This is a genomic window from Paractinoplanes toevensis, from assembly GCF_018332695.1.
Taxonomy (GTDB): Bacteria; Actinomycetota; Actinomycetes; order Mycobacteriales; family Micromonosporaceae; genus Actinoplanes; species Actinoplanes toevensis.
This window is the reverse complement of sequence record NZ_BOQN01000090.1, coordinates 1-54,633: the sequence shown is the minus strand read 5'-3', so window position 1 is coordinate 54,633 and position 54,633 is coordinate 1. Positions and strand designations below refer to the sequence as shown.

The 54,633-nt window shown below is 70.8% G+C and carries 61 protein-coding genes (1 of these 61 only partly in view); 34 read left to right on the top strand and 27 right to left on the bottom strand.

The window, feature by feature from the left end:
• The 3 genes from Ato02nite_RS35130 to Ato02nite_RS35120 form a co-directional block, all read left to right on the top strand.
• Positions 1-485: the 3' portion of a nucleoside/nucleotide kinase family protein gene (locus tag Ato02nite_RS35130; RefSeq protein ID WP_213010986.1), read on the top strand. Its footprint begins 148 nt before the window's first position; only the last 485 of its 633 coding nucleotides appear in the window; its start codon lies off the left edge, out of view; its stop codon occupies positions 483-485.
• A gap of 179 nt (positions 486-664) precedes the next feature.
• Positions 665-1,081: a TraR/DksA family transcriptional regulator gene (locus Ato02nite_RS35125; RefSeq protein ID WP_213010985.1), complete on the top strand. Its 417-nt coding sequence runs from the start codon at positions 665-667 to the stop codon at positions 1,079-1,081.
• A gap of 60 nt (positions 1,082-1,141) precedes the next feature.
• Entirely contained in the window at positions 1,142-2,011 is an 870-nt protein-coding gene (locus tag Ato02nite_RS35120; protein ID WP_213010984.1) for a DUF72 domain-containing protein, read from the top strand.
• Here the strand turns inward: Ato02nite_RS35120 and Ato02nite_RS35115 are convergent.
• On the bottom strand, positions 1,997-2,704 hold the full coding sequence (locus Ato02nite_RS35115; RefSeq protein WP_213010983.1) for a DUF72 domain-containing protein: 708 nt from the start codon (positions 2,702-2,704) through the stop codon (positions 1,997-1,999). The two genes, Ato02nite_RS35120 and Ato02nite_RS35115, sit on opposite strands and share 15 nt — an antisense overlap.
• Before the next feature lie 81 nt (positions 2,705-2,785).
• Here Ato02nite_RS35115 and Ato02nite_RS35110 point away from each other — a divergent pair, with 81 nt between their 5' ends.
• Positions 2,786-3,037: a BatC protein gene (locus Ato02nite_RS35110; protein ID WP_213010982.1), complete on the top strand. Its 252-nt coding sequence runs from the start codon at positions 2,786-2,788 to the stop codon at positions 3,035-3,037.
• Positions 3,034-4,269: a cupin domain-containing protein gene (locus Ato02nite_RS35105; protein WP_213010981.1), complete on the top strand. Its 1,236-nt coding sequence runs from the start codon at positions 3,034-3,036 to the stop codon at positions 4,267-4,269. Before Ato02nite_RS35110 ends, Ato02nite_RS35105 begins: the two co-directional genes overlap by 4 nt.
• Before the next feature lie 110 nt (positions 4,270-4,379).
• Here Ato02nite_RS35105 and Ato02nite_RS35100 read toward each other — a convergent pair whose 3' ends face one another.
• The 6 genes from Ato02nite_RS35100 to Ato02nite_RS35075 form a co-directional block, all read right to left on the bottom strand.
• Complete coding sequence (locus Ato02nite_RS35100; RefSeq protein ID WP_213010980.1) at positions 4,380-5,078, bottom strand: hypothetical protein; 699 nt, start codon at positions 5,076-5,078, stop codon at positions 4,380-4,382.
• On the bottom strand, positions 5,075-7,705 hold the full coding sequence (locus Ato02nite_RS35095) for an FtsK/SpoIIIE domain-containing protein (protein ID WP_213010979.1): 2,631 nt from the start codon (positions 7,703-7,705) through the stop codon (positions 5,075-5,077). Before Ato02nite_RS35095 ends, Ato02nite_RS35100 begins: the two co-directional genes overlap by 4 nt.
• 15 nt (positions 7,706-7,720) lie before the next feature.
• A complete protein-coding gene (locus Ato02nite_RS35090; RefSeq protein ID WP_213010978.1) occupies positions 7,721-8,602 on the bottom strand; it encodes a hypothetical protein in 882 nt (293 codons plus the stop codon).
• 4 nt (positions 8,603-8,606) lie between these two features.
• Positions 8,607-8,867 (bottom strand): hypothetical protein, encoded by a 261-nt coding sequence (locus Ato02nite_RS35085; protein ID WP_213010977.1) that lies wholly within the window; start codon positions 8,865-8,867, stop codon positions 8,607-8,609.
• Between the two features lie 212 nt (positions 8,868-9,079).
• Positions 9,080-9,388, bottom strand: coding sequence for a putative type II toxin-antitoxin system PemK/MazF family toxin (locus Ato02nite_RS35080; RefSeq protein WP_213010976.1), 309 nt, complete (start codon positions 9,386-9,388; stop codon positions 9,080-9,082).
• Complete coding sequence (locus Ato02nite_RS35075; protein ID WP_213010975.1) at positions 9,382-9,588, bottom strand: CopG family ribbon-helix-helix protein; 207 nt, start codon at positions 9,586-9,588, stop codon at positions 9,382-9,384. The genes Ato02nite_RS35080 and Ato02nite_RS35075 overlap by 7 nt, the downstream gene beginning before the upstream one ends.
• A gap of 79 nt (positions 9,589-9,667) precedes the next feature.
• On the opposite strand from Ato02nite_RS35075, the gene Ato02nite_RS35070 reads away from it, so the two are divergent.
• Entirely contained in the window at positions 9,668-10,525 is an 858-nt protein-coding gene (locus Ato02nite_RS35070; protein ID WP_213010974.1) for an NAD(P)-dependent oxidoreductase, read from the top strand.
• Here Ato02nite_RS35070 and Ato02nite_RS35065 read toward each other — a convergent pair.
• Genes Ato02nite_RS35065 through Ato02nite_RS35055 form a run of 3 tightly spaced genes read right to left on the bottom strand, consistent with a single transcriptional unit; the run spans position 10,491 to position 12,282 of the window.
• Positions 10,491-11,651: an MFS transporter gene (locus Ato02nite_RS35065; protein WP_246607838.1), complete on the bottom strand. Its 1,161-nt coding sequence runs from the start codon at positions 11,649-11,651 to the stop codon at positions 10,491-10,493. The two genes, Ato02nite_RS35070 and Ato02nite_RS35065, sit on opposite strands and share 35 nt — an antisense overlap.
• A 55-nt stretch (positions 11,652-11,706) precedes the next feature.
• The gene (locus tag Ato02nite_RS35060) at positions 11,707-11,871 is read right to left on the bottom strand and encodes a hypothetical protein (protein ID WP_213010973.1); all 165 of its coding nucleotides are present in this window, start codon (positions 11,869-11,871) and stop codon (positions 11,707-11,709) included.
• A gap of 33 nt (positions 11,872-11,904) precedes the next feature.
• Positions 11,905-12,282 (bottom strand): PIN domain-containing protein, encoded by a 378-nt coding sequence (locus tag Ato02nite_RS35055; protein WP_213010972.1) that lies wholly within the window; start codon positions 12,280-12,282, stop codon positions 11,905-11,907.
• 102 nt (positions 12,283-12,384) lie between these two features.
• Between Ato02nite_RS35055 and Ato02nite_RS35050 the strand changes: the two genes are divergently transcribed.
• Positions 12,385-14,889: an ATP-dependent Clp protease ATP-binding subunit gene (locus Ato02nite_RS35050; RefSeq protein ID WP_213010971.1), complete on the top strand. Its 2,505-nt coding sequence runs from the start codon at positions 12,385-12,387 to the stop codon at positions 14,887-14,889.
• A gap of 18 nt (positions 14,890-14,907) precedes the next feature.
• Here the strand turns inward: Ato02nite_RS35050 and Ato02nite_RS35045 are convergent, their stop codons facing one another.
• Together Ato02nite_RS35045 and Ato02nite_RS35040 are read right to left on the bottom strand one after the other, a co-directional pair.
• A complete protein-coding gene (locus Ato02nite_RS35045; protein ID WP_213010970.1) occupies positions 14,908-15,903 on the bottom strand; it encodes a LysR family transcriptional regulator in 996 nt (331 codons plus the stop codon).
• Between the two features lie 100 nt (positions 15,904-16,003).
• Entirely contained in the window at positions 16,004-16,585 is a 582-nt protein-coding gene (locus Ato02nite_RS35040; RefSeq protein WP_307854152.1) for a hemerythrin domain-containing protein, read from the bottom strand.
• 54 nt (positions 16,586-16,639) lie between these two features.
• Here Ato02nite_RS35040 and Ato02nite_RS35035 point away from each other — a divergent pair, with 54 nt between their 5' ends.
• Both Ato02nite_RS35035 and Ato02nite_RS35030 read left to right on the top strand, forming a co-directional pair.
• A complete protein-coding gene (locus tag Ato02nite_RS35035; protein WP_213010969.1) occupies positions 16,640-17,947 on the top strand; it encodes a M20/M25/M40 family metallo-hydrolase in 1,308 nt (435 codons plus the stop codon).
• A gap of 31 nt (positions 17,948-17,978) precedes the next feature.
• The gene (locus Ato02nite_RS35030; RefSeq protein WP_213010968.1) at positions 17,979-18,650 is read left to right on the top strand and encodes a hypothetical protein; all 672 of its coding nucleotides are present in this window, start codon (positions 17,979-17,981) and stop codon (positions 18,648-18,650) included.
• On the opposite strand, the gene Ato02nite_RS35025 is transcribed toward Ato02nite_RS35030, so the two are convergent.
• Complete coding sequence (locus tag Ato02nite_RS35025) at positions 18,651-18,842, bottom strand: DUF5703 family protein (protein ID WP_213010967.1); 192 nt, start codon at positions 18,840-18,842, stop codon at positions 18,651-18,653.
• Between the two features lie 34 nt (positions 18,843-18,876).
• A complete protein-coding gene (locus Ato02nite_RS35020) occupies positions 18,877-19,872 on the bottom strand; it encodes an aldo/keto reductase (RefSeq protein ID WP_213010966.1) in 996 nt (331 codons plus the stop codon).
• 132 nt (positions 19,873-20,004) lie between these two features.
• On the opposite strand from Ato02nite_RS35020, the gene Ato02nite_RS35015 reads away from it, so the two are divergent.
• The 9 genes from Ato02nite_RS35015 (at position 20,005) to Ato02nite_RS34970 (ending at position 27,062) form a co-directional block, all read left to right on the top strand.
• Positions 20,005-21,057 carry an LLM class F420-dependent oxidoreductase gene (locus Ato02nite_RS35015; RefSeq protein ID WP_213010965.1) on the top strand — a complete coding sequence of 351 codons (1,053 nt, stop codon included), beginning with the start codon at positions 20,005-20,007 and terminating at the stop codon, positions 21,055-21,057.
• Entirely contained in the window at positions 21,057-21,740 is a 684-nt protein-coding gene (locus Ato02nite_RS35010) for a histidine phosphatase family protein (RefSeq protein ID WP_213010964.1), read from the top strand. Before Ato02nite_RS35015 ends, Ato02nite_RS35010 begins: the two co-directional genes overlap by 1 nt.
• A gap of 96 nt (positions 21,741-21,836) precedes the next feature.
• Positions 21,837-22,442 (top strand): DUF3090 domain-containing protein, encoded by a 606-nt coding sequence (locus Ato02nite_RS35005; RefSeq protein WP_213010963.1) that lies wholly within the window; start codon positions 21,837-21,839, stop codon positions 22,440-22,442.
• Entirely contained in the window at positions 22,439-23,236 is a 798-nt protein-coding gene (locus Ato02nite_RS35000) for an SCO1664 family protein (protein ID WP_213010962.1), read from the top strand. Before Ato02nite_RS35005 ends, Ato02nite_RS35000 begins: the two co-directional genes overlap by 4 nt.
• Positions 23,237-23,492: 256 nt before the next feature.
• On the top strand, positions 23,493-24,062 hold the full coding sequence (locus Ato02nite_RS34995; protein WP_213010961.1) for a DEAD/DEAH box helicase family protein: 570 nt from the start codon (positions 23,493-23,495) through the stop codon (positions 24,060-24,062).
• Positions 24,063-24,121: 59 nt separating this feature from the next.
• Complete coding sequence (gene mshC / locus Ato02nite_RS34990) at positions 24,122-25,360, top strand: cysteine--1-D-myo-inosityl 2-amino-2-deoxy-alpha-D-glucopyranoside ligase (protein WP_213010960.1); 1,239 nt, start codon at positions 24,122-24,124, stop codon at positions 25,358-25,360.
• A gap of 13 nt (positions 25,361-25,373) precedes the next feature.
• Positions 25,374-25,649 (top strand): hypothetical protein, encoded by a 276-nt coding sequence (locus Ato02nite_RS34985; protein ID WP_213010959.1) that lies wholly within the window; start codon positions 25,374-25,376, stop codon positions 25,647-25,649.
• 529 nt (positions 25,650-26,178) lie between these two features.
• Entirely contained in the window at positions 26,179-26,418 is a 240-nt protein-coding gene (locus tag Ato02nite_RS34975) for a hypothetical protein (RefSeq protein WP_213010958.1), read from the top strand.
• A 116-nt stretch (positions 26,419-26,534) separates the two neighbouring features.
• Positions 26,535-27,062 (top strand): NUDIX hydrolase, encoded by a 528-nt coding sequence (locus Ato02nite_RS34970; protein WP_246607836.1) that lies wholly within the window; start codon positions 26,535-26,537, stop codon positions 27,060-27,062.
• A 28-nt stretch (positions 27,063-27,090) separates the two neighbouring features.
• On the opposite strand, the gene Ato02nite_RS34965 is transcribed toward Ato02nite_RS34970, so the two are convergent.
• The 4 genes from Ato02nite_RS34965 to hpt all read right to left on the bottom strand — a co-directional run bounded on the left by Ato02nite_RS34965 (position 27,091) and on the right by hpt (position 30,067).
• Entirely contained in the window at positions 27,091-27,882 is a 792-nt protein-coding gene (locus Ato02nite_RS34965) for a GntR family transcriptional regulator (protein WP_213010956.1), read from the bottom strand.
• A gap of 54 nt (positions 27,883-27,936) precedes the next feature.
• Positions 27,937-28,533 (bottom strand): cadmium resistance transporter, encoded by a 597-nt coding sequence (locus Ato02nite_RS34960; RefSeq protein WP_213010955.1) that lies wholly within the window; start codon positions 28,531-28,533, stop codon positions 27,937-27,939.
• 28 nt (positions 28,534-28,561) lie between these two features.
• Positions 28,562-29,431, bottom strand: a complete 870-nt coding sequence (locus tag Ato02nite_RS34955) for a PAC2 family protein (protein WP_213010954.1) — start codon at positions 29,429-29,431, stop codon at positions 28,562-28,564.
• A gap of 84 nt (positions 29,432-29,515) precedes the next feature.
• The gene (gene hpt, locus Ato02nite_RS34950) at positions 29,516-30,067 is read right to left on the bottom strand and encodes a hypoxanthine phosphoribosyltransferase (RefSeq protein WP_213010953.1); all 552 of its coding nucleotides are present in this window, start codon (positions 30,065-30,067) and stop codon (positions 29,516-29,518) included.
• Between the two features lie 155 nt (positions 30,068-30,222).
• Between hpt and Ato02nite_RS34945 the strand changes: the two genes are divergently transcribed.
• Positions 30,223-31,134, top strand: a complete 912-nt coding sequence (locus Ato02nite_RS34945) for a CDP-alcohol phosphatidyltransferase family protein (protein WP_213010952.1) — start codon at positions 30,223-30,225, stop codon at positions 31,132-31,134.
• Between the two features lie 3 nt (positions 31,135-31,137).
• Here the strand turns inward: Ato02nite_RS34945 and Ato02nite_RS34940 are convergent, their stop codons facing one another.
• Entirely contained in the window at positions 31,138-31,605 is a 468-nt protein-coding gene (locus Ato02nite_RS34940) for a GNAT family N-acetyltransferase (protein ID WP_213010951.1), read from the bottom strand.
• Positions 31,606-31,662: 57 nt separating this feature from the next.
• Between Ato02nite_RS34940 and Ato02nite_RS34935 the strand changes: the two genes are divergently transcribed.
• The 3 genes from Ato02nite_RS34935 to Ato02nite_RS34925 all read left to right on the top strand — a co-directional run bounded on the left by Ato02nite_RS34935 (position 31,663) and on the right by Ato02nite_RS34925 (position 33,943).
• Positions 31,663-32,214, top strand: a complete 552-nt coding sequence (locus Ato02nite_RS34935; RefSeq protein WP_213010950.1) for a hypothetical protein — start codon at positions 31,663-31,665, stop codon at positions 32,212-32,214.
• 59 nt (positions 32,215-32,273) lie between these two features.
• Positions 32,274-33,113 carry a helix-turn-helix domain-containing protein gene (locus Ato02nite_RS34930; protein ID WP_213010949.1) on the top strand — a complete coding sequence of 280 codons (840 nt, stop codon included), beginning with the start codon at positions 32,274-32,276 and terminating at the stop codon, positions 33,111-33,113.
• A 125-nt stretch (positions 33,114-33,238) separates the two neighbouring features.
• Complete coding sequence (locus tag Ato02nite_RS34925) at positions 33,239-33,943, top strand: SDR family NAD(P)-dependent oxidoreductase (protein ID WP_213010948.1); 705 nt, start codon at positions 33,239-33,241, stop codon at positions 33,941-33,943.
• A gap of 403 nt (positions 33,944-34,346) precedes the next feature.
• Here Ato02nite_RS34925 and Ato02nite_RS34920 read toward each other — a convergent pair whose 3' ends face one another.
• From Ato02nite_RS34920 to Ato02nite_RS34910, 3 genes are all read right to left on the bottom strand, one after another.
• On the bottom strand, positions 34,347-34,877 hold the full coding sequence (locus Ato02nite_RS34920; RefSeq protein ID WP_213010947.1) for a DUF4190 domain-containing protein: 531 nt from the start codon (positions 34,875-34,877) through the stop codon (positions 34,347-34,349).
• Between the two features lie 115 nt (positions 34,878-34,992).
• Positions 34,993-35,718: a YqjF family protein gene (locus tag Ato02nite_RS34915; protein ID WP_213010946.1), complete on the bottom strand. Its 726-nt coding sequence runs from the start codon at positions 35,716-35,718 to the stop codon at positions 34,993-34,995.
• A 5-nt stretch (positions 35,719-35,723) separates the two neighbouring features.
• Positions 35,724-36,437, bottom strand: coding sequence for an aminoglycoside 3'-phosphotransferase (locus tag Ato02nite_RS34910; protein ID WP_246607834.1), 714 nt, complete (start codon positions 36,435-36,437; stop codon positions 35,724-35,726).
• Between the two features lie 70 nt (positions 36,438-36,507).
• On the opposite strand from Ato02nite_RS34910, the gene Ato02nite_RS34905 reads away from it, so the two are divergent.
• Positions 36,508-37,194: an HAD family hydrolase gene (locus Ato02nite_RS34905; protein ID WP_213010945.1), complete on the top strand. Its 687-nt coding sequence runs from the start codon at positions 36,508-36,510 to the stop codon at positions 37,192-37,194.
• Here Ato02nite_RS34905 and Ato02nite_RS34900 read toward each other — a convergent pair.
• Positions 37,163-39,691, bottom strand: a complete 2,529-nt coding sequence (locus Ato02nite_RS34900; protein WP_213010944.1) for an ABC transporter permease — start codon at positions 39,689-39,691, stop codon at positions 37,163-37,165. The two genes, Ato02nite_RS34905 and Ato02nite_RS34900, sit on opposite strands and share 32 nt — an antisense overlap.
• A complete protein-coding gene (locus tag Ato02nite_RS34895) occupies positions 39,692-40,429 on the bottom strand; it encodes an ABC transporter ATP-binding protein (protein WP_213010943.1) in 738 nt (245 codons plus the stop codon). It lies immediately after the preceding gene.
• A gap of 254 nt (positions 40,430-40,683) precedes the next feature.
• Here Ato02nite_RS34895 and Ato02nite_RS34890 point away from each other — a divergent pair, with 254 nt between their 5' ends.
• Both Ato02nite_RS34890 and Ato02nite_RS34885 read left to right on the top strand, forming a co-directional pair.
• Positions 40,684-41,163 carry a hypothetical protein gene (locus Ato02nite_RS34890; RefSeq protein WP_213010942.1) on the top strand — a complete coding sequence of 160 codons (480 nt, stop codon included), beginning with the start codon at positions 40,684-40,686 and terminating at the stop codon, positions 41,161-41,163.
• 14 nt (positions 41,164-41,177) lie between these two features.
• Complete coding sequence (locus tag Ato02nite_RS34885) at positions 41,178-41,993, top strand: DUF4097 family beta strand repeat-containing protein (protein ID WP_213010941.1); 816 nt, start codon at positions 41,178-41,180, stop codon at positions 41,991-41,993.
• Between the two features lie 186 nt (positions 41,994-42,179).
• Here the strand turns inward: Ato02nite_RS34885 and Ato02nite_RS34880 are convergent, their stop codons facing one another.
• On the bottom strand, positions 42,180-42,902 hold the full coding sequence (locus tag Ato02nite_RS34880) for a LuxR C-terminal-related transcriptional regulator (protein ID WP_213010994.1): 723 nt from the start codon (positions 42,900-42,902) through the stop codon (positions 42,180-42,182).
• A 115-nt stretch (positions 42,903-43,017) separates the two neighbouring features.
• On the bottom strand, positions 43,018-43,965 hold the full coding sequence (locus Ato02nite_RS34875; RefSeq protein ID WP_213010940.1) for a RecB family exonuclease: 948 nt from the start codon (positions 43,963-43,965) through the stop codon (positions 43,018-43,020).
• Between the two features lie 50 nt (positions 43,966-44,015).
• Between Ato02nite_RS34875 and Ato02nite_RS34870 the strand changes: the two genes are divergently transcribed.
• From Ato02nite_RS34870 to Ato02nite_RS34860, 3 genes are all read left to right on the top strand, one after another.
• Positions 44,016-45,194 carry a site-2 protease family protein gene (locus tag Ato02nite_RS34870; protein WP_438873095.1) on the top strand — a complete coding sequence of 393 codons (1,179 nt, stop codon included), beginning with the start codon at positions 44,016-44,018 and terminating at the stop codon, positions 45,192-45,194.
• Between the two features lie 50 nt (positions 45,195-45,244).
• A complete protein-coding gene (locus Ato02nite_RS34865; RefSeq protein ID WP_213010992.1) occupies positions 45,245-46,162 on the top strand; it encodes a tRNA (adenine-N1)-methyltransferase in 918 nt (305 codons plus the stop codon).
• 105 nt (positions 46,163-46,267) lie between these two features.
• A complete protein-coding gene (locus Ato02nite_RS34860; RefSeq protein WP_213010939.1) occupies positions 46,268-46,861 on the top strand; it encodes a hypothetical protein in 594 nt (197 codons plus the stop codon).
• Positions 46,862-46,950: 89 nt separating this feature from the next.
• Here the strand turns inward: Ato02nite_RS34860 and Ato02nite_RS34855 are convergent, their stop codons facing one another.
• On the bottom strand, positions 46,951-47,244 hold the full coding sequence (locus Ato02nite_RS34855) for a ferredoxin (RefSeq protein WP_213010938.1): 294 nt from the start codon (positions 47,242-47,244) through the stop codon (positions 46,951-46,953).
• Positions 47,245-47,418: 174 nt separating this feature from the next.
• On the opposite strand from Ato02nite_RS34855, the gene arc reads away from it, so the two are divergent.
• The 6 genes from arc (at position 47,419) to prcA (ending at position 54,432) form a co-directional block, all read left to right on the top strand.
• On the top strand, positions 47,419-49,200 hold the full coding sequence (arc, locus tag Ato02nite_RS34850; RefSeq protein WP_213010937.1) for a proteasome ATPase: 1,782 nt from the start codon (positions 47,419-47,421) through the stop codon (positions 49,198-49,200).
• A gap of 61 nt (positions 49,201-49,261) precedes the next feature.
• Positions 49,262-50,560 (top strand): acyltransferase family protein, encoded by a 1,299-nt coding sequence (locus Ato02nite_RS34845; RefSeq protein WP_213010936.1) that lies wholly within the window; start codon positions 49,262-49,264, stop codon positions 50,558-50,560.
• Positions 50,561-50,588: 28 nt separating this feature from the next.
• On the top strand, positions 50,589-52,106 hold the full coding sequence (dop, locus tag Ato02nite_RS34840) for a depupylase/deamidase Dop (RefSeq protein WP_369076931.1): 1,518 nt from the start codon (positions 50,589-50,591) through the stop codon (positions 52,104-52,106).
• Positions 52,107-52,215: 109 nt separating this feature from the next.
• Entirely contained in the window at positions 52,216-52,431 is a 216-nt protein-coding gene (locus Ato02nite_RS34835; protein ID WP_213010935.1) for a ubiquitin-like protein Pup, read from the top strand.
• 259 nt (positions 52,432-52,690) lie between these two features.
• Positions 52,691-53,530, top strand: a complete 840-nt coding sequence (gene prcB, locus Ato02nite_RS34830; protein ID WP_213010934.1) for a proteasome subunit beta — start codon at positions 52,691-52,693, stop codon at positions 53,528-53,530.
• 50 nt (positions 53,531-53,580) lie between these two features.
• Entirely contained in the window at positions 53,581-54,432 is an 852-nt protein-coding gene (gene prcA / locus Ato02nite_RS34825; protein ID WP_213010933.1) for a proteasome subunit alpha, read from the top strand.
• Positions 54,433-54,633: the final 201 nt, after the last annotated feature.

The window sequence follows — 54,633 nt, the reverse complement described above, 5'->3', positions numbered from 1 at the left end:
CGCTGCGGGCCGGTGGTCGCCCGGCGGTACGGGTGGACACCGCCGACTTCCTCCGGCCCGCCTCGCTGCGTCTGGAGCGGGGCCGCACCAACCCGGACTCGTTCTACGCCGGTTGGTTCGACGAGGCGGCCCTGGCTCGCGAGGTCCTCACCCCGGCCGGCCCGGGCGGTTCCGGGAAGATCTTGACCCGATTCTGGAACGCCGGGACCGACCGGGCCGCGCGTGAGCCCTATCACCCGCTCTCGCCCGGCACCGTCGTGCTGGTCAGCGGCCCGGTCCTGCTCGGCGGCGGCCTCGAGTTCGATTTCACCGTGCATCTCGAGCTGACCCCGGCCGCCCTGCGCCGCCGCACCCCACCTGGCCAGGAGTGGACCCTGCCGGCCTTCGAGCGGTACGCCGAGGAGGTCGGCCCGGCCGGCTTCGCCGACATGGTGGTCCGGCTCGACGATCCGAGGCGTCCGGCTCTGGTCGTCTCACGTGAGTGAGACGAGTTGGTGAAGCGAGTCTGTGGCGGAGTCGACCACTGACAGTTATGCTCCGGTTACTTTTTTAGCGGGGACCCGGTTTGGGACCTCCGGCGACGGGTATCAGCCGGGCCCACGGTGCGATGGGCCGGTTCGCGGGGCACCCGTCGGCAGGGGCAGAGGAAGGGCAGGGGGAGCGCATGCTCGTCAATGGAGCGGTTATCACGGGTAAGGGCGCCGCCAAGGGCCGCACGACCGAGGAGATCGAGCAGATTCGGTCGATCCTTCGGGGCCGGTTCGATGACCTGAACGCCGAGTACGAAACGGCTCTCGCCGAGAACCACAAGCTCCGCCTCGTCGAGATCGGCGACGCCGCCGGTGACGACCAGGCCGACAGCGGGTCCAAGACGGCCGAGCGCGACGCCGCCACGTCGCTCCTGCGCACCCTGCTGGACAGGCGGACGCAGGCTGAGCACGCCATGCAGCGGCTCGACGACGGCACGTACGGCAACTGTGAGGGTTGCTCCAACCCGATCCCGGTGGAGCGGCTGGAGGTTTTCCCCTCGGCCACCTCGTGCGTGCACTGCAAGTCGAACCGGGAACGCCGGGCCAGCTGAGTCGAGGACAGAGGGGGTCCGCCGCCGGCCGCGGCGGACCCGACGTATCTGAAGGAGCCGATGGGCACGATCGAGGTCGGCACGGCCTCCTGGACCGACCGGACGTTGCTGGCGTCCGGCTGGTATCCCGCGTCCGCGGACGACCCCGAGAAACGGCTCGCCTATTACGCCAAGCAGTTCCCGGTCGTCGAGGTCGACTCGACCTACTACGGCCCGCCGGCCGAGCAGACCACCAAGCTGTGGGCGCAGCGCACGCCGGACGACTTCACCTTCAACATCAAGGCGTTCAGCCTGCTCACCGGCCACCCGACCAAGGTGTCGGCGATCTACAAGGACCTGCGCCCGGAGACCGACAAGAAGAACATCTACCCCGACGATCTCCCACCCCAGGCGTACGAGGAGGTCTGGAGCCGATTCCTCTCGGCGCTGGACCCGTTGCAGGAGGCCGGGAAGCTCGGGGCGGTGCTCTTCCAGTTCCCGCCGTGGTTCGGCATCCGCAAGTCCAACAAGGAATACCTTCTCGAGGTCGCGGCCCGCTGCAAGCCGCTGCGCGCCGTCTTCGAACTGCGCAACGCGTCCTGGTTCGAGGGCGCCAACCGCAACGAGACCCTCGACTTCCTGCGCAACCACAGGCTGCCGTTCGTCTGCGTGGACATGCCGCAGGGCCACAAGTCGTCGGTCCCGCCGATCGTCGAGGCGACGGCCGACATCGCGGTGGTCCGATTCCACGGCCACAGCGACAAGTGGACGAGCAAGGACATCCACGAGAAGTTCGGCTACGAGTACTCCGCGAAGGAGCTCGCGGAGTGGGCGCCTCGTTTGCGCGACCTGTCCGACAAGGCGGACAGGACCCAGGTCTTCATGAACAACTGTTACTCGGACTACGCCCAGCGCAATGCGTCCACGCTCATCGAGCTACTTGAGGGCTAGCGCGATCATCGCGTCGGCGTCGACGATTGCCGCGCCGCCGGGGTCGTTGTTGAAGAAGACGTACGCGCGGGAGCAGCCGGCCAGCCGATCGAGCCAGCTCTTCAGGGCGGTACGGCCGTAGCGCGGCCACGGGTTCGCCCGGCCCTCGTGCATCCGCAGATAGCCGAAATCGGCGGTGGTCCACAGCGGGCCCAGCGGTCGTCCCTTCCGATCGGCCCAGCACAGTGCCGCGGCGTACCTCTCCAAGATCTTGCGGGTTTCGTCGGTGAACCACGACGGGTGCCGGGGCTCGACCACGAGCCGCACACCGCGCGGGAACTCCTTCAGCGTCCGGTCCAGCGCGTCCGGGTCGGCCCGCAGGGTCGGCGGCAACTGCAGCAACACCGGTCCCAGCTTCCCCTCCAGCGCCTCGGCCCGGGACATGAACCGGGCCACCGGCTCGGCCGGCTCCCGCAGCCGCTTGACGTGGGTGAGGTAGCGGCTCATCTTGACGCCGATCTCGAAGTCGTCCGGCGTCCGCTTACGCCACTGCTCGAACGTGTCACGTTCCGGCAGCCGGTAGAAGGCGTTGTTGACCTCGACCGTCGAGTAGTGCTCGGCGTAATGCTCCAGCCAGCGCTTTTGCGGCACCCCGGCGTAGAACCGGTCCTTCCAGTCCCGGTACTGCCACCCCGACGTTCCCACCTTCAGCACGGAGCACAAATACCCAAGGTTAAACGTGATCAACCAGGGGTATGGCGAGGTCTCCACCGCAACGACAACGAGGAGATCGCGATGTCACTCAGCGACGACGACATCACCACCGGCACCGCCGCGGGCGGGGAAGGCCCGGCGGACGGCGGCGCGAACCCGGCCGGCCACGACGGCGGCGCGGACGGTTCCGCGGGCGGCGAGGGCCCGGCCGACGGCGGCGCCAACCCGGCCGGCCACGACGGCGGCGCGGACGGCTCGGCGGGCGAGGGCCCGGCCGACGGCGGCGCGAACCCCGACGGCCACGACGGCGGCGCCGACGGTTCCGCGGCATGACTTTCGAGGCGCCGGGCGGGGTTACCGACCGCCCGGCACTCGCACGTGTCGCCACGATCGAACCGGCCAAGTTCGCGGCCGCGCATTGGGGCCGCGCGCCCCTGCTCTGCCGGGCCGCCGACCCGGACGGTTTCGCCGATCTGCTGTCCCCGGCCGCCGTCGACGAGCTGCTCAGCCGGCGCGGCCTGCGCACCCCGTTCCTGCGGGTCGCGCGGCAGGGGAAGGTGCTCCCGGCCGCCGAGTTCACCGGCTCCGGCGGGGCCGGCGCCGAGATCGGCGACCAGGTCGTCGACGACGAAGTCATGCGCCTCTACGCCGGCGGCGCCACCCTGGTCCTGCAGGGCCTGCACCGGATCTGGCCGCCGCTGATCGACTTCGCCCGGCGGCTCGGCACCGAACTGCGCCGCCCGCTGCAGGTCAACGCGTACCTGACGCCCCCGGCCGGCCAGGGCTTCAGCACCCATTACGACACCCACGACGTGTTCGTGCTCCAGGTCGACGGCACCAAGCGGTGGCGCATCCACGAGCCGGTGCTCGCCGACCCCCTGGAGAAGCAGGCGTGGGGCGGCCGGGCCGACGAGGTCGCCGCGACCGCCGCCGGCGAACCGGCCCTCGACGTGGTCCTCGCCCCCGGCGACGCCCTCTACCTGCCGCGCGGCTGGCTGCACTCGGCGCAGGCCCAGGGCACCCGCTCGCTGCACCTGACCTTCGGCGTCCGCTCGCTGACCAGGTACGCCCTGGTGGAGGAGCTGCTCGCGATGGCCGCCCAGGACGCCCGGCTCCGCGCCACGCTGCCGTTCGGCCTCGACGTGACCGACCCCGACGCGGTCGAGCCGGAGCTGACCGAGACCGTCGAGGCGCTGCGCGACTGGCTCGCCACCAGCACCCCGGCCGAGATCGCCGATCGGCTGCGCGAACGGGACTGGCCCTCGGCCCGCCCGGCGCCGGTGTCGCCCCTGGCCCAGCTGGACTTCGCCGACGCGCTCACCCCGGCCGACACGATCGAGGCCCGCGGCGGCCTGCGCTGGCGGCTCGCCGAGGACGGTCCCGACCACGTCGTGCTCCGGCTGACCGGCCGCACGTTGCGCTTCCCGGCCTACTGCGCCGCCGCGCTGCGGCAGGCCCTCGGCGGCGAACCCACCCGGGTCGGCGAGCTGCTCCTGGACACCGACGAGGACCGCCTGGTCCTGACCCGCCGCCTGCTCCGCGAGGCCCTGGTGGTCCCGGTCTAGCGGTTCACTTCCGCTGCTTTTTCCGTACGCGGAGGGAGAGGCCCCGTGGCACTCGGTTCCAGCCGGGCGGGACTCACCCTCCGCGCGCCCGCGCCGGGCGGGCCCGGCCGCTAACCCATCCCGCCCACGGCGAGGATCAAGCCGGCCGTCGCCAGGCCGGTGAGCAGCACCGTGGTGACCGTCGCGACGTCGAGCCCGACGCCCCGGCGGTCGGCCACCCGCTTCGCGGCGACCACCGCGAGGATCGGGCAGGCCAGCAGCACCACCAGCGCGACCACCGGCAGGGCGTCCCGCCAGGTGCCGGTCTGCCCGCCCTCGGCGTTCTGCCGGAGCACCCGGAACACCACCGCCCCGATCAGCCCGCCGGCGAACCCGAACAGCCCGAACAGCGTCTTCACCCCGAACGTGATCGGCCGGGCCGGTGCGGTGTATTTCACCTTGGTGGCGACCTCGTCCAGATAGTCGAGAGCGTCCTTCTCACTGCGCTGGCGGGGAATCGCCGGTGCCGGCTTGGCCCGGCCGAACCGCTCGGCGACCGGACCGACCTTGTGCACGTACTCCGACCACAGCCCGGCCGCCCGAGCGTCCACCGACTCCATGGTGCGTTGTGCGTCCACGGCCGCCAGCTTGGCCGCCCGCAGCGCCTCGTCGGCCTTGCGGACCGCCTCGTCGGCGGCCTGCACCCGGCCGTCGTGCCAGCGCACCGCCTCGGCCCGAAGGTTGGCCGCCTCCTCGTCCAGGGTGGTCAACCGCCGCAGCACGCTGCGATAGGAGGCGGTCTCGAAGTCGGCCGGCTGTACGTCGCTCATAGTTGTCCATAGGGGATGATCACCTCGGTGCCTCGATGCACCGAGCGGTCGAAGTGCAGCGCCCGCCACGGCCGCGGATACCAGACGGGCGCGCCGGCGCCCGGGTAGTACGGGGCGAGCTCGCTGCCGTGCACGTCCAGCGCCACCCAGGCGCCGATCGGGTCGGTCCGGGACGCGTGCCCGCCGAGTGCGTCGCGCAGCAGTCCCGCCCCGCGCCACCAGCCCAGCACGTGGATCCGCCGTTCCGGGCCCTGCCGGAGGATGGTCCGCAGCTGGTCGGCGACGGCCTTGCCACCGGGCAGCGCGTCCGCCGCGTAGATCATCAGGAAGTGCGGCCGGTCGGCCGGCCAGGATGCGGACGCCTCCGAGGCGGCGTCCTCGAGGAGCCAGTCGGCGTTGTCCGCCCAGAACAGCCCGCAGTCCGGCAGTCGTTCGCAGAGGGCCTCGGCGGCCGGCCGGGCGTCGGGATCGAGGCAGAGGATCGAGAAGCGGGCGCCGTCCGGCGGGAACTGCGCGGCGAGCGACACCCCGGCGGTGGCCAGGATCGCGCACGCCTCCTCGGTGCGGGTGCCGAGGATGGCCAGGTTACGGCCGGGCGCGCGGCGCAGCACGGTGCGCGCCGACCGGGCCGCCACGTCGATGGTCTCGCCGAGCAGCACCGTCGGCGCCGGGGTGCCCTCGACCGGGGCCAGCCGGTTGAAGTCCGGGCTCTCGCTCAGCCGGGGGATCACGTCACCGTCGAACAGCCGGGGCGGGCCGTCGCCCTCGGGCCGGCTGCGCCACAGCCGGTGCTGGAGGGCGTTCCACCGGTCCCGGTCGCCGGCCGCCGGCACCCGGACGACCTTGTTGGCCTCGGTCGCGCCGGAGTCGGCGTTGACCACCGCGTGGTAGCGGGGCAGCGACTCGGCGGCCGTGTTCGTCTCGGTCAGCACCCGCCGCGCCCGGGGCAGGGCGATGCGCAGCGAGAACTGGGCCACCAGGGCCGGCCGGCCCCACAGCGCCTCGATGCCGGAGACGTCCTGCGACGCCAGGATCATGTGGATGCCCTGCGAGCGCCCCCGCCGGGCGAGGTCTTCCAGCAGGTCGACGGCCTCGGCGGCGACCGCGTCCCGGCCGGACAGCAGCACCTGGAACTCGTCGACCACCGCCACGATCCGCGGCCAGTGCCCGGCCGGGTCCTCGGCCCGCAACTCGGCCAGGTTGGTCACCTCGTACCGTTTCGCGGCGTCGGCCCGGCGGCGCAGCTCCTCGCCGAGGAACCGCAGCAGGGCCAGCCCGAACTCACGGTCGGTGTTGACGTTGACGCCGACCAGCCGCACGTGCGGCAGCCAGCTCGGGTCCCGCCGCCCCGGCGCGAACCGGGCGAACGACACCCCCTCCTTGAAGTCCAGCAGATAGAAGGCCAGTTCCTGAGGCGAGTACCGAGCCGCGAGCGCACCCATCCACGCGTAGATCAGGTTGGTCTTGCCGGTGCCCGAGGGCCCGGCGATCAACGCGTGTGGCGGATAGTCGCTCAGCGTCACGGTCACCGGCACCCCCTGCGGGCTGTCGCCGAGTGGCGCCGACAACCCGGTCGCCGAACTCTCCTGCCACACCTCGGCCGGCAGCAGACTGTCCAGCGCCACCGGGGCCGGCCCGGCCGCGACGGCTTCGGCGATCCGGCGACAGGCCGCGGCCACCACCGCCTGCGGCGGACCACCATCCAGCCGTACGGGTAGAGCTCCCGCACTGCTCATCCGCGCGTCGTCGCCCGGTTGCGCCGTGATGAACTCGATCCCCGGCCCGGCCTGCACCGGAACGCCCTGGATGACCAGGTGCACGCCGGCCGCCGCACCGGTGCGCAGCAGCCGCTGGAGCTGGGTCTGGTCGGCCCGGCTCAGCTCGCCCGCACCCAGCAGAACGGCAACCCGCCACGGCTCCGGCCGCCGGTGCGTCGCGGCGGCCAGCTCCCGCAGCGAGGTGTACTCCCCGGCGAGGACCGTCTCGTTGATCCGGCGCACATGGTCGACCAGCTCTTCCAGCAGCGCGCTCAGCTCGCCCGGCCCGGCGAACCGCAGCACCCCCGCGGGCGCCAGCGTGGCGAACCGGGCCAGCCCGCCACCCAGGTGCTCCGGGTCGTACCCGATCAGGGAGAGCGATCCCGGCGCGGCCGTGCCCAGCGCCCGCAGCAGCAACCCGGCGACCACCTCGTCGCCGAAGGCACGATCGCCGCGCACCACCACGTGCCCGTGGTCGAGCAGCGGCACCAGTGCCGGCACCTCCTCCGGATGCGGCAGCAGCAACCGGCCCACCCGCAGCTCGGGAGCGGTGTCCAGGGGCGACGGTTGCCAGTCGTCCCACGGGTCACCGGCGGCGCCGGGCGCGGCCCGGTCGGCGGCCCGCGCGGCGGCCTCGGCGAACGCGGCCAGGTCGTCCCGGCTCTGCTCGTCGATCTCCCGCATCCGCTGGTCGCGGGCCTCGGCGACGTTGCGGCGGCGGGCGATCGCGGCCTGCACGACGCGTTCCCGCCGCTCGATGGCGGCCTCGTAGGCGGACTGGGCGGCGGTCAGGGCATTTTCGGCCGCGCCGAGGGCGTGCGAGATCCCGGCCCGGATGTCCATGACTTGCTGCGTGGTCGATTCAGACATGGGCAATCAACGTTCTCATTTGGCGTCGGCGGCCTCGGGGCGGCGCAACGGTTCGGGGGCGTTCGGGTCGAGCGTGGTGGCGTCGCGGCCGAGCCGGGCCAGGAGCACCCCGGTGAGAACGCCCGCCGTGACGGCGTTGTCGGCCGGATGCCCGGACTGCCCCTGCTGGGCCACCGGCACCCGGCAGATCCGGGCGATCAGTGTGTCCAGCACCGCCGGCGAGGTGCCCGGCAGCAGCGACCGCACCCGGCCGGACGCCGCCTGCCGCAGTCGGTCGACGTCCTCCGGCCGCGGCTCGTGGCCGAGCAGGTCACCGGCCAGCCGGTGCAGCACCGGGGGAGTGACCGCGGAGAGCGCCAGCCCGGTCGCGGCACTGGCCGAGTGCAGGTCGCGGCCGAGCCGGGCCTTGTCGCCGGCCCGCACCCCGCTCGCCACCCGGCGCAGCAGCTCGGCGGTGTCGGCCTGCTGTTGCTGCTGCTCCTTGCTCTGCTCGGGGGCCGGCTCGCCGGTCAGCTGGGCGACCCGCTGATGCCACCAGGGCCCGAGCTTCTCCTTCTCCTCGGGCGGCGGGGCGTCCTGCTGCTTGACCTCGGGCCGTTCCAGCCCGGCCTTCCAGTCCTGGTCGGGCGGCGCGGCCGCGTCCCCGGTCAGGCCGACGCTCGCCAGGTAGGCGGCGATGGCGTCCTGCGCGATCCGCAGCGCCGCCGCGGCCCGCTCGGCCGCCTCGGTCGCGTTGGACAGTTGCGGCACACCCACCGGGTCGACGGACGTCTCCCGCACCCACATGAGGATCTCGGTGGCGCTGCGCAGTTTCTCCATCGCGACCGTGACCAGGCCGGTGGGAAGCTCGTCGGAGGTGGCGCGAAGCTGGGCGCCGAGTTCCTGGATCAGCGACATCGCGTCAGAGCATCGCCGTGTAGTTTTGCGCCTGCTCGACCGCGAGAGCGGTGGCACCGAGGCACTCTTCCAACTGCTGGTCGGCCTGCGACAGCGACGAGTGCGCCGACCCGACCGCGTCGCTCCCGCTGCCGTCGAGCGCGGCGGCCAGACTCTGCTGCGCCTCGCCGAGCTTCTCCCGGGCCGCCTGTATCGCCGCCTGCCCCTCGCTGACCTGCTGGAGCGCGGCATCGACGGCCGCTTTTACCTCGGCGACACTGGCCACCCGTGCAGCCTCCTGCTGTGCGGAACCCGACTACTCCCGTCAGCCTACTGCCCCCTTCCTGCCTCGCTGTCCGCGCACGCCCGATTTTGCGAAAGCAGGGAGAGCGCTTGCCCGAAGCATCAACGACCACCCCGGGCCAGGCTCCCCACCTGTCCGAGATCCGACCACTGAGTGAACAGGAATGAACCCTGCGAGTGATCTCCACTCCGGCTTCAGAGCGCCAGTAGACGGCGCAGTCCGTGATCCACTTTGCTGGCGAGAGCCGGGCTGATGCGACCGTGCCGATGCCCGAATGCCGCTGGGTCGGCAAATCGGATGCGGGTCAGGTCGATGGTGCCGCCGCCGGCGAGGTCACCCGGCAACGGCAGGAGGACGCCGGGCACGTCTCCGTCGGCCCGGTCGTGGACCATCACGATGACCGGGTACGCCCGGGTGTAGGCGTCGGCGCTGACGACGAGGACTCGGATCCGTCGGCTCCCGATGGCGTAGTCGACGACCTCGCCGCGCTTCGGGATCACCATTCGGCGTTGAACTCCGTGAAGGCCTCGGCGTCCGGGCCGGTCAAGGACGCGTGCCAGGCAGCCGCGGCGGCGACCGCGCGAGTGTCCAGGTATTCCCGGATCGCCTCGGCCACGAAGGCTGATCGGTTGGCACCGGCGACAGCGGCGTTGAGCTCCTCGCCCAGATCATCATCGAGCGTGATGGAGATACTCACGGTCATGCCCCGGACACTACCACTGACAATATCGCCAACAGGGGTGGCCACAACACTCGAGGGTGGCCGGGGATAGGTTCCTCGGATGACGGTCATCGGGTTGGTCGGGGCGGGGCACATGGGGTCGGGGCTGGGGTGGGCTCTGCGGGCCGGCGGGCATGACGTGGTCACCTCGACGGCGGGCCGATCGGAGCGGACGGCGCGCCTGGTCGCGGAGGCGGGCCTGCGGGTCGTTGCCCGCCCGGCCGACGTGCTGGCGGAGGCGGACGTGATCCTGGTGATCACGCCGCCCGGGGCCGCACTGGCCGCGGCCGCCGACATCGCCGCCGATCCGGGCGTCGCCGTGCGGCCGGGGAACGTCCGGCCGATCGTGGCCGACCTGAACGCCGTCGCCCCGGGCACCGCCGTCGCGGTGGCCGAGGTAGTCACCGCGGCCGGCTTCGACTTCGTGGACGGTTCCATCTCGGGCCCGCCGCCGACCGTACGACCCGGAGCGAAGATCTATCTCGCCGGTCCCCGCGCCGCGGAGGTCGCGGACCTGCGGTGGACGCACGCCGTACCGAAGGTGGTCTCCGACCGGATCGGTGCCGCGAGCGCGGTGAAGATGTCCACGGCCTCGGTCTACAAGGGTTTGATGGGCCTGATGACGCAGGCGATCCGGGCAGCGTCGGCGCACGACGTCCTGGCCCCGGTCATGGCCGACCTGGGCGAGAGCTTCGGCACCCCGTACGAGGTGGCCCTCGCCTCGACCAAGGCCCACCGCTACGTCGCCGAGATGCGGGAGATCGCGCAGTCCCAGGCGGCGGCCGGGCTCACGCCGGAGCTTTTCGAGGCGTTCGCCGCGGTCTGGGCCGACGTCGCCGCCCGGCCGCTCGCGGACGACCGGCCGGAGACGCTGCCGCGCGGCATCACCGCCGGCCAGGTGGCCGACGGCCTGCGGTGACGGCCATCGCGGCGATGGCCAGGAGGCCGGCGATCGGGGCGAAGGCGAAGCCGGTGCGGATCGAGGCGTCGGTCAGCGGGCCGGCCAGGGCGGCGCCGGTGGCGCTGCCGACGGTGAAGGCGGTGAAGATCCAGGCGAACGCCTCGACCGCGGTGCCGGGCGGAGCCAGCCGGTCGGCGGCGAGGAACGCGGCGGTCAGCAGCGGCGGCAGGCCGAAGCCGCTCACGAACTGCAGCAGGTACATCGGGCCGGGGGCCGGGACCAGCAGCAGCGGCAGGTAGGCCACGGTGAAGCAGGCCGCCAGCAGGGGAAGCCGGCGCAGTGAGCCGGGCTTGGCCCGGGTGTAGAGCAGGCCGCTGACCAGGGCACCCAGCGCCTGGCAGGCCAGCAGCCAGCCGGTCAGGCCGCGGTCGCCGGCGGATTCGGCGTAGCCGGTGAGGACGACCGGGATGCTGCCCACCGCGGCGCCGACGCAGGCGATGCCCAGCACCAGGGTGGCCAGGCGGGGGACGCGCAGCGGGCCGGCCCAGTGCCGGTGGGCCGGTTGGCCGCGCCAGCGGCGGGTGGCGGGGGCGGCCACGAAGGCGGCCACCCCGGCGAGCTGGAGGACGGCCGCGACGATCAGCGCGGCCGCCGGGCCGGCGGCCGCCACGGCGGCCAGGGTCACCAGCGGGCCGACCACGAAGATCACCTCTTGCAGGGCGATGTCCAGGGCGTACGCGGCGGTGACGTGGGCCGCCGGCACCAGGTCCGGCCAGAGCGCCCGCAGGCAGGCCTCCAGCGGAGGGGTGCCCATGCCGGCCAGGGCGGCCCCGGCGAGCAGCGGCGCCGGACGGCCGTCGCTGAGGGCGGCGATCAGGTAGCCGATGGCGGACAGTGACGCCGAGCCGTAGAGGACCGGCGGCTGGCGCCAGCGGTCGATGCCGCGGGCCAGCAGCGGGGCGGTGACGGCCATGCCGGCGGTGAAGACGGCCACCACGATGCCGGCCACGGCGAGGCTGACCGACTGGCGGGCGAACAGCAGCAGGGCGAGGGGCGCGGCCGCGGTGGGCAGCCGGCCCACCTGGCTGGCGATCAGGACGAGCGGCACCTGGGGCGCGCGCAGGACGGCGGAGGCAGCGGGCATGACATCGCTCCCGGCGATGAGCAGGAAAGGGGGACGCGCTGAATCGGGTCAGCGGTCAGGGAGCGAAGTCGGCCCGGTCGTGGTCATTGCCGTAGAGCGGAAGATCAGGCGTGACCCACCGGGCGAGCATCAGCATCGCCGCCGCCGACACGCGGCGGCCCCACGGCGGCTGGTGGCAGGTCACGCCGGGCGGAGGCGCGGAGTCTGCCGGGGTGGTCACCGGGACAGCCTAGAGGTGGCGAAGGTGATGCGGCTAACGCCGGGGCACCGACGACGGGCCGCGCACCTCGGCGCCGAGTGCCTGGACGCGGTCGCGCAGACCCCGGTCGGCGGTGACGACGACGATCTGGCGGCCGGCTTCACGGCGTACCAGATCAACGATGGCATCGTCGCCGGAGTGCGTCGCCCTCTCGAGGGTGACCCCGTTGCCGGCTTGCGGGATTTCCCTGGCCCTGCCCTCGACGACCAGGGTGACCTCGATCGGGCCGGGCAGGCCGGGCAGGCCCTCGTCGATGATCGCCGACAAGCGGTCGCGCAGCCGGATCGCGGCGCCGGCGCGGTCCTTCCACCAGCCGTCGGGGACGGATCCGACGACGTTGGCACCGTCGACGACCACCAGAGGTACGGTCATGAAGTTGAGCGTACCTCTGTCAAGTTCTGGGAATTATCCGGTTGGCTCCGGCGCTGACTCGGGAGCAATAAGGTCAGGACGTACCAGGAGAGAAGAAGACTTATGAGCATCGGACCGATCGGGCCGGGTGGCCCGGACAACTGGGACGACCTGTTCTCGCGCTTCTTCGGGGCGGCGGAGCCGCGCCGGCAGCAGCGCATCGACATCACGAAGTACATGAGCGGCGACGCTCGTGAGGTGCTGTCCGCAGCCGCCCGCCGTGCCGCCGAACTCGCCGACCCGGACCGTGGCATCGCCGACCTGGACACCGACCACCTGCTGTGGGGTGCACTCCAGCAGGACGGGATCAAGCAGACCGTGCGCCGGGCGGGCGCCGACCCCGAGTCGCTGCTCGCCGCGCTGGGCCGCCCGGCCGGAGTCCGCGAGACGCCGACCGAGCAGGTCGCGCTCACCCCCCAGGCCAAGCGGGCACTGCTGGACAGCCTGCAGATCTCCCGGGCGCTCGGCTCCTCCTACATCGGGCCGGAGCACATCCTGATGGCGCTCGGCCTCAACCCGGACTCGGCGGCCGGCCGATTGCTGGCCGGCAAGCTCGACCCGCAGGCCCTGCAGGGCGGCGAGCCGCAGCCCACGGCCCGCCCTTCGTCAACCGGCGGCGGCAAGACGCCGACGTTGGAGCAGTACGGCGTGGACCTCACCGAACTGGCCCGCCGCGGCGAGATCGACCCGGTGATCGGGCGCGCGGACGAGATCGAGCAGGCCGTGGAGATCCTGTCCCGGCGCACCAAGAACAACCCGGTGCTGATCGGCGAGGCCGGCGTCGGCAAGACCGCCGTCGTCGAGGGCCTGGCCCAGCGCATCGTGGACGGTGACGTGCCGCTGACCCTGGAGGGCAAGCGGGTCATCCAGCTCGACCTGGCCGGCCTGGTCGCGGGCACCCGCTACCGGGGCGACTTCGAGGAGCGGCTGCGCAAGGTCATCGACGAGATCCAGAACGAGGGGGACGGCCTGATCGTCTTCCTCGACGAGATCCACACCCTGGTGGGTGCGGGCGGTGGCGGCGGCGACGGTGGCGGCATGGACGCCTCCAACATGCTCAAGCCGGCTCTGGCCCGTGGCCAGCTGCGGGTGGTCGGCGCGACCACGCTCGACGAGTACCGCAAGTACATCGAGAAGGACGCGGCCCTCGCCCGGCGGTTCCAGCCGGTGCTGATCGGCGAGCCGAGTGTCGAGGACACCGTGGCGATCCTGCGCGGGCTGCGGGACAACTACGAGGCGCACCACCAGGTGCGGATCACCGACGCGGCGCTGGACGCGGCGGCGGAGCTGTCCGACCGCTATATCACCGACCGGTTCCTGCCGGACAAGGCGATCGACCTGATCGACCAGGCCGGCGCGCGGGTGCGGTTGCGGGTGAAGACCCCGTCGGCGGACACCCGGGAGGACGAGCGGCGGCTGGAGCAGCTGTCCCGCGACCGGGACCAGGCGGTGGCGGCGGAGAACTACGAGAAGGCCTCCGCGCTGCGTGACGAGATGAACGCCATTCGCGCCCGGCTCGAGTCGGTTTCGTCGGACAAGACCGGCATTCCGCAGGTCACCGACGCGGACATCGCCGAGGTGGTCTCCCGGGCCACCGGCATCCCGGTGTCGCAGCTCACCGAGGAGGAGCGGGATCGCCTGCTGCGCCTCGAGGGGCACCTGCACGACCGGGTGGTCGGCCAGGACGACGCCGTCGAGGCCGTCGCCGAGGCGGTGCGCCGCTCGCGCGCCGGGCTGGGCGACCCGGAACGGCCGGTGGGCAGCTTCCTGTTCCTCGGCCCGACCGGTGTCGGCAAGACCGAGCTGGCGCGGTCGCTCGCGGACGCGCTGTTCGGTGACTCGGACCGGATGATCCGGCTCGACATGAGCGAGTTCCAGGAGCGGCACACCGTGTCGCGGCTGGTCGGTGCCCCGCCCGGATACGTCGGCTACGACGAGGCCGGGCAGCTCACCGAGGCGGTCCGCCGCCGTCCGTACAGTGTGGTGCTGCTCGACGAGATCGAGAAGGCGCACCCGGACGTGTTCAACATCCTGCTTCAGGTGCTGGACGACGGGCGGCTGACCGACAGCCAGGGCCGGACGGTGTCCTTCAAGAACACCGTGCTGATCATGACGAGCAACATCGGCTCGGACATCATCAGCGGGACGCGGCGCAGTGTCGGCTTCGGGGCCGGATTCGACTCCGACAAGGCCGACGAGGAACTGCGCGACCGGCTCGACCGGCGGCTCAAGGAGCAGTTGCGGCCCGAGTTCATCAACCGGATCGACGAGATCATCGTCTTCCGGCAGCTGGAGACCGACCAGCTGCGGCAGATCACCGAGCTGATGCTGCAGGAGACCCGGCGCCGGCTGCACGCGCAGGACGTCACCCTGGAGATCAGCACGGAGGCCGTCGACTGGCTGGCCGACAAGGGCTTCCAGCCCGAGTTCGGGGCCCGGCCGCTACGCCGCACCATCCAGCGTGAACTGGACAACCGGCTGTCGAAGCTGCTGCTCAGCAATGAGCTGGCGGCCGGCCGCACGGTCAAGGTGGACGTCGCCGACGGCAGGTTGACGTTCGACGTCTGATTCGGATTCAGGCCCCGCTCAGCTCATGCTGAGCGGGGTCATGTTTTCCACGGAGCCGCCGCCCAGGTGCGGGTATTCCTTGGTCCACTCCACGTAGAGCGGATTGCGGGACACTACCTCCTGGTAGGCGGCGACCGCCATCTCGATCAGCTTGGGCGCGCTGCGGGCGGCCGGCGACTCCGGGTGCCAGCCGATCACCTGGCGCCAGCGCAGCGGCGCGGTGCGGATCGGCCGGGAGGTCAGGCCGGCCGGCGGCCGGAACGTCGGCTGGCACAGGCCGAGCGCGAGCCCGGATTCGACCATGTCGACACAGCCGCGCACGTCGGTCTCGAGGACCCGGCGCGGGGTGAAGCCGGAGCGGGCGCAGGCCGCCGCGAAGCACTCGGCGAAGCAGCCGTCGCCGGTGCTGCCCACCCACTGCTCGTGGGCCAGCTCGGCCAGGTCGACGTCGATCTGCTTGGTGCCGGGGTGGTCGTCGGGCATGAGCACACAGACCGCGTCGACCGCGACGGTCTGCCAGACCAGGCCGTAGTCGGCCGCGGGCATGGCGTCGCCGCACACTCCCACCTGGGCGTAGTCGAGTTTGCCGCCCTGCAGCATGGTGGCGAGTTCCTCGACGTAGTACGACGCGTGGGTGGTGATCTGCGCGTCGGGCTGGGCCATGGACAGCCGGTAGACCATGCCGCCCAGGATCGGGCCGCCGAGCGCGCCGATCCGGTATCGGCTCATGATCTCGCTGTCGGTCGCCCCGGCCAGCCGGGCCGCTTCGTCCTGCAGGCCTTTCATGGCAGGCAGAAGGACCCGGGCACGGGATAGTACGAGCTCGCCGAGCGCCGTGGGCCGCGCACCGCGGCGGTCACGCTCGAACAGGGGACCCCCGAGGGTGCGCTCGATGCGTTGCAGTTGCGCGGTCAAGGCCGGCTGGGCGAGCCCGAGCTGTGACGCAGCCTTGGTCACGCTGCCGGTTTCCGCGATGGCGCAGACCACCTTGAGATGCCGGAGCTCCAGGTTCATAGCGTGACGTTAGGACCTTCGAGACATCGAAGGCTAGCCCTCGGGCCTGCCGAAAGATCCTCCACATGTGACAAACCGGTTACAGAACCGGGCGGTAACATTACAAATCGCCAATGTACGTGGTCCGGCGAGTGGCGACATCGCGTAATTTGTCGACTACCGCGACGGCGGGATCGACAATTTTGTTCCACGGCGGCGCCGACGGCGTACCCGGGTGCGGGCGGGTCGGCGCGGCCTCCGCGGCCATCTCCACCCGGTTGCCGACCCGGATCAGATCCTCGACCGGGACCATCTGCATCAGAACCGGGAGCAGCTCCTCGGCGTCGGCGGCCACGTGCCGTCGCACCGCCTCGGCCACCTCGGCGGCGGCCGGCTCGCCCCGGTCCAGCCTCTTCAGCAGAACCAGCAGGGTGTGATCCTCGGCAAGCTCGCGGGCCGCGAGGTCCTCGCCGCCCGGCACCGCCTGCTTGATGGCGGGATAGAGGTACTGCTCCTCGGCCGACAGGTGCCGGGACAGCTCGGCGATCACGACGCCGGCCAGCCGCTTGTCGCCGGGCTCCGCCGCCAGACGCTCGCTGAGCGCGACCAGGTCGCGGTGCTGCTGGTTCAGGACGTCCACCACGTTGCGGCCGGTGGTCTCGCCGCCGACCGGCGGGAGCGGGGGAAGATTCAGTGCGGACACGGCACCGCCGGTACCCGACCGGATGATTTATCAAACTGCTGGTATGAAGGGCGGATGGAGACCAGCGCCGCCGCGGAGGTCACCGGCATCTGCCGTGACCTGCTGCGCATCGATACCACCAACACCGGCGACCCGGACACCACGGTCGGGGAACGCGTCGCCGCCGAATACGTGGCGGCGAAGCTCGACGAGGTGGGCATCAGTTCCGTCCTGCACGAGTCGGCGCCGAAACGGGCCAACCTGATCGCCCGCATCCCCGGCGCCGACCGCAGCCGGGGTGCCCTGCTCGTGCACGGCCACCTCGACGTGGTGCCGGCCGACGCGTCCGAGTGGTCGGTGCCGCCGTTCGCCGGTGAGGAGAAGGACGGCTTCCTGTGGGGCCGGGGCGCGATCGACATGAAGGACTTCGACGCCATGATGCTGGCCGTCGTCCGCGACTGGCAGCGCACCGGCTACGTCCCGCCCCGCGACATCGTGCTGGCCTTCACCGCCGATGAGGAGGCCGGCATGGAGTTCGGCTCGCAGTTCCTCGTCCGCAAGCACCGCGACCTGCTCGAGGACTGCACCGAGGCGGTCGGCGAGGTCGGCGGCTACTCCTACACGGTGAACGACAACCTCCGGCTCTACCTGGTGCAGACGGCCGAGAAAGGCCTCAACTGGCTGCGGCTGAACGCTACCGGCCGGCCCGGCCACGGCTCGTTCATCCACGACGACAACGCGGTCACCGCCCTGGCCGAGGCCGTCGCCGCGGTCGGCCGGCACCGCTTCCCGGTCGTCGTCACGCCCACCGTCCGGCGGTTCCTGCAGGAGGTCAGCGACGCGCTCGGCATCGACCTCGACCCGGACAACCCGGAGACGGCCGTCGCCAAGCTGGGCCCGATCGCCAACCTGATCGGCGCGACCATCCGGAACACCGCGAACCCGACCCGGCTCGAGGCCGGTTACAAGGACAACGTGATCCCCGGCAAGGCCTCCGCCACCATCGACTGCCGCACCCTGCCCGGGGAGGCCGAGTCGTTCCTGGCCGAGCTGCGCGAGATCATCGGGCCGGACATCGAGATCGAGCACATCCAGCAGCAGCCGGCGGTCGAGACCGAGTTCGGTGGTGCCCTGGTCGACGCCATGGGCGCGGCCCTGCGGGCCGAGGACCCGGGTGCCCGGACGGTGCCCTATCTGATGTCCGGCGGCACCGACGCGAAGGCGTTCGCGACCCTCGGGATCAACTGTTTCGGGTTCGCGCCGCTGCGCCTTCCCCCGGAGCTGAACTTCGCCGCGCTGTTCCATGGCATCGACGAGCGGGTTCCGGTGGAGGGACTAGAGTTCGGCGTGCGTGTGCTGGACCGTCTGCTCCGTAACAGCTGATTCTTCGTATTTTCCCGGAAGGACCCGATAGATGAGCGACCAGAACGCGGAACTCGACGCCGCCCTCGAGGCCGTCGTAGAGGCCGCCAAGGCGCATCTCGCGGCGGTCAAGGCGGCCGCGGGCCGCATCGACGACGACGCCGTCTGGCAGGCGTACGTCGACCTGAACAACGCGTCGTTCGCGTACGACGAGAAGCTGCTCGACGCCTTCGGTGAGGTCACGCCGTGGGACGTGGAGTCGATCGACCCCGACGAGGCCGACCAGCGGTTCGGCCTGGGCGTCGACGGGCTGGACGCGGCCGAGTCCGCCGACCCGTACCCGCAGGTGATCTCGGTGCGGCAGCGCCGCGACTACCGGGTGCCCAGCGTCGCCGCCCTGCTGCGGGTGGCCGACGCGGCCCGGCGCAACACGGTGCCGGAGGACGAGGACGCCGGCGCGGTCGAGTCGGTCGGCGAGGCCGTGCTGGAGCTGCTGCAGGCGGGGGACGGCTCACTGTCGTCGCTCGACGTTCCCGAGCTCGAGCCGCTCGACGGCCTGCTGACGGTGAGCGAGATCGCCGAGCCGCTCGACCTCGAGGCCTACGAGGACTCGGACGGCGACGGCCCGTTCGCTCCCCGGGAGGGTGACCTGCTGGTGGGCAGGCTCGACGAGCACCCCTTCCTCCCGGATGAGGAAGAGGACCACGCCGGGCACAACCACTAGTCAGTACGACAGTCCCGGCTGGGGGTTGGGCTGAACGCGGCGGCGGAGCACCACTTTCCGGCTGCCGTCCCGGAAGAGTTGCACCCGGGCCAGCTCCCAGCCGGAGAACTCCGCCTGGATGGCGAGCTGCGCCGCCGCGGTCAGGCGATCGACATTCGAAGGCAACCGTAGCGGCGCGTATTCGTAGTCCATGACGTCTAATATGCGCCCACGATCCACGGGTCGGCTAGTGCTCTCCGACGGGGTAGTCGGCGCCCGCACGCTCGGGATATCCGAGGTCGATGGCGGACACGTCGTCGAGCGCGCCGGCGATCTCCGCGGGCAGCGTCAGCTCCTCGCTCAGCAGCGCACCCTGCAGTTGCCCGGCGGTGCGGGCACCCAGGATCGGCGCGGCCACCCCCGGTCGATCACGCACCCAGGCGATCGCCACCTCGAGCGGGGACACGCCGAGCCCGGCGGCCGCCGTCACCACCGCCTGCACGATGCTGGAGCTGCGCGGTTCCAGGTAGGTGCGGACGAACGCGCCCAGGTGCTCGGTGGCGGCCCGCGAGTCGAGCGGCCGGCCGTTGCGGTATTTGCCGGTCAGCACGCCGCGGCCGAGCGGTGACCAGGCCAGCACCCCGAAGCCGAGGGCGGCCGAGGCCGGCAGCAACTCCCGCTCGATGCCGCGCTCCAGCAACGAGTACTCCATCTGGGAGGCGACGATCGGGGCCCGGCCGGGATAGGCGGACTGCCAGGTCGCGGCGCGCGCCGTCTGCCAGGCGGCGAAGTTGGACACGCCGACGTAGCGCACCCGGCCCGAGGAGACCGCGTGATCGAGCGCGGCGAGCGTCTCCTCCAGCGGAGTCATCGGGTCGAAGCCGTGCACCTGCCACAGGTCGACGTAGTCGGTGCCGAGCCGGCGCAGCGAGGTGTCGAGCGAGCGCAGCAGGTTGCCCCGGGAGCCGTCGCGGCGGCGGTAGCCGTGCGGGGTGAGACCGGCCTTGGTGGCGATCACCACCTCGTCCCGCGGCACCAGGTGGTCGAGCAGCGAGCCGATCACCGATTCGGCGTCGCCGTCCCCGTACACGTCGGCGGTGTCGATGGTGGTGCCACCGGCCTCCAGGTAGATCTTGAGCTGGGCGGCCGCGTCGTCGGGATCGGTGTCCCGTCCCCAGGTCATGGTGCCGAGGGCGAGCCGGGAGACCGCCAGCCCGCTTCGGCCGAGCGGTCGTTGTTGCACGAGTGAACCTTATTCGCACTGTGTCCGTAACGAAATGCTCCGGCCCAGGTCAACCGCGTCGGTTACCGGACGGAAACTACGGACGGTGGGTGGCTAGGCTCGCAGGGAGGATCAGCAAACCGGGAGGAACACGTGCGGCTCGGAATCAGCCTCGGTTATCAGGCGGCGTGGACGACGCCCGCCGATCATCTGGCGATGGCCCAGGAAGCGGACCGGCTCGGCTTCGCCGTTGCGTGGTCGGCCGAGGCGTACGGGTCGGACGCGGTCAGCATGCTCGCCTGGATGGCCGGCCAGACCCGGCAGATCGACCTCGGCGCGGCCGTCATGCAGATCCCGGCGCGCACCCCGGCGATGACCGCGATGACCGCGGCCACCATCGACGCCCTGTCCGGCGGCCGGTTCCGGCTCGGCCTGGGCGTCTCCGGCCCGCAGGTCTCCGAGGGCTGGCACGGGGTCCGGTTCGCCAAGCCGCTCGGCCGCACCAGGGAGTATGTGGAGATCGTCAAGAAGGCGATCGCCCGCGAGCCGGTGTCCTTCTCCGGCGAGCACTACACGCTGCCGCTGCCCGACGGGCCGGGCAAGGCGCTCAAGCTGGGCTTCCGCCCGCCGCGTACGGAAATCCCGATCTACCTGGCCGCGGTCGGCCCGAAGAACCTGGAGCTGGCCGGCGAGATCGCCGACGGCTGGCTGGCGATCTTCTTCGCGCCCGACGCCGCGGGGGAGTATCTGCAGCACATCGAGCGCGGGCGGGCCAAACGTGGCCTCGGCCTGACCGGTTTCGACGTGGCACCCACGGTCCCCGTCGTGATCGGCGACAACACCGCGTGGTGCGCCGACGTGGTGCGGCCCTACGCGGCGCTCTACGTCGGCGGCATGGGCAGCCGGGAGCAGAACTTCTACAACCAGCTCGCGGTCCGGATGGGTTACGCCGACGCCGCCCAGAAGGTGCAGGACCTCTACCTCAGCGGTCAGAAGGCGGAGGCGGCCGAGGCGATCCCGCAGGAGTTCATCGAGCGCACCTCGATCATCGGCAACAAGATCCAGGTCAAGGAACGGATCAAGCAGTACGCCGCGGCCGGGGTCGGCACGCTGTCGATCAGCCCCTACGTCGGCGATCTGAAGAGCGGCATCGACACCCTGCGCATCGTCGCGGAGGCGTACGAAGAGTCGGGCGTGACGGAATAGTGGCTACCGTCCTCCTGCTGCGCCACGGGCGTACGACCGCCAACGCCTCCGGCGAACTGGCCGGCCGGCGCCCGGTCGACCTCGACGAGACCGGCCGCCGTCAGGCGGCCCGGGCCGGCGAGCGGTTGAGTGTCCTGCCGCTGGCCGCCGTGGTGTCCAGCCCGCTGAAAAGATGTCGCAACACGGTCGAGCTGGCGCTTCCCGCGGCGGAGGTGATCGAGGACGACGGGTTGATCGAGTGCGGCTACGGCGACTGGGAAGGTCAGCAGCTCAAGGAGCTGTCGAAGGACCCGCTCTGGCCGGTGGTCCAGCAGCACCCCAGTGCCGTGACATTTCCCAACGGCGAGGCCATGTCGGAAATGTCGGCGCGAGCCGTCGCGACCATCCGGCGCTGGGACGCGAAGATCACCGCGGAGCACGGCGCGGAAGCCCTCTGGCTCGCCTGCTCGCACGGCGATGTGATCAAGGCCATCATCGCCGACGCCCTCGGCCTGCACCTCGACCAGTTCCAGCGCATCGCGGTCGACCCCGCCTCGATCAGCGTCATCCGCTACACGCCGGCGAGGCCGTTCGTCGTGCGGGTCAACGAGGGCGGTGACCTGGCTACCCTCGTACCCCCCAAAAGCGCGACCACCGACTCGGACGCCGCCGTCGGCGGGGGAGCCGCCAGCGGCGCTGTGTGACCGGCGTGTTACCCCAGGTGGGTGTCCGTTGCGCCCTCGGCGAACCGGGGCACGCAGGGTGCGCGATCCCGCGCGAGGGTCGATAGGGTTGTCCGCATGAGCCACCAGGTGCACTCGTTCGAGCCGCCCGAGCGGTTCGTGGCCGGGACGGTGGGCGAGCCGGGCGACCGGACGTTCTTCCTCCAGGCCCGCGGTGGCGGGCGGGTGATCAGCGTCGCGCTGGAAAAAGTGCAGGTGTCGCTCCTCGCCGAAAAGCTCGAGGAACTGCTGATCGAGGCCAACAAACGCTTCGGCGTCGACCTGCCCGACGCCCCGATCCTGGCCGGCCACGACAACGAGCCGCTCGACACCCCCGTCGACGAGGAGTTCCGGGTCGGCACGCTGGGCCTGGCCTTCGACGTCGACAGCGGCACCGTGGTCATCGAGGCGATCGAGGCCGGTGAGGCCGAGGTCGAGATCGAGCTGGGCGAGGACGTCCCCGACACCGACGATGACGACGACGACGATGATGACGAGGACGACGACGAGCCCGACGACGATCTCGACCGCCTGCGCGTCCGGCTGAGCCCCGAGGCGACCAGGGCGTTCATCGACCGGGCCCGCCGCGTCGTCGCCGCCGGCCGGCCGCCGTGCCCACTCTGCGGCCAGCCTCTCGACCCGGCCGGTCACCTCTGCCCCCGGCACAACGGTTACCACCGGTGACGCTCGCGGAGAGCGATGCCATCGAGCTGCTCAGCCGCGGGCAGATCGAGATCGAGGGCCGTCTGGTCGACGCCTCGAACACGACGCTGCGGGCCGAGATCACGCTGGACGGCCTGACCCGCCGCTGCGTCTACAAACCGGTCCGCGGCGAGCGCCCGCTGTGGGATTTCCCCGACGGCACGCTGGCCGGCCGCGAGGTCTCCGCGTTCCTGGTCTCCCAGGCCACAGGCTGGGACGTGGTGCCGCCGACCATCCTGCGTGACGGCCCGCTCGGCCCCGGCGCCCTCCAGCTCTGGATCGACGAGCCCGACGACGCCGAGTCCCTGATCGGTTTCGTCCCGGCCTACGACGTGCCGCCGGGCTGGCTGCCGGTGGCGAACGCCCGCGACGACGACGGCGACGCGTACGCCCTGGCCCACGCCGACGACCCACGCCTGGCCCGCCTGGCGGTCTTCGACTCGATCATCAACAACGCCGACCGCAAGGGCGGCCACGTCCTCTACCCCGCGACCGGCACGATCCACGGCGTCGACCACGGCGTGAGCTTCCACATCGAGAACAAGCTGCGCACGGTCCTCTGGGGCTGGACCGGCAAGTCCCTGATCGGCGAGGCCGGCGAGGTTCTGGCCAAACTGGCCGCCGAGCTCGACGGCTCCCTCGGCGAAAGCCTGGAGCAACACCTGACGGTCACCGAGGTCCAGCACGTCCGCCTGCGCGTGCGCCGCCTGCAACGCTCCGGCCGTTTCCCCAAACCCCCACAGGATTGGCCGGCCATTCCCTGGCCTCCGGTCTAAATCTTCGAGTACGGCGTGGCTCGATCCCGCCTCTGGATGGCCGGCTGCGTGCAGCTCGCCCTCCGCGCCCCGCCGCCGGGCGGGCCCGGCCCCCGAAACCGTCCGACGCCGGCCTTTCGCCTTTCGCCGCCGGCTTTGCGTCCCGCCGGCTTCGCGTCTCGCCGGCTTCGCGTCTCGCCGGCTTTGCCTCCTGCCGGGCGGATCTGCGCCCGAAAACCGTGCGCGGTCGCCCGTCCCTCGCCGTTACCCTTCCCGCGTGCCCGCACCGACGTTGCTGTTCATCCTCGGCCCACCCGCCGTCGGCAAGATGGCGGTGGGTCATGAGATCGCTTCGCGCACCGGGTTTCCGCTGTTCCACAACCACATGGCGATCGAGCCGGTGCTGCGTTTCTTCGAGTTCGGCAGCCCGCCCTTCGCCCGCCTGGTCGAGGGTTTCCGCAGCGCCCTGTTCGAGGAGGTGGCGGCGAGCGACCTGCCCGGCATGATCTTCACCTACGTGTGGGCGTTCGACCTGCCGTCCTGCGACGAGTCGGTCGACCGGTACGCGACGGCGTTCCGGGCTCGTGACGGCCGCGTCCTCTACGTCGAGCTGGAGGCCACCCAGGAGGAGCGGCTGCGCCGCAACGAGCACGAGTGGCGCCTGGCCGAGAAGCCGTCGAAGCGGGACGTGGCCACCTCCCGCGACCTGCTCCTGGCCCTGGACGCCGACCACCGGCTGAACTCGATCGATGAGTTCGCCGGAAACCCCGATTACCTCCGCGTGGACAATACGGATTTGTCGCCCGCAGCCGTCGCCGAACTGGTGATCGCACACTTCGGTTTGTGACAGTGAGGTAAACCTCACGGCCGCCGTTTCTGTCATACCGGCTCGATAGGCTTCTGACCATGGACGCATGGACCGGGCACGACGTGCCGACTCTGCCGGGTGACGCGGCGCCGCCGCGGCTGTTCGACACGGCCCGGCAGGCGGTGGAGCCGACCACGCCCGGCAAGACCGCGACGATGTATGTCTGCGGCATCACCCCCTACGACGCCACCCATCTGGGTCACGCCGCCACCATGATCACGTTCGACCTGGTCAACCGGGCGTGGCGAGACGCCGGTCTCGCCGTCAATTACGTGCAGAACGTGACCGACATCGACGACCCGCTGCTGGAGCGAGCGGCCCGCGACGGTGAGGACTGGATCGTCCTGGCCATGCGCGAGACGGCCCTGTTCCGCGAAGACATGGAAGCCCTGCGCATCATCCCGCCGGCGCACTACGTCGGGGCGGTCGAGTCGATCCCCGCCATCGCGGGGCACGTGCGCGAGTTGCTGGCGTCCGGCGCGGCCTACACCCTCGACGACGGCACCGGCGACGTCTACTTCGCGATCGCCGCGGCCCCGCGCTTCGGCTACGAGTCGAACCTGTCCCGCGACGACATGACGGTCCTGTCCGCGGAGCGCGGCGGCGACCCGGAGCGCCCCGGCAAGCGCGACCCGCTCGACCCCCTGCTGTGGCGCGGCGCCCGCGACGGCGAGCCCGCCTGGGACGGCGGCGACCTGGGCCCGGGCCGCCCCGGCTGGCACATCGAGTGCGCGACGATCGCCCTGGGCCTGCTGGGCGACACCATCGACGTCCAGGGCGGCGGCAACGACCTGCTCTACCCCCACCACGAGTGCTCGGCGGCGCACGCCGAGGTGCTGACCGGCGCCGAGCCCTTCGCCGGCCACTACGTGCACGCCGGCATGATCGGCCTGGACGGTGAGAAGATGTCGAAGTCCAAGGGCAACCTGGTCTTCGTGTCCCGCCTGCGAGGCGACGGGGTGGACCCGATGGCAGTGCGCCTGGGCCTGCTGGCCGACCACTACCGCTCCGACCGGGAGTGGACCGACGACGTCCTGAAAACCGGCCAGGAGCGCCTGGCCCGCTGGCGAGCAGCGGCCGCGGCCCCCACCGGCCCGTCCGGCGAGGGCTTGCTGGCAGCAGTCCGCGAGTGCCTGTCCAACGACCTGGACGCCCCCGCCGCCCTGGCGGTGGTAGACGCGTGGTGCGAGGCGGCCCTGACCGCCGTGGGCGACGACGAGTCCTCCCCAGCCACGATGTCCCGCACGGTCGACGCCCTCCTGGGCATCCGCCTCTGACCCTTCGTTCAGCATGTTCCAGTCCGCCTGCCCGGGCTGCACGACGCACCGCGCGGTCGCCGACACCGGGCACGTCGGCGAGCTCTGTGGCATGTGTGCGGCCGGGCGGACCTGGGAGTCGTTGTCGCCGGAGGCCCAGCACGCGATTGACGCGGCGACGCGCCGGGGTCCGATCGCCGGCCTTCTCGCGATGCGGGAGCTCACTCCGCCGATCCTGTTGCCGCACGCCGCCGATCTGCTTGCCCTCCGGAAGCGAGAGATCGCGAGGCCCGTCGGTCGCCACACCTAGCCAGGTCGCCCCGCCGACCGGCGCCGCCCGAGCGGACGGCAGCATGCCGGGCCCATACCCGTCGCCCTTCACCACCGCCATCACCTCGGCGCTGGTGCAGGCGCGCATCCCCAGGTGGTGGAGAACCGCAATCGCCGAGCGGATCACCTCCGGCGGCAAGAGCGTCGGGAGGGTCGCCGCCGCCGGCCGAATCACCCCAGCCCCGGGTCGGCATGAACGACCCAGACGCAACGGCTGATCCGAGTCTTCGGGTTACGTTCGCCGCTGTCCGGCGTGTCGCGTTCAGGCTGTGTGCGGAGGTTCGTCGTCGGCGTCGGTCTGCCCGGCGACAGCGTGACGGCAGCTTCACGACGATCTGAGATCTGCATAACCGCAGGTAGAAGGCGTGGCAAGTTAGCCCCTCCCGAGCACCTGCGCCGGGTTTTGCCGTAAAAACCCACCTTCGTCGGACTTTTTAGAAAACGGCCACATTTTTCGAGACGAACCGCCAGACTTTCTGTGGTCCTAATTTCGCTCGAAAGGAATTATCATGCGCCGTTCGGTTATGTTCCTGGCTGGCCTCGTCGTGGCCACCGGCGCGAGCCTCGCTCTCGCGGGACCCGCCGCCGCATCCTCCTCGGCCTCCGCCAGCTGCCCCGCGCTGTACAGCAGCGAGTACAACTACTTCTCCAACAACGGCAATGTCGACCAGGACGTCTCGCTCATCGGCGATGGCACCCTCAGCGGGCTCGGCTTCCTCTTCGGGAACGGCTCCAGCAGCTTCTGCTGATGATCAGCTGAAGGTCTGACAAAGGCCCGAGAAGCCGTACGGCTTCTCGGGCCTTTGTCGTGTTGTAAGACCGTGAGCCGGGGCCGGAATGGCATCATGGCTCGATGCTCGCTGGGGTGGGGATTGTTCAGAAGATCGTGACCGGCATCGAGCCGGGGGACACCCTGGAGGCCGAGCACCGGTCGCAGACGCTCGAGTGGCTCGCGTCCACCGACGACGTCTTCCGGCGGGTCAAGCCGGCCGAGCCCGATCAGCATCTGGTCTCGTACGTGGTTCCGGTCGACGCCGACGGCAACGTCCTGCTGGTCGACCACATCAACGCCGGCCTGTGGCTGCCGCCGGGCGGCCACGTCGAGCCGGGGGAGGACCCGCACGACACCGCCGTCCGCGAGGTGGCCGAGGAGCTGGGGCTGACCGCCACGCCGGACGAGGCGCCGCTCTTCCTGACCGTCACCCGGACCGTCGGCATCGACTCGGGGCACACCGACGTCAGCCTCTGGTACGTCCTCCACTGTGACCGGAACCAGCCGCTGACTCCGGACCGCGGCGAGTTCCACCGGGTCCGCTGGTGGTCGCCGGCCGAGATCGAGCCGGCGCGCTGCGACCCGCACTTTCCCCGGTTCCTCCGCAAGCTCCGCGGGTGAGCGGCCCCGGAACCCTACGAAACAGGCACTAGGTCAGGGCGAGGCCCGGCCCCGGGTCGGGGGTCGGCACGGGGGCCGGGATCCGGTATTCCTCGGTGAGCGTGGTCATCGGGCCGGGCCAGGTCGCCTGGGCGACCTCGATGGGCTTGCGGGTTTCGTCGAAGGCGACGTGCAGCAGGTGCAGCACCGGCGTGTCCGGGCGGATCTGCAGGATCTCGGCCTCGTCGCGGCTGGGCTGGCGGGCGCTGATCGTGTCGGTGGCCGACGCGTACCGTTTGCCCAGCGCTTCCTCGGCCTCCTGGTAGAGCGGGCGCCCGAAGGCCTCGGCCCGTTCGAGCGAGGTGCCGGACGTCTCGGCCACCCGGAACCAGGAAGCGCCCAGCTCGACGGTCGCGTCGTCGGTGCGCACGATGTGCCGGCGGACCAGCATCTCGGTGCCGTCGCGCACCCCGAACGCGTCGGCGACCTCGGCCGGCGCCGGTTCCCGGCCGACCGTCACCAGTTGCTGCCGGTAGCGGGCGGCGAGATCGGCGTGGTAGCCGCGGTGGGCGCCGTAACGGCCGCGGGAGAGCCGGTTGAGCCGGCGGCGGGTGCCCCGGACGTACGTCCCGGAGCCGGGCTTGGTGATCAGGATGCCCTCGACGCGCAGCTGGTCGACGGTGCGCTGCACGGTCTGCTTGGCCACGCCGAACATCTCGGCCATCGCCGGGATGGACGGCAGCCGCTCACCGGGCTGCCAGTCCCCGCGGCGGATGCGCTCCCGCAGCTGCGAGGCGATCTGCCGGTGGGGGAACTCCGCCGCCCCTGGATTGATCGTCATGCCGACCTCCTGACCCCTAGGTTCCTAGGATGCCTCCGGCGGCTGTGAGCCACGCTACGACACGCCGAAAGCGCCGCCCTCGATGAGGATGAGCAGACCGATGCCGATCAGCACCACCGGCAGCAGCACGTGTCCCCATCGGCCGAGCGCCCGCGCGATCAGCGGCCGGGTGGCGAAGTATCGGCCGGCGGCGACCCACAGGGCGACCAGGACGAGGAAGACGGCGACGTAGACGGTCATGCCGCCGGCTCCGGCGGTGGCGAAGACCGGCACGTACACGCCGATGTTGTCGCCGCCGTTGGCGAAGGTCACGGTGGCGACCTCGAGGATCCGCGGGGCGCCGTTCCGGCTCTCCTCCTCCTCGTGGTCGTCACGATGCCGCCAGGCCTGCACGGCGGCCTTGATGCCGAGGATCAACGGCAGCAGACCGAGGTACGGGATGAAGCGCTCCGGCAGGAGGGTGGCCCCGAACGCGGCGGCGCCGGCGACCGCGACGATCCCGGTGAAGCCGAGGTACTGGCCGAGCGTGATGTTCCGGGTGGTCCGGCGGTGGCCGGCGCCCTGGGCGAAGAACAGGGCGAGGATCAGGATGTCGTCGATGTTGGTGACGGCGAACAGGCCGGCGGCCTGGCCGATGACGCCCGGGTTCACCGGCGGGCGCCATCGGGCCGGGGCGCGGTTACCAGGAGCCGGCGGTGGGGCCGGCCGAGCCGCCGCGGCGACGCAGGTACTTCTCGAACTCGCTGGCGATCTCGTCGCCGGTCAGCGGCTGGATGCCCTCGTCGCCGACGCGCTCCTCGAGCTCGCGAACGTATTCACCGAGCTCGGCGTCCTGCTCGGCGGCCACCCGGACCCGCTTCTCCCACTCGTCGGCCTCCTCGGCCAGGTCGGCCATCGGGACCGGCAGGTCGAGGACGTCCTCCAGGCGGCTCAGCAGGGCGAGGGTCGCCTTCGGGCAGGGCGGGTTGTTGGCGTAGTGCGGGACGTGCACCCAGAACGACAGCGCTTCCAGGTCGGCCCGCCCGGCCGCCTCGTGCAGGACGCCGACGATGCCGGTGGGCCCGTCGTAGCGGGTCGGCACCACCTTGTACTTGTCGGCGATGTTGTTGTCGCTCGCCGAGCCGCTGATCGGCAGGGGGCGGGTGTAGGGCACGTCGGCGAGCAGGGCGCCCAGCAGCACGATGCGGGTGACCTCCAGGCTGTGGCACAGCTCGAGGACCTGCTCGCAGAAGGTGCGCCAGCGCATGCTCGGCTCGATGCCGCGGATCAGCACCACGTCGCGGTCGGCGCCCTCGGGGCTGGCGACCGTGAAACGGGTGGTCGGCCATTCGATCTTCCGGGTCTCGCCCTCGGCCATCGTGATGGTGGGGCGGCTCACCTGGAAGTCGTAGAAGTCCTCCGGGTCGATCGTGGAGATCTCCCGGGCCTGCCACACCTGCTCGAGGTGTTCCACGGCCGCGGTGGAAGCATCCGCAGCATCGTTCCAGCCCTCGAAGGCAGCGATGGCCACAGGGGAGCGAAGCAGCGGTAGGCCGTCGAACTCAGTCATAGGTGACAGCCTACGTGCGGTGCGTGTGCGGCACTCGGTGGCCGCGCCGCGCGCGGCGCTCAGCCCCCGCCGCAGAGAGCCGCGTCACAGGGTCAGTTGCGGGGCCAGAATCGCCGCGCAGCGTAGATTGCGGTATTTGCCCTGATAGTCCAGGCCGTACCCGACGATCAGCCCCGGGCCGACGTCGAAACCGACGTGCGTGGGAGTGTCGGCGAAGCGGGCCGTGTCGGGCTTGCGGAGCAGCGCACAGACCGCGATCGATCGGGGTGAGCGCTGGGCCAGATTGCTGAGCATCCAGGCCATGGTGAGGCCGGTGTCGATGACGCCATCTACGATGATCACGTCGCGACCGGTTATGTCCACCTCGAGGTCCTTCAGAAGGCGGACCGAGCCGGAGGCACGGTTGCGGGTGCTGTACGACTTGAGCGCCATCCAGGCGATCTCCACCGGAGCCGGGTAGGCGCGGGCCAGATCGACCGTGAAGGTGGCGGCACCACCCAGCACGCCGATCATCACGGGAACCGTGCCGGCGTAGCGTTCGTGCAGCTCAGCGGCGAGCGCGTCGACTCGCGCCAGGATCTGCTCCTCGGTGAGCAGTACCGTTTCGAGATCGCCCGTTACGTGGTCGGCGTCCATCGTGTGCCTCCCGAAGGCCGACATCGTGCCGCGACCGAAGGCCGCCCCAAGATCCTGCCACGGCGGGGCAAACGTGGCTTCCGTCCGTCGTTATAGTTCCGGTAAGGTCCGCGCGTTCCTTTGTTCACTTTTCGGCACCCTGGTGGAGTTGTTGCATGGCGCGACGGGTCGCTCTCGGCGAAATCCGCTCCCGGACCTACAAGCGGCGGGATGCGTGGTGGACCGTCTGGCTCGTCGATCCGCTGGCCTCACGCCTCGTCTGGCTGGTGGCACCGTGGCGGTGGGTCACGCCCAACCTGCTCACCTTCCTGGCATTCCTGATCGGCATCGGTGCGGCCGCCAGCTTCTGGCAGGGTAGTTACGGCTGGCTGGCGCTCGGCGCGCTGCTGTTCCACGTCAGCTTCGTGCTCGACTGCATGGACGGCAAGATCGCCCGGTTGAACGGGACCGGCTCAGTGTTCGGGCAGTGGCTCGACTACGTCTTCGACCGGCTCCGGGTCGTGGTGTGCACGATCGGGCTGTTCGGCGGTCAGTACGAGCGGACCCACGACTTCCTCTTCGTCTGGCTCGCCGGCCTGGTGCTCTTCCTGGACATGTTCCGGTACCTGAACGCCCTGCAGATGGGCAAGGTCAAGACCGTGATGAAGGACAACCTGACGGCCGTACGCGGACCGGACGCCGCCCCGGTGAGCTTCGTCGAGGACGAGTCGGACGAGCACCCGGTGTCCGTGGACGCGGTGTCCGAGGCCGACCACGTGGTCGACGTGCACAGCGACTTCCGTAACCGGTTCGGCCTGTTCATCCGGTTCCGCAACGCGCTGATCCGGCAGCGGATCCGGGCGCACGTGTTCAGCGGCATCGAGTTCATGATGTTCGTGTTCATCGTCGGTCCGCTGGTGAACTGGATCATCGGGACCACGCTGATCTCGTCGGCTCTGATGATCGGCTTCGAGCTGCTGCTGATCTACAAGCTCTGGACCGCCACCCGGACGTACGAGCGCAAGATGGCCGCCGCGCCGAAGGTCCCGGTGCCGGCCCCGGAGCTCGACCAGGTGTCCGCCGTCTGACGGCTACAGAACGTGATCCATCAGGGCCACGTCGGTCAGCACGGTGTAACCGTTCTGGGCGTACAGCTCAATTGCTCTGGTATTGGTGATCTCGGTGTGCAGTGACAGCCGGTGCGCGCCGGCTGTCCGGGCCTCGCCCGCGACCTGCGCGAGCAGGGCGCGGGCGACGCCCATCCCGCGCGCCTGCGGCGCGACGAAAAGATCCCGCACCAGCCAGACGGTGCGCAGGGTGAGGGCGGCCGGAACGACCGCGATCGAGCAGATGCCGTACGCCTCCGTCGGCGTCCCGGCCACGTAGATCCGGGCGCGGGACGAGAGGACCTGTTCGAGCACCCACTCGGCGACCGCTTCCGGGGCCGGGTTGGCGCCGTAGTGCTGCCGGTACTCGTCGAACAGCGCGGAGGCAGCGGCGAAGAGCGGCTCGTCCGGGTCCGTGAGCCGGTGCGCCGACATCGCCGTCGTCACGGTCATAACGCCATAATCCCGTTGAGACCGACAAACCGCTCTATAAACCCGCATAATGCAACGGTGGCGCACATCGACCAAGTCCTCGGACCGGCCGACGACACCGTGACGTTCTTCCAGCCCCGAGCCATGGTTTACGTGACCATGCTGTGGGTGACCGCGGCCGTGTGGGTGATCTGTCTCGGCCTGTACCTGCTGATGCGGCTGGCTTTCGGTGACCCGCTGCCGGCCGGCAGCGTGGTGACCTTCCTGGAGATGGCCCTGATCGTCCCAGCCGTCCTGTCCGCCGCCATCCTGCTGCTGGCCTGGAAGCGCCTGGGCTGGCTGCACAGCTCCATGCACGGCCTGGACTTCGCCGCCACCGGCCGCAAGCCCGTGCATCTGCCCTGGGCCGGCGTCGCCACGGTGTCGCTGCGGCACTGGGGCCCGTTCCGGGAGCTGGTGGTCACCCCGATCGCCCCGGACTTTGCGACGGTGGGTGACGGTGTGGGCCGCGCACCCCGGACGCGCAAGCGCGGCGGCGAGGTCTCCTACCTGGTCGACGTAGGCCTGATGTCCCCCGGCCCCGAGGTCCTGATCGCCGAGCTGCACCGCCGCCTGCCCACCAAGGTCTGAGGCTTGACCTTCCGGCAGGGGCACGAGAAGGCTGGGAGAATGACCAGCCGGGCGCTGCGGTGATCCACTCCGTGCCGGTCCGCCCGGAAGCGGCCGGGTGCGAGACCGCCGAGTGCAACCCCGCGCGCCGGCTGCGGGGCCACGTGATCGGGTACGGCGGGTTCCGGTCGCTGACCGGGCGCGCCATCCCGCACCGGCTGCTGCCGATCAGCCTGGCCGCGCTCATCGTGGACTTCGCCGAGGAAAAGGCGCTGGTCACCGGCCCGCGCGCGGAAACGACCACGAACGGCCCGACTACCTGGGGGCACGGCATCACGGTCGGGCTGACACCGGCCGGCGCGGCGGGCCTGCTCGGCGTGCCGATGCGCGAGCTGACCGGCAGAACGGTGCGACTCGACGAGCTGCCCGGCCGATGGGCCACCGACCTGCCGGAACGGCTGGCCGCAGCAGCAACGTGGCCGGGCCGCTTCGACCTCTTGAACCGCTTGCTGGCAACCCGCCTCGGCCTGCCGACAGCGGGCGGCGTGTGCGGCTTGCGCGGACCGGAGTGGGCGGAGTCCGACCTGGCCATGGCGGCTTGGCGGCGGCTGCAGCGGGCCGGCGGCCGACTGCGGATCGGGGATCTCGCGGCCGAGCTGGGGGTGGCGCGGCGCGGACTGGAGCGTGAGGTCCGGGACGCGTTCGGGCTCCCGCCGGGGGCGGTGGGCCGGATCACCCGATTCCAGCGAGCCGTTCAGCTCCTCGCCGAGGGACTGGCGCTGGCGGAGGTCGCGATCGAGAGCGGATACGCCGACCAGCCGCACCTGACACGGGAGACGCGAGTCATGGCCGGCGTCACGCCCGGCGAGCTGCGGGCTTTCGTTCAGCATCGGCCTATGGCACCCACCGCCGTCCCCTGAGAGCCGCCGCTCCGCTCGGCGTTGCGGCTAGTTCTGCGCGCGGCGACGGCGATGTCGGCGTTTCCGGGGAAAGTGCGCGCATTTGTTCAATACCCGGCCGCGGGGGTTGTCTAGCGTTGCCGGGCATGACGCTCAGCGGGAAGACGGCGGTTGTGACGGGTGGCTCGCGGGGGATCGGGCGGGCCATCGTGGCTCGGCTCGCCGGGGCGGGGGCGCGGGTGGTGTTCACCTATGCGCACGAGGAGCCGGTGGATCTCGTCGACGGGACCGTGGCGGTGCGGGCCGATCAGGGGGATCTCGGGAATCTGGCGGCGATCTTCGAGCAGGTGGGGGACGGGCTCGACATTCTGGTCAACAACGCGGCGGTCGTGTCGCAGACGCCGATCGCGGAGCTGACCGCCGAAGAGATCGACCGGGTGTTCACGGTCAACTTCCGGTTTCCGCTGCTGGCCATCCAGCGGGCGATCCCGCTGCTGCGGGACGGCGGGCGGATCGTCAACATCTCCACGCTGAACACCGTGCTGGCCGGGCCGGGGCTGTCGCTCTACTGCGCGAGCAAGGCCGCCCTCGAGCAGGTCACCGCGGTCGCGGCCAAGGAGCTCGGGCCGCGCGGGATCACCGTCAACACAGTATCGCCGGGCGCCACCGACACCGATATGCAGCGGGCGGCCAACTCCGACGAGGCCCGCGAGCGGGCGGCCCAGCTGACCACGCTCGGGCGGCTGGGCACTCCGGATGACATCGCCGCCGTGGTCGCGTTCCTGGTCTCCGCCGACGGCGGCTGGATCACCGGCCAGAACCTCCGCGCCACCGGCGGCCTGGTTTTCTAGGAACCGATGAGCCCAGGTCCGCGTTCCTACATGCTGGCCTGCCCTCCCGCATGCCGAGCGCCCGTCTCAAAAGCAAGACACCGCTCCCGGATACTGGCTGCTCAGCCCACGAGATGGACAACCTCGCTCAGCAATCGTCCAATATCCGGCATTTCGCCGATCAGAGCAGGGCTCGCATCGCGATCATGTTGAGTTCCGGCAAGCTCCGCACGGCAAGTCATCAAGATCTGGGCAATCCGTTCGGGGCGCCCGGCCCGCGACCGAAACTCCTCAAGATCGGCGGTTCGCCCGCTGAGCACCGCCCGCACGACTCCATGCCGGCTGGCGCCGCCGACCGCCGCGTCGAGGGTGCAGGTCGCGCTGGGTGCCGCGTCGAAGGAGCAGCTCGCGCTGGGCGAGGCGGTTACGGGCTTGGCTGCAGCGGGAGGCCGTTGGCCTTCGTGCCGGTCACCGTCACGGTGGCGTCGAAGTCGTCGTCCTCCGCCAGGTCGCCCAGTGGGGTGCCGCGCAGCAGGACGCGGACGCCGTCGACGGTGGTGAGCACCTCGTTCTCGGCGCTCTCCGTTATGGCGTGGCCGGACAGGGTGAAGGTCTTGCCCTTTGATGCCAGGTCACGGGCGGTGATGGCCGGGGGTGTCGTCTCGTCGGGCACGTCGGGGTTCACCGTTACCGTGGTGCCGGTGGGGCGGGCGATCATGGACTCGTCGATCGGTGGGTCGCCGGGGTTGGCGATGTTGGCCAGGGTGAACACACCGGCCACCAGCCAGACCGCCGAGATGACCAGGCCGGCCACGGCCATCCTGCGGCCCTCGCCGGTGCGGTCGGCGCGGCGCAGGGCCAGGAACGAGACGATCAGGCCGACCGGGCCGCCCAGGATGCTGAGGAGCAGGCCGATGGGCGCCAGCGGGTTGCCGGGGTACTGATCGTCATCCATGACTCGATGGTGGCAAGTCGCTGCCACCCGGCGGCCCGCGACGGCCTTGCGTGGCAGCGGCCCGGCCGCCTCGGCGGTGGGCGCCGGTGCGGTTGGGGGCCCCGACGGCGTACGTCTAGAGGGGTTTTCCGAAGTTGACCTTGACGCCGGGGGAGTAGAGGACGCTGGCCGGCGGGCCCTTCGGGGTGGGCAGGCCGGTTGCCGCGACCAGCTCGTCGTCGAGGTCGAGGAGCGTTGCGCGGCGCAGCGGCCAGCGGGGGTGTTCGTTGGGCAGGTGGATGGTGCGGCCCCACGCGTTCGTGTGCAGACCCCAGCGGGCGGTGACGAAGTGTTCGAGTGCGGTGGGTTCGGCGATTTCATCGCCGATGCGGACGGTGAGGGTGCTGCTCGTGCCTCTCGGTTGCGGCCAGCGGCGTTTCGATGTGTACGTGATGACGTCGCCCTCGTGTCGCAGGCGCATCCGCGACCACATGTACGGCAGGCGGAGCCACGCTCGCGCGGTGAGCACCGGCAGCAGGCGTTCGGCGTCGAGCGACAGGAACACGACCGCGCGATGGCCGCGCCGGTCGACGCTGTAGAGACGCACGTTGGTCTCGGCGAACGTGCCCAGGTAGGGCAGGCCGGGGCCGCGCAGGAAGCCGAGGCCCTCCATCCGGAACGCGATCAACCCGACGTAGGTGACACCGCCGAGCAGGTCGGGGGTGGTGCCGGCGGGCAGCAGCGGCGCGACGACGTCCGGGTCGATCGGCCAGTGCAGGAACGTCAGGTCGGTCCAGCGTTGCACCAGGATCGACCGGCGCACCGGCCGGATCGTCTCGGGGGTGACCTCCTCGACGGACATGGATGTCAGCCTAGATCCCACAACAACCGGTAGTAGGCGATGCGTTCCGGATCGGGGGCGATGCCGTAGGTAGCGAAGAACAGCTCTTCCCAGCCGTCGCCGTAGTTCCAGCTCAGGCTGTAGGACGCCACCGCCAGGTCGGCCCAGCGGTCGGCCACGCCGAGGGCGGCCATGTCGACGTGGGCGACCCAGCGGCCGTCCGGGCCGAGCAGGGTGTTGGGGGCGCAGGGGTCGCCGTGGCAGACGACGAGGCGGTCGATGGCCGGCGGGTTTCCGATCTTGTCCCGGTCAACTTTTTCGAGGCGGCGCTCGACGCTCCAGTCGAAAGGGCATTCCTTGACGGGTACGCCGTTGTGCAGCTCTTTCAGCCCGGTCGCGATAGCCGTCACCGCCGTGGCCTTGTCCCAGCGCTTGTCGACGGCGGACCAGCCGTTGATCGCTTTGGTCACCAACCACTCGCCGGTGTCGTCCGCGCCGCTGCTGACGACCTCGGGAACGGGAGTGTAGGAGGCGGCCCACGCCAGCCGGCCGGCCTCGTTGCGCAGCGGCAGATCCGACCCGCGTGGGGCGAACTTCACGAAATAGTCGGTCCCGATGCGATATGTCAGGCCGCCGAGGACATTGCGCCAAATCGGGGTCAGCGGGCGGCCCGCGGCCAGCATGGTCACGGCGGCGGGGACGGCGATGTCGTCGCCGAAGTCGGTCTCCGGAGGCTGCACGGGGGTCAACTCTGCCACTTGCGTCACACGCCGCCCCGGATACCCGGCCGGGCGGGAAGAATTGGCCGCGATGAACTCACAACAACCCGCCGCGGTGCTCTTCGACATGGACGGCACGCTGGTGGACAGCGAGAAGGTCTGGGAGATCGCGCTGCACGAACTGGCCGCGTGGGCCGGTGGCACGCTGTCGCCGGAGGCGCGGGCCGCGATGGTCGGCGGCAGCATGTCGTCGAGCATGCGGATCTTCCGGGAGGATCTCGGCCAGCCCGACCGCCCCGAGGAACCGGACGTCAAGTGGCTGACCTCGCGGGTGTTCAACCTGTTCCGCGAGGGTCTGGTGTGGCGTCCCGGCGCGGCCGAGCTGCTGCGCGCGGTCAAGCTGGCCGGCCTGCCCACCGCACTGGTGACCTCCACCGGCCGCATCCTGGTCGAGGCCGCCCTCGACACCCTGGGCCGGGAGAACTTCGACGTGGTGGTCTGTGGTGACGAGGTCACCATGCCCAAACCCGACCCCGAGCCCTACCGGACGGCGGCCGCCCTGCTGGGCGTGCCGATCGAGCAGTGCGTCGCGATCGAGGACTCGCCGACCGGCGTGGCCAGCGCGCTCGCCTCCGGGGCGGTCGTGCTGGCCGTGCCGGCCGAGCTGGAGCTGCCCGCGACCGACGGGGTCCACCTGCGCCGTTCCCTGGTCGGGGTGGACCCCGCCTATCTGACCCAGTTGCTGATCACTCAGCGGCTATTGCAGCCAGAACATTGAGCCGGGCCGCCTTGATCGCCGGCAGCACCGACGCCAGCACCCCGACCAGCGCGGCCAGCACCAGGTAGAGGCCCATCCCGCCCCACGGCAGCACCAACTGGTCGATGCCGTCGTCGTTGAGGGCCTGGACCACCGCGGCGCCCAGCCCGGAGCCGACGACCACGCCGAGCAGCGCCCCGAAGACCGAGATGACCACGGCCTCGACCGTCACCATCCGCATCGTCTGGGACCGGCTCAGCCCGACCGCCCGCAGCAGGCCCAGCTCGCGGGTGCGTTCCAGCACCGACAGGGCCAGCGTGTTGACCACGCCCAGCACCGCGATCAGGATCGCCAGCGCCAGCAGCACCTGCACCATCGTGATGACCGTGTCGAAATCGGACAGCTGCTGGTCGATGAACGTGGTGCGGTCGGTGGCGGACACCTCGGGACTGTCGGCCACCAGGGCCTTGATGCCGGGCAGCACCTGGTCGACGGTGGTGCCGTCGGTCAGGCGGACGAACGCGAAGACCGGCTGCGGAATGCCGAAGTCCTTGGTCGCGGCGGCCGGCAGCAGGTAGGTGCCGGGCATCGTGTCCTCGTCGTAGGTCGCGGCGATCGTGTATTTGTGCACGTCGCCGTGAGCCAGCTGGACGTCCACGGCGTCCCCGACCTTCCAGCCCCTGTCGCTCAGTTCCTGCGTGCTCAGGGCGAGCTGGTCGGGCTTGAGCGCCGGCAGCTGTGGACCGCCGAAGGCATCGGCCAGCCGGGCCAGGTCGTCGGTCGCGGTGACGTACGTCAGCTTGCCGTTGACCTGGGCCTGGTCGTTCCAGATCCCGGCGGCGGAGCGGACCCCGGCGATCTGCCTGGTCTGGTCGAGAACCGCCGGATCGAAGGTCGGCGGCCGCGGGCCGTTCTGCTCGCCGCCGATGATGACCTGCGCCTTGACGGTGTCCTCGGCCTGCGCGGCGATGCTGGTCTTGGCCGAGTCCATCACCACGGTCACGCCGGTGACCAGGGCGATGCCGACCATCAGCGCGGCCGCCGTGATCGCCGTGCGGCGCGGGTTGCGGCCCGAGTTGAGCCGGCCGAGCCGGCCCGGAACCGACCAGGAGAACAGGCGGCCCAGCAGGCCCACCACCGGCCGGGAGATCAGCGGGGTGAGCAGGGCGACCCCGATGAAGCAGACCAGGACGCCGCCGAGGATCAGCCAGAGTCCGCCGCTGCCGAACAGGCCGAGGCCCAGCATGGTGCCGCCGATCGCGCTCACGATCGCCCCGCTCACGCTCACCTTGGTGAGCGGGCGGTCCGGGGTGGCCACGTCCTGCATCGCCGCCACCGGCGAGATCCGCGACGCCCGTAGCGCCGGCAGGACCGCCGCGACCACGGTGACCAGGACGCCGACGATCAGCGAGCTGAGCACGGCGGCCAGCGGCACGCCGACGGTCGCCATCTCGAAGCCGTCGTTGAGCGAGGCGAACAGCTCGCCGAGCGCGGCACCCACGCCGACCCCGGCCCCGAGGCCGAGCGCCGCCGCGACCAGGCCGATCACCACGGCCTCCAGCAGCACCGAGCCGATCACCTGGCGGCGGCTCGCGCCGAGGGCCCGCATCATCGCGAGTTCCCGGGTCCGCTGGGCCACGATGATCGAGAACGTGTTGAGGATCAGGAAGATCCCGACGAACAGGGCGACGCTCGCGAAGCCCAGCAGGATCTTGTTGAAGAAGCCGAGGAACTCCTTGAGGCCCGCCGCGTTGTCCTCGGCCAGCTGGTCGCCGGTCTTGACGTCGTAACCGGCGCCGACCGCCGTGGCGATCCGGTCCCGTAGCTGCTCCGGGGTGACCCCGTCGGCGGCCTTCACGACGACCGAGTTGAACATGCCGGTCTGGCCGATCATGAGTTTCTGGGCGACCGGCTCGGTGAAGGCGACCTCCTGCGAGCCGCCGATCGAGTCCTTGTCGTTCTTGTAGCCCCAGATGCCGACCAGCGTGAACGTCTTCTTCGGTTCGAGGGTGAGCACGCCCACCCGGTCGCCGACCTTGAGGTTGCCCTGCTTGGCGACCAGCGCGTTCACCGCGATCTCGTCGTCCCTCTGCGGTCCGCGGCCCTCGCGTAGCTTGAGCAGGTCGTCCTCACCCACCCAGTTGTTGCCCAGGCGGGGTGGGCCGGTGCCGGCGAGCACCTTGCCGTCGGAGCCGATCACGCGGGCGCCGTCGGCGGTGACCATGCCGGTCGCGGTTTTCACCCCGGCGACATTTCGGACTTCGTCTACTGTTTTGGCCGGCAGGGCGGAGGGGACCTGCTCGCCCTCCATCTCCGAGACCTCGATCTTCGGCTTGGCCGACACCGACACGTCGGTGCCCTCGAAGGCGGTGGCGAACAGCTGGTCGAAGGAGCGCCCCAGGGTGTCGGTCACCACGAACGCGCCGGCCACGAACATCACGCCGAGCACCACGGCCAGGCCGGAGAGCACCAGCCGCAGCTTGCGGCCGAGCAGACTCTTCAGCGTCGCGCGCAACATCTAGACCAGCACCTCTCCGGACTTCATCGCCTCGAGGACGGTCTCCGGGGTGGGGTTGGCCAGCTCGTGCACGATCGAACCGTCGGCCAGGAAGACCACCCGGTCGGTGTAGCTGGCCGCGACCGGGTCGTGGGTGACCATGACGATGGTCTGGCCGTGCTCGCGCACGCTGTCCCGCAGGAACGCCAGCACCTCGGCGCCCGACTTCGAGTCGAGGTTGCCGGTCGGCTCGTCCGCGAAGATCACGTCGGGCCGGCTCATCAGCGCCCGCGCGCACGCCACCCGCTGCTGCTGGCCGCCGGAGAGCTGGGCGGGCCGGTGGCTGAGCCGGTCGCTCAGGCCCACGGTCTCGATCACGGTGTCCCACCACTGCGGGTCGGGCTTCTTCCCGGCGATGTCCAGCGGCAGCCGGATGTTCTCCGCCGCGGTCAGCGTCGGCAGCAGGTTGAACTGCTGGAAGATGAAGCCCACCCGGTCGCGGCGCAGCCGGGTCAGTGCCTTGTCGTTCAGCCCGGTCACCTCGGTGCCGCCGATGTGCACCGTTCCCCGGGTGACCGTGTCCAGGCCGGCCAGGCAGTGCATCAACGTCGACTTGCCGCTGCCGGACGGCCCCATGATCGCGGTGAACCTCCCGCGGCCGAAACTCGCACTCACCCCGCGGAGGGCGGTGACCTGAGCCTCCGCCTTCCCGTACACCTTCCACACCTCTTCGGCGCGTGCCGCAACAGGCGTCTCCATCGTCTGAGCCCCCTCTTGTGCGGGCCGCCCCCGTTTTGGCCGGCCCGTCCGTCTTGGTCCGGCCGGGCCTGAGGCCCGGTCGGCAGGAATCAGTCTTTCGGCGCCGCGGACGCGAAACGTCCGTCCACAGTCGGACCGCGACGCGAGATTTCGGTACGGGGTGAACCCCAGGCGACGTCAGGGATCGCCCTGAGATGTCACCGTGACGCCGCTTTGGCCTTGACTGACGTCATCGATGACGTCATAGTGGTGACATGGACCTGACGCCGTACCTCGAGACCCTCCGGGCCGACCTGGCCGCCGCCGCGGCACCGGGCGGCCCCGAGACCACTCGTGCGGCCGAGTTGCTCGGCCACTCGCTGGAGGCGTCCGCCCGGCTGGCGCTGCTCGAGGCGCTGTCCGACGCGGCCGCCGAGATCACCACCCACCTGTCCGACGCCACCGTCGAGGTGCGGCTGCGCGGCCGCGAGGCCGACCTCGTGGTCACCCGCACCGCACCCGAGCAGCCCGACAACCAGCCGCCGCCCCCGCCGATGGCGGACGCCGGCGACCTCACCCGGCTCACCCTGCGGATGGCCGAGTCGCTCAAGACGCACGTCGAGCAGATGGCCGCCGCCGAGGGCATCTCGGTCAACGCGTGGCTGGTCCGCGCCGTGACCTCGGCCCTCACCTTTCGCAACCAGCCGCAGCCACCCCGCTCCGGCAAGCGCATGACCGGCTATTTCCAAGCCTGAGAAGGAGACCCCCGATGTACGAGTTCGACCACGCCCAGCCCGTCACCCTCGTCCTGCGCGCCCAGGGCGGTCTCGTCGAGATCACCGCCGAGGAGCGCGACACCATCCAGGTGGACGTGCAGCCGCTGGACAGTTCCGAGGCCGGTCAGGAGGCCGCCCGCAACACCCGTGTCGAGCTGGACGACGGCACCCTGCTCGTGCAGGCCCCCGGCAGCGAGCACTGGCTCTGGCGCCGCACCCCGAAACTGCTGATCACCGCGAAGGTCCCGATCGGCTCCGCCCTGCACGCCAAGAGCGCGGCCGCCGACCTGCGCGCCGCCGGCGTGTTCTCCACCGCGCACGTCAACGTCGCCTCCGCCGACGTCCAGGTGGCCGAGGTGACCGGCGACGCCTTCCTCGACGCGGCCAGCGGCGACATCGTGGTCGGCCGGGTCGGCGGCGGGCTGCGCATCAAGAGCTCCTCCGGCGCCCTGCACATCGGTGACGTCATCGGTGACGTCAACGCCTCCACCGCGAGCGGCAACATCCGGGCCGGCAGCCTCGAATCATCGGTCAAGGCCGGCACCGCGAGCGGCGACATCGAGATCGGCCGGCTGCGCCAGGGCAAGGCCAGCGTCAAGACCGCGAGCGGTGACGTCCAGGTCGGCGTCGCGGCGGGCTCCGGCGTCTGGATGGACCTGAACACCGCCTCGGGCCGCTCGACCAGCGACCTGACCGCGGCCGGCGACACCCCGCCGCCCGGCGACCCGGTTTCGCTGGAACTGCGGGTCCGCACCGCCAGCGGCAACATCCACGTGCACCGCTCCACCGAGTCGGCCCGGGCCGCCTGATGCTCCCCGGTTCCCGATTCGGCCTCGAGTCCGCCGCCCAGGTGGTGCGCCGCCGCCTGTTGCCCGCACCGCGCGCCGCCCGCCCGGCCCAGCCGGAGTGGCCCCGGAGCCGAGGCCCCACCCCGAACCCACGCCGTCATTGACCGTCGCGCCCGGTGGCCCCGCCCACCGGGCGCCGCGGCGTGCTCAGCTGCCGGGCTTGACCAGGCCTGTCTCGTAGGCGAGGACCACGGCCTGGGTGCGGTCGCGCAGGCGGAGTTTCGTCAGGACGTGGCCGACATGGGTCTTGATGGTGGTTTCGCTGACCAACAGGGCGCCCGCGATCTCCGCGTTCGAGTGGCCGCGGGCCAGGTGCACCAGCACCTCGCGCTCCCGGTCGGTGAGGGCGTCGAGCTTCGAGGTCGTGGTGGTTTCCGGCGCGGGCAGGGCCTCGGCCACCCGGGCCAGGATGCGGGCCAGCACCATCGGGGTGATCACCGCCCCGCCGACCGCCACCGCCCGCACGGCCGCGGTCACCTCGTGGGCCGGTGCGTCCTTGCGCAGGAAGCCGCCCGCACCCGCGGTGATCGCGGCGAGCACCTCCTCGTCGCTGTCGTGGTCGGTGAGGATCAGCACCCGCACCGGCAGCCCGCCCTGCGACACCGCCCGCGCCACGGCATGCCCGTCGAGCCGGGGAAGCGCAATCTCGGTGATCAGCACGTCCGGCAGCAGGCGCCGGGCCAACTCGACCGCCTCGGCGCCGTCTCCGGTCTCACCCACGACGACAATCTCCGGCGCGGCGGCGCCGCCGGCCGCGTCGTCGGCGTGGCCCGCCGCACCGCCCGGCCCGCCGCCTGCGCTCCCGATCGTGCCAGCGCGGCTCGCGCCGCCGGCCGCCGCCAGGACCATGCGCAAGCCGGATCGGTGCATGGGCGCCGGGTCGACCAGCAGCACGCGAACGGGCCTGGCCCTGCTCTCGCTCACCCCGCCGAACCCACCCCTCACGCCCGATCCTGCCCGCCTACCCAACCGGCGGGCCTGGGCGTCACCCTAGGCGATCGTCGTCGGCGGGGGTCAGGTCGATGCGGACCACCTCGCCGGTCGGGAACGGGGGTGGGGTGCCGCCGAACTCGGGGCACAGGGCCTGGTGGCTGCACCAGCCGCACAGCCGGCTCGGTTTCGGGCGGAAGTCCTGATTGCGCTTGGCCAGCTCGATCGCCTGGGACAGGGCCACCAGGGTGCGCTCGAAACGCTCCAGCTCCTCGGCGTCGGGGCTGTAGTCGCAGACCTCGGCGTCCTTCAGGTAGAGCAGGCGCAGCACGCGCGGGACCACGCCGCGGGTGCGCCACAGCACCAGGGCGTAGAACTTCAGCTGGAACAGCGCGCGGCCCTCGAACGCCTCGCGTGGCGCGCCGCCGGTCTTGTAGTCGACCACGCGCAGGTCGCCGGCGGGGGAGACGTCGAGGCGGTCGATGTAACCGCGGATCAGCAGCTCGTCGTCGACCAGGGTGGACACCAGGGCCTCGCGCTCGGCCGGCTCGAGCCGCTGCGGGTCCTCCACCGCGAAATAGCCCTCCAGCAGGGCCGACGCGCTCGCCAGGAAGGTCGCGAGCTGGGGCGTGCCGGGGCCGCCCGCGTCGGCCTCGGCGATCAGCGCGGCCTGGTCGGTGACGGCGGGCCGGGTGGCGGCGGCGGTGAAGATCTCGGCCAGGCGGGGCTCGGCCTCCAGCAGCGCCTGCCACGCGGGCTCGACCAGGGTGGCCGCGGCGGCGGGGGTGCGGGCGGCGGCCGGCAGGTCGAACAGGCGCTCCAGCACCGCGTGCACCAGGGTGCCGCGGGCCTGGTCGGCGGTCGGCTGCTCGGGCAGCTTGTCGATGGTGCGGAAGCGGAACAGCAGGGGGCAGGTCTTGAAGTCGGCCGCCCGCGACGGTGACAGCGAGGGGCCCGCGGGGGAACTGCCGGGCGGGGGCGAGGAGACCGTCTGTGCCGTCATGTCGAAGAGGCTAGGGCAGGGGTACGACGAAAATGCGGAGCCTCCGTAGCATCGACCGGGTGGAGCAGCCGAGCAGACCGCAACCGCGCACCGCCGGACGCCCGGCCCGGCCGGTGGGGCACGTGCTGCGCATCCCGATCTACATGAACTCCTCGATGCTGCTGCTCGCCGCGCTCGTCACCGTGGTCTACGGCAACTGGGTGCGGGCCGAGCTCGACCTGCCCGACCCGCTGGGCTATCTGGTCGGTCTCGGCTTCGTGGTCTGCCTGCTCGGTTCGGTGCTGCTGCACGAGCTGGGCCACGCGCTGACCGCCCGGCGCTACCGCATCGGCGTGCGCGGCATCACCCTGGAACTGCTCGGCGGCTGGACCGAGATGGACCGCGACGCGCCCACCCCGAAGGTCGACGCCCTGGTGAGCCTGGCCGGGCCGCTCGTGTCGCTGGTGCTCGGCGGCCTCGCCACGGTGGTCACCCTCGCGCTGCCCGACCGCACCCTGGGCGACCAGGTCGCGTTTCAGCTGGCCGCCAGCAATCTGCTCGTCGCGATCTTCAATGTGCTGCCGGGGCTGCCGCTGGACGGCGGCCGGGCGCTGCGGGCCGGCCTGTGGGCGCTGATCAAGGACCGCAACCGGGCCACCGAGGCCGCCGCCTGGTCGGGCCGGGCCATCGCGTTCGCCTGCATGGTCGTCGCGATCTGGCTCTACCGGCTCGAGCTGGTCACGCTGTTCGGGCTGGCGTTCGTGATCCTGGTCGTCTTCACCCTGTGGCAGGGCGCCGGCCAGTCGATCCGGCTGGCCCGGATGACCCGCCGGTTCCCGCTCGTCGACCTGGCCGCGCTGGCCCGCCCGCTGCTGACCGTGCCGGCCGGCACCCCGCTCGGCGAGGCGCAGCGCCGCCGCTCCGAGGACCCGAGACCGAACGTGGTGCTGGCCGTCACCGACTCGGCCGGTAATCTCACCGCACTGGTCGACCCGGTCGCCGCCGAGCGGGTTCCGGTCGACCGGCGCCCCTGGGTGGCCGTGGACACCGTGTCCCGGTCCCGCGACGCCGTGCCCGCGCTGCCGCTCGGGCTCAGCGGCGAGCAGGTGGTGCGCGCGCTGCAGGCCCACCCGGCCGGGCAGTACGTGATCACCGCGGGCGAGGAAGACCAGGATGTGGTGGGGGTTCTCCGGGTCGGTGATGTCGCCGACGTGCTGGAGCCGCGCCGCCCGAGAAGACCGGCACCATGACAGAGAGAAGAGTTGTGACCAGTTCGCCTGCCACCGTCGTCGAGGACTCGATGCCCGCTCACACCGGGCCGTTCCGGGCGGGTGACCGCGTTCAGCTCACCGACCCCAAGGGGCGGATGCACACGATCGTGCTGGAGCCGGGCAAGTCGTACCACACGCATCGCGGTGCCCTCGACCATGACGCGATCATCGGCCTGCCCGAGGGCAGCGTGGTCACCTCGGCCGGTGCCACCCAATATCTGGCGCTGCGCCCGCTGCTCAGCGACTACGTGCTGTCCATGCCGCGCGGCGCCCAGGTGATCTACCCGAAGGACGCGGCGCAGATCGTCGCGATGGGCGACATCTTCCCCGGTGCGAAGGTTCTCGAGGCCGGTGCCGGCTCGGGTGCCCTGTCCTGCTCGCTGCTGCGGGCCGTGGGCAGCGGCGGCGAGCTGCACTCGTTCGAGCTGCGCGACGACTTCGCGGCGATCGCGCGGAAGAACGTCGAGGCGTTCTTCGGCGGCCCGCACCCGGCCTGGCACCTGCACAACGGCGACGTCGCGGACAACACCGAGGCCGGTTTCGACCGGATCATCCTGGACATGCTGACCCCGTGGGAGGCGCTCGAGATGGTCGAGCGCGCGCTGGTGCCCGGCGGCGTCTTCATCGGCTACGTGGCGACCACCCCGCAGCTGTCCGAGCTGGTGGAGGCGCTGCGCGAGCGCGGCGGCTGGACCGAGCCGCGGGCCTGGGAATCACTGGTCCGGGACTGGCACGCCGAGGGCCTCGCGGTCCGTCCCGACCACCGGATGGTGGCGCACACCGCGTTCCTGGTCTCGGCGCGCAAGCTCGCGCCGGGCGTGACGGCGCCGCCACGGCGGCGCAAACCGAGCAAGGGCGCCGAGGCGTACGCACTTCGCCGGGCCGCTCAGGCTGCCCTCGCCGCGGCCGCCGCCGACCCGGCCGAGGCCGCCGACCTGGATCGATGAGGGTCCTCGCACCAGCGATGTGACTCGGGCCGCTCGATTCGGGTAGCTTCCAAGGCGGCATAAGCACGGGGAGGCCGAGCCATTGGGGAGCATGGGGTGGGAGCGATGAGTTCTCCGCCGTTCGGCGGCAGCAACGAGATGCCTGCGGTCTTCCCGGACTGGTCTCCGTACCAGGATCTCGACTCGGCGGCCCGGGCCTACCTGCGTGACCCCGAGGTGGCGCTCGACGCGCTCTTCGGGGTGCTGCGCGGTGCGTCGGTGCTCTGTTTCACCCTGGAGCGCTTCGTCAACGAGGTCAACGGCGTCTGGCAGGAGGTCGTCATCTGTGACGGCAGTCGCCTGGTGCTGTGGCACGGTGAGGATGTGGCGCCCGGTGACGGCCCGGTCGGCTCGATGACCTCGTCGCTGCGTGTGGTGCCGCTGTCGACGGTGACCGAGGTGGGCTGCCGGCGGCGGCTCACCCGCACCTCCAACGGGCAGGCCCGGGTCGACAGCATCGACGTCTACCTGCTCCTCAGCTCGATCGACGACGCCGTCCCGCCGCCCGGCATGGACGAGGGCGGCGAGGGCCGCACCGCGCTGCGGCACGACGCGCTGCGGTTCGGCAAGACGCTCGACGACGGCGGACCGGGGCAAATCGCCCGACTCGAGGAGTTCTCCCGCGTGGTGGCCTCGTTGGTGGGCCGCCCGACCCTGTGAGACTCGTTTCGGGGATGTGACATTTTCCGCGTTTCGTCAGCGCGCTGCGGAGGCACGCCCGCGGGCGCGGCGTACCCCCGGAAGGTTGGTCAATCGGCGTCCGGGCCGGCCACCTCGACGTCGTCGGCGGACCGCACCACGTGGATGCAGTCGCCGGGGCACTCCTTCGCCGAGTCGATCACCTCGAGCATCAGGTGGGCCGGCACCGCGGTGCGCGCTCCGGGGGATTGCAGCAGCTCACCGGCCTGGTCCTTGACGTAGGCAAGGCCGTCGATGTCGAACTCGAAGACCTCCGGTGCGTACTGCACGCAGAGCCCATCGCCGGTGCACAGGTCCTGGTCCACCCAGACCTGAAGCGCCTCTATACCGGTCTGCGTCGTCAACTGCAACCTCCTGAAAATGGTCCCGGCCGACGGTACCGGATGCCTCCGACAACCAACTTGCTACCACTGGCCGAATGGATCAAGACTCGGTGACGAGGGTGTTGCATGGGTCGAAATCCGGGCTACAGCAGCTAGTGTTATCGCAAGACGTTCGAGCCCCCGGGGAGGTGGGACGTGGCACGTAGCGACGAGGCGGATTCACGCGCCGCACGTTGGGAGAAAGAGGCCAACGATCTCTCCAGCCAGGTTGCGTTCCTGCAGGAGGAACTCGCCCTTGTTCGGCGAAAGTTGACCGAAAGCCCACGACACGTCCGGCAGCTTGAGGAACGGCTCGCGGCAACGCAGGCGCAGCTGGCCCGACTGACCGAGAACAACGACCGGCTCGTGGCGACCCTCAAGGAAGCCCGGACCCAGATCGTCACTCTCAAGGAAGAGATTGACCGACTCGCCCAGCCGCCCAGCGGCTACGGCGTTTTTCTGTCAGCTCACGAGGACGGCACGGTCGACGTGTTCACCGGCGGCCGCAAGCTTCGGGTGGCGGTGTCGCCGTCGCTCGAGGTCGAGGAGCTTCAGCGCGGGCAGGAAGTTCTGCTCAACGACGCGCTGAATGTCGTCGACGCGTTCGGTTTCGAACGCTCCGGTGAGGTCGTCCTCCTCAAGGAGGTTCTGGCCGGCCCGGACGGGCAGCGCGGTGACCGGGCTCTGGTCGTCTCGCACGCCGACGAGGAGCGCATCGTCTTCCTCGCCGACTCGCTCGACATCGCGAAGCTGCGTGCGGGCGACTCGCTCATGATCGAGCCCCGCTCGGCGTACGCCTATGAGCGGATCCCGAAGAGCGAGGTCGAGGAGCTCGTCCTGGAGGAGGTGCCCGACGTCGACTACTCCGACATCGGTGGCCTGCACTCCCAGATCGAGCAGATCCGCGACGCCGTCGAGCTGCCGTTCCTGCACGCCGACCTGTTCCGGGAGCACCAGCTGCGCCCGCCGAAGGGCATCCTGCTCTACGGCCCGCCCGGCTGCGGCAAGACCCTGATCGCCAAGGCGGTGGCCAACTCGCTGGCCAAGAAGATCGCCGAGCGGCGTGGTGAGGAGAAGCACACCAGCTACTTCCTCAACATCAAGGGCCCGGAACTGCTGAACAAGTACGTGGGTGAGACCGAGCGGCACATCCGCCTGGTCTTCCAGCGGGCTCGGGAGAAGGCCGGCGAGGGCACCCCGGTGATCGTGTTCTTCGACGAGATGGACTCGATCTTCCGGACCCGCGGCTCGGGCGTCTCCTCCGACGTGGAGAACACGATCGTTCCCCAGCTCCTCAGCGAGATCGACGGCGTCGAGGGCCTGGAAAACGTGATCGTGATCGGCGCGTCCAACCGGGAAGACATGATCGACCCGGCCATCCTGCGCCCCGGTCGTCTCGACGTGAAGATCAAGATCGAGCGTCCGGACGCCGAGGCCGCGAAGGACATCTTCGCCAAGTACATCCTGGCCGAGCTGCCGCTCTCGACCGACGATCTGATCGAGCACGGCAACGACCGCGACGTCACGGTGGCCGCGATGATCGAGGCCGTCGTCCTCCGGATGTACACGGAAAGCGAGGAGAATCGCTTCCTGGAGGTCACCTACGCCAACGGTGACAAGGAGGTCCTGTACTTCAAGGACTTCAACTCCGGCGCGATGATCCAGAACATCGTGGACCGCGGCAAGAAGATGGCGATCAAGGAGTTCCTCACCTCCGGGAAGAAGGGGCTGCGCCTGCAGCACCTGCTCGACTCCTGCGTCGACGAGTTCCGGGAGAACGAAGACCTCCCCAACACGACCAACCCGGACGACTGGGCCCGCATCTCCGGCAAGAAGGGCGAGCGGATCGTCTACATCCGCACGCTCGTCTCCGGTGGCAAGGGCGCCGAGGCCGGCCGCTCGATCGAGACGGCTTCGAACACCGGTCAGTACCTGTAACGAGCACCGATAGCGCGGGCGGAGGGATCACCCTTCCGCCCGTGCTGTCGTTGCACCGGGCATGACCGCCCCTAATCCGGTTCGTCTCGCCTGGTTGGACGCCCTGCGCGGCTACGCCGCCCTGGTCGTCGTCTGCTTCCACCTCAGCCCGATCGTGCTGGGCTCCGAGCGGCACCTCGCGGTCATGCGCCACATCGACCTCGGCAAGTACGGCGTACTGCTGTTCTTCCTGGTCTCGGGTTATGTCATTCCGATGTCGCTGGAGAAGCACGGCAGCCTGAGCCGCTTCTGGATCGGCCGCCTCTGCCGCATTTATCCGGCATATCTGTTCGCGATCCTGGTCGTCGCGCTGCTCTGCGCGCTCGGCTGGATGACCTGGCCGGCGTCGATCCGGAACGAGACCGTCACCGGCGTCCTCGGGCACGTCACGATGATGCCGGACCTGCTCGGCCAGCGCGGCGCCGTCCGGGTGTTCTGGACCCTGGCCTACGAGATGACGTTCTATCTGGTCGTCTCCGGCCTGTTCGCCTGGCGCCGGCACCGGCAGAGCGCCTGGTGGGCCTCCGGGCTGGCGCTCGCGGCCTTCCTGACGCTGCCGAACGACCTCTTCGGGGCAACGCCGGGACAGCGACGGCTCACGGCCGCGGTGCTGGTCGTCGTCATCGGGCTCAGCGTCCTCGCGTACGTCAAGGGACGGTTCGTGCTTCTGGCCGGCGCCGCCGGCATCGCCTTCCTGCTGCTGCCCGCCCTCAACGGCCACGACACGAGGAACAGCACCGTCATCGCGTCCTGGCAGGGTCTGCTGCTGCTGGCCGTGATGTTCGCCGGCACCGTCGTCTACCGCTGGCAGCACGGGCAGCTCGGCCGCCGGCCGGCGGCCCTCGCCCTGACGACGGTTGCGCTCGGCGTCATCGGTGCGCATTGGACACATCTGGGTACGACCGCCGCGCTGCTCGTCTGGTCGGCCAACGTCGGCGGGGTCGCGATCACGTTCCTTTTCGCGTACGCGATGAGAAACCGTGCCGTTCCGGGCGCTCTCACCGAGCTGGGGCGGATCAGCTACTCGCTGTATCTTCTGCACGCGGTACTGCTGTTCCTGCTTCCGCGCCTCGTCCCGGATATCGGGACCAGGGCAGGTGTGATCAGGGTCGCGGCCGGGCTCGCGTACATGATCGTCGCTCTTGGGGTTGCCTGGCTCGCGTACCGAATGGTGGAACTTCCGGGCCAGGCACTCGGCCGGAAGCTGACCGCCAAGCTCTCACCCCGCCCGGTTCCGGCGAGCTTGCTCGCCACCCAGCGTGCCGCCACGGCGACGGGGCACGGCGAAAGGGGTGCGAGAGCGTCTAGGCTCGATGCATGAGCAGCAGCGGCATGGGCGGAGTGGTCGCATGAGCGTTCGACGCATTATGGGCACCGAGGTCGAGTACGGCATTTCGGTCCCGGGGCAGCCCGGCGCCAATCCGATGGTGACGTCCTCGCAGGTGGTCAACGCCTACGGTGCCCGGCCCGAGCTCAACCGCGGGGGCCGCGCGCGCTGGGACTACGAAGAGGAGTCGCCGCTGCGGGACGCCCGGGGGTTCACCTATTCCGGCGCCGCCTACGACCCGGCCGACGCCCTCGCCGACGAAGACCTCGGCCTGGCCAACGTGATACTGACCAACGGTGCCCGGCTCTACGTCGACCACGCACACCCGGAGTACAGCACTCCCGAGTGCACCAATCCGCTCGACATCGTGAAGTGGGACAAGGCCGGCGAACGGGTCATGGCCGAGGCCTCCCGCCGGGCCGCGACGATCCCCGGAGCGCACCGCATTCAGCTCTACAAGAACAACACCGACAACAAGGGCGCATCGTACGGGTCGCACGAGAACTACCTGATGCGCCGGCAGACGCCGTTCGCCGACATCGTCGCGCACCTCACGCCGTTCTTCGTGACCCGGCAGGTGTTCACCGGTGTCGGCCGGGTCGGCATCGGACAGGACGGCTCCGGCTCCGGCTTCCAGCTCTCCTCGCGCGCCGACTTCTTCGAGGTCGAGGTCGGCCTCGAGACCACGCTGAAGCGGCCGATCATCAACACCCGCGACGAGCCGCACTCCGACGCCGACAAATACCGCCGGCTGCACGTCATCATCGGCGACGCGAACCTCTCCGAGATCGCCACCTACCTCAAGATGGGCACCACGTCGCTGGTCCTCGCCATGATCGAGGAGAAGGTGTTCAGCGGTGACCTGGGCATCGCCGACCCGGTCAGCGAGCTCAAGTCGGTCAGCCACGACCCGTCGCTCAAGCACCTCATCCGGCTGCGCGACGGCCGCCGGCTCACCGCGCTCGACCTGCAGTGGGCCTACTACGAGCGGGCCCGCGCGTTCGTCGACGAGCGGCAGGGCGACGACGCCGACGACCAGACTGCCGATGTGCTCGACCGCTGGGAGGACGTGCTCGACAAGCTCGGCCGCGACCCGATGCTCCTGTCGGACAGCCTCGACTGGGTTGCCAAGCTGCGGTTGCTCGAGGGTTACCGGGAGCGCGAGAGCCTGGGCTGGTCGTCGCCGAAGCTCCAGCTGGTCGACCTGCAGTACGCCGACGTCCGCCCGGAGAAGGGCCTCTACCACCGCCTGGTGGCCCGGGGCTCGATGAAGACGCTGCTCGACGACGCCGACACCCAGCAGGCGATGTACGAGCCGCCGGTCGACACCCGGGCCTACTTCCGCGGCCGCTGCCTGGCGCAGTACGCGTCCGAAGTGGTCGCGGCCAGCTGGGACTCGGTGATCTTCGATGTCGGCCGGGAGTCGCTCGTCCGGGTGCCGATGATGGAACCCGAGCGTGGCACCAAGAAGCACGTCGGTGCCCTCTTCGACAAGTGCGAGAGCGCGAAGGACCTGCTCGAGGTCATTACCTCGCGCTGAGCGGTTTACCGAAACGGACCGCCCGGCGGGTCGTTTTGTCACAGCCGCGCGGTAGGTTTGCGATACCCGATGTTGTGCGACTTCGGGTGGCGGAGAAGGGGGACATCCCATGGCAACCAGAGACACAGGTGGTCAGTCGCAGTCCGGCAAGAGCCGCAGCGACGAGGAGATCGAGGACGTCACCGTCGAGGCCAACCCGGAGGTAGCCGAGCGGCACGCCGAGATCACCGAGGACGTCGACGACCTGCTCGACGAAATCGACTCGGTCCTGGAGGAGAACGCGGAGGAGTTCGTCCGCGGATACGTCCAGAAGGGCGGCCAGTAAGCCGTTTTGTCCGATCCTGATGGATCGGGCGGCGGTTTCGCTTTCAGCGAACCGGCATCGCTCGGAAGGCCTGGAAAACGGCCCTCCGGGCGGTGCCTGGATAAGTGCGGCCCCGGCACGCCGGATCGGGCAAGCTGAGGCTCTGACACGTCGATCACGATCATCGCACCGGGTGGGTCCCGCGGGATATTGTGCTTCAACTGCAAAGGCGCCCCGGGGGAATCGGCGCCCGCGCGATCACGTATCTGAAAGGAACCACGTGGCTAAGGACTTTGATCCATCCGGTCGCCTCCCGGATATCTTCACCAACGCGGGGACGTCCTCCTTCACGCAGTTCCTGACCCATGCGGCGCCCGAGATGTTGCCCGGGCGCCGGCCGCTGCCTCCGGGCCTGGCGGGGGACATGGCGCCGCACGGCACGACGATCGTGGCGATCACGACGGCCGAGGGCGTGGTCATGGCCGGCGACCGCCGGGCGACCATGGGCAACCTCATCGCGAGCCGGGACATCGAGAAGGTCCACCCCGCCGACGCGTACTCGTTGATCGGCATCGCCGGCACGGCCGGCATCGGCATCGAGCTGATGCGGCTGTTCCAGGTCGAGCTGGAGCACTACGAAAAGATCGAGGGCATCATGCTGTCCCTCGACGGTAAGGCCAACCGGCTGGCCGGCATGGTGCGCGGCAACCTCGGCGCGGCCATGCAGGGTCTCGCGGTGGTGCCGCTGTTCGCCGGTTACGACCTGTCGCCGGCCGACCCGGCCAAGGCCGGGCGCATCTTCAGCTTCGACGTCGCCGGCGGCCTCTACGAGGAGACCGGCTACGACTCGATCGGCTCCGGCTCGCTGTTCGCCAAGTCCGCGCTCAAGAAGAAGTACCGGACCGGCGTCAGCACGCAGGACGCGATCCGGCTGGCCGTCGAGGCGCTGTACGACGCGGCCGACGACGACACCGCGACCGGCGGGCCCGACGTGACCCGCAAGATCTACCCGGTGGTCATGACGGCCACGGCACAGGGCACCCACCGGCTGTCCGAGGAAGAGATCTCGGCGGTGGCCGAACAGGTCGTCGCCGGCCGCATGGAAAATCCGGGCGGCTGAGTCCCGCTTCCACCACTGCTTTCAACCGGGACGAGAGGAAGTAGCCAGCCGTGGCCATGCAGTTCTACGCATCACCCGAGCAGGTCCAGCGCGACCGCTCGGAGTACGCCCGTAAGGGCATCGCCCGCGGCCGCTCCGCCGTGGTGCTGACCTACGAGGGCGGCATCCTGCTGGTCGCCGAGAACATCACGACCCTGCGCAAGATCAGCGAGATCTACGACAAGATCGGCTTCGCGGCCGTCGGGCGGTACAACGAGTTCGAGAACCTGCGCCGGGCCGGCGTGCGGATGGCCGACCTCAACGGGTACAGCTACGACCGCCGCGACGTGACCGGCCGGGGCCTGGCGAACGCGTTCACCCAGACCCTCGGTGCGATCTTCTCGGAGACCCAGAAGCCGTACGAGGTGGAGATCTGCATCGCGCAGGTCGGCGCCTCGCCCGAGGCCGACGAGCTGTACCGGATCACCTATGACGGCTCGGTCATGGACGAGCCCGGCTTCATGGCGATGGGCGGCCAGGCCGAGGCGATCTCCGGCGTCCTGCGCGACGAGCACGACACCGCGGCCGACCTGCAGACCGCGCTCGTGCTGGCGGCGAAGGCGCTGGGCAGCGTCGGCGGGGAGAACGGCCAGACCCGCACGCTGGAGGCGAAACAGCTCGAGGTGGCGGTCCTGGACCGCCGGCGCAAGGGCCGCACGTTCCGGCGCATCACCGGCGACACGCTGACCACCCTGCTCGGCCACGGCGCCGTGCCGGAGTCCGAGCTCGGCGAGACCGACGCGGCCCCGCCCAACCCGGCCGAGGACAAGCCGACCGTGTCGGCGGCCCCGGTGGCCGACGCCGGCAAGGTCCCCGACGACCCGGCCGAGCCCGCCGACGACGTCAACGGCGACGGTTCTTGACCCACAACGAACGCTGAGGCGCGGCTCCGGCCGCGCCTCACCGCTTTCCGGTGCGGCTGGCCTTGTGCCGGGCCGCCGCGTTCCGTGGCGCGGCTCTGGCCTTGCGCCGGGCTGGCCGATGTGCGCCAAACCGTTGGTCGCGGCGCCCCGGCCGCAGATCTTGTGGGACTTCTGCGAGGTCGGCGGTTTCAAGTGGTGGTT

Bases quoted from the DNA above. Each gene is read 5' to 3' on its own strand.
- Ato02nite_RS35125 (WP_213010985.1), top strand. From the start codon at position 665: ATGCTCGTCAATGGAGCGGTTATCACGGGTAAGGGCGCCGCCAAGGGC.
- Ato02nite_RS35120 (WP_213010984.1), top strand. From the start codon at position 1,142: ATGGGCACGATCGAGGTCGGCACGGCCTCCTGGACCGACCGGACGTTG.
- Ato02nite_RS35110 (WP_213010982.1), top strand. From the start codon at position 2,786: ATGTCACTCAGCGACGACGACATCACCACCGGCACCGCCGCGGGCGGG.
- Ato02nite_RS35105 (WP_213010981.1), top strand. From the start codon at position 3,034: ATGACTTTCGAGGCGCCGGGCGGGGTTACCGACCGCCCGGCACTCGCA.
- Ato02nite_RS35100 (WP_213010980.1), bottom strand. From the start codon at position 5,078: ATGAGCGACGTACAGCCGGCCGACTTCGAGACCGCCTCCTATCGCAGC.
- Ato02nite_RS35095 (WP_213010979.1), bottom strand. From the start codon at position 7,705: ATGTCTGAATCGACCACGCAGCAAGTCATGGACATCCGGGCCGGGATC.
- Ato02nite_RS35090 (WP_213010978.1), bottom strand. From the start codon at position 8,602: ATGTCGCTGATCCAGGAACTCGGCGCCCAGCTTCGCGCCACCTCCGAC.
- Ato02nite_RS35080 (WP_213010976.1), bottom strand. From the start codon at position 9,388: ATGGTGATCCCGAAGCGCGGCGAGGTCGTCGACTACGCCATCGGGAGC.
- Ato02nite_RS35075 (WP_213010975.1), bottom strand. From the start codon at position 9,588: ATGACCGTGAGTATCTCCATCACGCTCGATGATGATCTGGGCGAGGAG.
- Ato02nite_RS35070 (WP_213010974.1), top strand. From the start codon at position 9,668: ATGACGGTCATCGGGTTGGTCGGGGCGGGGCACATGGGGTCGGGGCTG.
- Ato02nite_RS35065 (WP_246607838.1), bottom strand. From the start codon at position 11,651: ATGCCCGCTGCCTCCGCCGTCCTGCGCGCGCCCCAGGTGCCGCTCGTC.
- Ato02nite_RS35055 (WP_213010972.1), bottom strand. From the start codon at position 12,282: ATGACCGTACCTCTGGTGGTCGTCGACGGTGCCAACGTCGTCGGATCC.
- Ato02nite_RS35050 (WP_213010971.1), top strand. From the start codon at position 12,385: ATGAGCATCGGACCGATCGGGCCGGGTGGCCCGGACAACTGGGACGAC.
- Ato02nite_RS35045 (WP_213010970.1), bottom strand. From the start codon at position 15,903: ATGAACCTGGAGCTCCGGCATCTCAAGGTGGTCTGCGCCATCGCGGAA.
- Ato02nite_RS35035 (WP_213010969.1), top strand. From the start codon at position 16,640: ATGGAGACCAGCGCCGCCGCGGAGGTCACCGGCATCTGCCGTGACCTG.
- Ato02nite_RS35030 (WP_213010968.1), top strand. From the start codon at position 17,979: ATGAGCGACCAGAACGCGGAACTCGACGCCGCCCTCGAGGCCGTCGTA.
- Ato02nite_RS35025 (WP_213010967.1), bottom strand. From the start codon at position 18,842: ATGGACTACGAATACGCGCCGCTACGGTTGCCTTCGAATGTCGATCGC.
- Ato02nite_RS35005 (WP_213010963.1), top strand. From the start codon at position 21,837: ATGAGCCACCAGGTGCACTCGTTCGAGCCGCCCGAGCGGTTCGTGGCC.
- mshC (WP_213010960.1), top strand. From the start codon at position 24,122: ATGGACGCATGGACCGGGCACGACGTGCCGACTCTGCCGGGTGACGCG.
- Ato02nite_RS34985 (WP_213010959.1), top strand. From the start codon at position 25,374: ATGTTCCAGTCCGCCTGCCCGGGCTGCACGACGCACCGCGCGGTCGCC.
- Ato02nite_RS34975 (WP_213010958.1), top strand. From the start codon at position 26,179: ATGCGCCGTTCGGTTATGTTCCTGGCTGGCCTCGTCGTGGCCACCGGC.
- Ato02nite_RS34965 (WP_213010956.1), bottom strand. From the start codon at position 27,882: ATGACGATCAATCCAGGGGCGGCGGAGTTCCCCCACCGGCAGATCGCC.
- Ato02nite_RS34955 (WP_213010954.1), bottom strand. From the start codon at position 29,431: ATGACTGAGTTCGACGGCCTACCGCTGCTTCGCTCCCCTGTGGCCATC.
- hpt (WP_213010953.1), bottom strand. From the start codon at position 30,067: ATGGACGCCGACCACGTAACGGGCGATCTCGAAACGGTACTGCTCACC.
- Ato02nite_RS34945 (WP_213010952.1), top strand. From the start codon at position 30,223: ATGGCGCGACGGGTCGCTCTCGGCGAAATCCGCTCCCGGACCTACAAG.
- Ato02nite_RS34940 (WP_213010951.1), bottom strand. From the start codon at position 31,605: ATGACCGTGACGACGGCGATGTCGGCGCACCGGCTCACGGACCCGGAC.
- Ato02nite_RS34925 (WP_213010948.1), top strand. From the start codon at position 33,239: ATGACGCTCAGCGGGAAGACGGCGGTTGTGACGGGTGGCTCGCGGGGG.
- Ato02nite_RS34920 (WP_213010947.1), bottom strand. From the start codon at position 34,877: ATGGATGACGATCAGTACCCCGGCAACCCGCTGGCGCCCATCGGCCTG.
- Ato02nite_RS34915 (WP_213010946.1), bottom strand. From the start codon at position 35,718: ATGTCCGTCGAGGAGGTCACCCCCGAGACGATCCGGCCGGTGCGCCGG.
- Ato02nite_RS34905 (WP_213010945.1), top strand. From the start codon at position 36,508: ATGAACTCACAACAACCCGCCGCGGTGCTCTTCGACATGGACGGCACG.
- Ato02nite_RS34900 (WP_213010944.1), bottom strand. From the start codon at position 39,691: ATGTTGCGCGCGACGCTGAAGAGTCTGCTCGGCCGCAAGCTGCGGCTG.
- Ato02nite_RS34895 (WP_213010943.1), bottom strand. From the start codon at position 40,429: ATGGAGACGCCTGTTGCGGCACGCGCCGAAGAGGTGTGGAAGGTGTAC.
- Ato02nite_RS34890 (WP_213010942.1), top strand. From the start codon at position 40,684: ATGGACCTGACGCCGTACCTCGAGACCCTCCGGGCCGACCTGGCCGCC.
- Ato02nite_RS34885 (WP_213010941.1), top strand. From the start codon at position 41,178: ATGTACGAGTTCGACCACGCCCAGCCCGTCACCCTCGTCCTGCGCGCC.
- Ato02nite_RS34880 (WP_213010994.1), bottom strand. From the start codon at position 42,902: ATGCACCGATCCGGCTTGCGCATGGTCCTGGCGGCGGCCGGCGGCGCG.
- Ato02nite_RS34875 (WP_213010940.1), bottom strand. From the start codon at position 43,965: ATGACGGCACAGACGGTCTCCTCGCCCCCGCCCGGCAGTTCCCCCGCG.
- Ato02nite_RS34865 (WP_213010992.1), top strand. From the start codon at position 45,245: ATGCCCGCTCACACCGGGCCGTTCCGGGCGGGTGACCGCGTTCAGCTC.
- Ato02nite_RS34860 (WP_213010939.1), top strand. From the start codon at position 46,268: ATGAGTTCTCCGCCGTTCGGCGGCAGCAACGAGATGCCTGCGGTCTTC.
- Ato02nite_RS34845 (WP_213010936.1), top strand. From the start codon at position 49,262: ATGACCGCCCCTAATCCGGTTCGTCTCGCCTGGTTGGACGCCCTGCGC.
- dop (WP_369076931.1), top strand. From the start codon at position 50,589: ATGAGCGTTCGACGCATTATGGGCACCGAGGTCGAGTACGGCATTTCG.
- Ato02nite_RS34835 (WP_213010935.1), top strand. From the start codon at position 52,216: ATGGCAACCAGAGACACAGGTGGTCAGTCGCAGTCCGGCAAGAGCCGC.